The 57,671-nt window shown below is 57.9% G+C and carries 42 protein-coding genes and 2 pseudogenes (1 of these 44 running past the window's edge); 29 read left to right on the top strand and 15 right to left on the bottom strand.

The features are described from left to right. Positions 1-354: 354 nt before the first annotated feature. The 3 genes from ACW4E8_RS25485 to ACW4E8_RS25495 all read left to right on the top strand — a co-directional run bounded on the left by ACW4E8_RS25485 (position 355) and on the right by ACW4E8_RS25495 (position 1,921). The gene (locus tag ACW4E8_RS25485; RefSeq protein ID WP_456807059.1) at positions 355-909 is read left to right on the top strand and encodes a PAAR domain-containing protein; all 555 of its coding nucleotides are present in this window, start codon (positions 355-357) and stop codon (positions 907-909) included. A 2-nt stretch (positions 910-911) separates the two neighbouring features. Next, a complete protein-coding gene (locus tag ACW4E8_RS25490) occupies positions 912-1,598 on the top strand; it encodes a thioesterase domain-containing protein (RefSeq protein ID WP_456807060.1) in 687 nt (228 codons plus the stop codon). A gap of 101 nt (positions 1,599-1,699) precedes the next feature. Further along, positions 1,700-1,921: a hypothetical protein gene (locus tag ACW4E8_RS25495; protein WP_456807061.1), complete on the top strand. Its 222-nt coding sequence runs from the start codon at positions 1,700-1,702 to the stop codon at positions 1,919-1,921. A gap of 69 nt (positions 1,922-1,990) precedes the next feature. Here the strand turns inward: ACW4E8_RS25495 and ACW4E8_RS25500 are convergent, their stop codons facing one another. The 4 genes from ACW4E8_RS25500 to ACW4E8_RS25515 form a co-directional block, all read right to left on the bottom strand. Continuing rightward, positions 1,991-2,770 (bottom strand): N-acetylmuramoyl-L-alanine amidase family protein, encoded by a 780-nt coding sequence (locus ACW4E8_RS25500; protein WP_456807062.1) that lies wholly within the window; start codon positions 2,768-2,770, stop codon positions 1,991-1,993. A gap of 4 nt (positions 2,771-2,774) precedes the next feature. Further along, positions 2,775-3,287 (bottom strand): lysozyme inhibitor LprI family protein, encoded by a 513-nt coding sequence (locus tag ACW4E8_RS25505; protein ID WP_456807063.1) that lies wholly within the window; start codon positions 3,285-3,287, stop codon positions 2,775-2,777. 98 nt (positions 3,288-3,385) lie between these two features. Beyond that, the gene (gene dapA, locus ACW4E8_RS25510) at positions 3,386-4,282 is read right to left on the bottom strand and encodes a 4-hydroxy-tetrahydrodipicolinate synthase (RefSeq protein WP_456807064.1); all 897 of its coding nucleotides are present in this window, start codon (positions 4,280-4,282) and stop codon (positions 3,386-3,388) included. Positions 4,283-4,600: 318 nt separating this feature from the next. Further along, positions 4,601-5,569 (bottom strand): LysR substrate-binding domain-containing protein, encoded by a 969-nt coding sequence (locus tag ACW4E8_RS25515; RefSeq protein ID WP_456807065.1) that lies wholly within the window; start codon positions 5,567-5,569, stop codon positions 4,601-4,603. A gap of 104 nt (positions 5,570-5,673) precedes the next feature. Between ACW4E8_RS25515 and ACW4E8_RS25520 the strand changes: the two genes are divergently transcribed. Together ACW4E8_RS25520 and ACW4E8_RS25525 are read left to right on the top strand one after the other, a co-directional pair. Further along, on the top strand, positions 5,674-7,014 hold the full coding sequence (locus ACW4E8_RS25520) for a D-serine ammonia-lyase (RefSeq protein WP_456807172.1): 1,341 nt from the start codon (positions 5,674-5,676) through the stop codon (positions 7,012-7,014). Between the two features lie 132 nt (positions 7,015-7,146). After that, on the top strand, positions 7,147-8,196 hold the full coding sequence (locus tag ACW4E8_RS25525) for an RNA-guided endonuclease InsQ/TnpB family protein (protein ID WP_456807173.1): 1,050 nt from the start codon (positions 7,147-7,149) through the stop codon (positions 8,194-8,196). 47 nt (positions 8,197-8,243) lie between these two features. On the opposite strand, the gene ACW4E8_RS25530 is transcribed toward ACW4E8_RS25525, so the two are convergent. Continuing rightward, complete coding sequence (locus ACW4E8_RS25530) at positions 8,244-8,570, bottom strand: hypothetical protein (protein WP_456807066.1); 327 nt, start codon at positions 8,568-8,570, stop codon at positions 8,244-8,246. Positions 8,571-8,723: 153 nt separating this feature from the next. On the opposite strand from ACW4E8_RS25530, the gene ACW4E8_RS25535 reads away from it, so the two are divergent. From ACW4E8_RS25535 to ACW4E8_RS25595, 13 genes are all read left to right on the top strand, one after another. Next, positions 8,724-9,341 (top strand): PAAR domain-containing protein, encoded by a 618-nt coding sequence (locus ACW4E8_RS25535; protein WP_456807067.1) that lies wholly within the window; start codon positions 8,724-8,726, stop codon positions 9,339-9,341. A 2-nt stretch (positions 9,342-9,343) separates the two neighbouring features. Beyond that, a complete protein-coding gene (locus ACW4E8_RS25540; RefSeq protein WP_456807068.1) occupies positions 9,344-9,907 on the top strand; it encodes a hypothetical protein in 564 nt (187 codons plus the stop codon). Between the two features lies 1 nt (position 9,908). Continuing rightward, a complete protein-coding gene (locus tag ACW4E8_RS25545) occupies positions 9,909-10,220 on the top strand; it encodes a hypothetical protein (protein ID WP_456807069.1) in 312 nt (103 codons plus the stop codon). A 202-nt stretch (positions 10,221-10,422) separates the two neighbouring features. Beyond that, positions 10,423-10,593 carry a hypothetical protein gene (locus ACW4E8_RS25550; protein WP_456807070.1) on the top strand — a complete coding sequence of 57 codons (171 nt, stop codon included), beginning with the start codon at positions 10,423-10,425 and terminating at the stop codon, positions 10,591-10,593. Positions 10,594-10,770: 177 nt separating this feature from the next. Further along, complete coding sequence (locus ACW4E8_RS25555) at positions 10,771-11,034, top strand: TetR/AcrR family transcriptional regulator (RefSeq protein WP_456807071.1); 264 nt, start codon at positions 10,771-10,773, stop codon at positions 11,032-11,034. Next, positions 10,989-11,342, top strand: coding sequence for a TetR/AcrR family transcriptional regulator C-terminal domain-containing protein (locus ACW4E8_RS25560; protein WP_456807072.1), 354 nt, complete (start codon positions 10,989-10,991; stop codon positions 11,340-11,342). Before ACW4E8_RS25555 ends, ACW4E8_RS25560 begins: the two co-directional genes overlap by 46 nt. Positions 11,343-11,623: 281 nt before the next feature. Further along, positions 11,624-11,839, top strand: coding sequence for a SymE family type I addiction module toxin (locus ACW4E8_RS25565; RefSeq protein WP_456807073.1), 216 nt, complete (start codon positions 11,624-11,626; stop codon positions 11,837-11,839). 495 nt (positions 11,840-12,334) lie between these two features. Beyond that, positions 12,335-15,022, top strand: coding sequence for an HD domain-containing protein (locus ACW4E8_RS25570; RefSeq protein WP_456807074.1), 2,688 nt, complete (start codon positions 12,335-12,337; stop codon positions 15,020-15,022). Between the two features lie 1,439 nt (positions 15,023-16,461). Next, entirely contained in the window at positions 16,462-17,040 is a 579-nt protein-coding gene (locus tag ACW4E8_RS25575; RefSeq protein ID WP_456807075.1) for a hypothetical protein, read from the top strand. 860 nt (positions 17,041-17,900) lie between these two features. Continuing rightward, complete coding sequence (locus ACW4E8_RS25580; protein WP_456807178.1) at positions 17,901-24,836, top strand: hypothetical protein; 6,936 nt, start codon at positions 17,901-17,903, stop codon at positions 24,834-24,836. A gap of 4 nt (positions 24,837-24,840) precedes the next feature. Beyond that, positions 24,841-31,182: a hypothetical protein gene (locus ACW4E8_RS25585; protein ID WP_456807076.1), complete on the top strand. Its 6,342-nt coding sequence runs from the start codon at positions 24,841-24,843 to the stop codon at positions 31,180-31,182. 181 nt (positions 31,183-31,363) lie between these two features. Continuing rightward, positions 31,364-31,771, top strand: coding sequence for a hypothetical protein (locus ACW4E8_RS25590; RefSeq protein ID WP_456807077.1), 408 nt, complete (start codon positions 31,364-31,366; stop codon positions 31,769-31,771). A gap of 364 nt (positions 31,772-32,135) precedes the next feature. Next, positions 32,136-32,324, top strand: coding sequence for a hypothetical protein (locus ACW4E8_RS25595; RefSeq protein WP_456807078.1), 189 nt, complete (start codon positions 32,136-32,138; stop codon positions 32,322-32,324). Between the two features lie 378 nt (positions 32,325-32,702). On the opposite strand, the gene ACW4E8_RS25600 is transcribed toward ACW4E8_RS25595, so the two are convergent. The 7 genes and pseudogenes from ACW4E8_RS25600 to ACW4E8_RS25630 form a co-directional block, all read right to left on the bottom strand. After that, on the bottom strand, positions 32,703-34,223 hold the full coding sequence (locus ACW4E8_RS25600; protein WP_456807179.1) for a hypothetical protein: 1,521 nt from the start codon (positions 34,221-34,223) through the stop codon (positions 32,703-32,705). A gap of 177 nt (positions 34,224-34,400) precedes the next feature. Further along, positions 34,401-34,814, bottom strand: a pseudogene (locus ACW4E8_RS25605) (TniQ family protein); the annotation flags it as partial. Then, positions 34,814-35,797 (bottom strand): TniB family NTP-binding protein, encoded by a 984-nt coding sequence (locus ACW4E8_RS25610; RefSeq protein WP_456807079.1) that lies wholly within the window; start codon positions 35,795-35,797, stop codon positions 34,814-34,816. The pseudogene ACW4E8_RS25605 and the gene ACW4E8_RS25610, both read right to left, overlap by 1 nt. A 368-nt stretch (positions 35,798-36,165) precedes the next feature. Beyond that, complete coding sequence (locus ACW4E8_RS25615) at positions 36,166-38,139, bottom strand: hypothetical protein (RefSeq protein ID WP_456807080.1); 1,974 nt, start codon at positions 38,137-38,139, stop codon at positions 36,166-36,168. Next, the gene (locus ACW4E8_RS25620; protein ID WP_456807081.1) at positions 38,111-38,335 is read right to left on the bottom strand and encodes a hypothetical protein; all 225 of its coding nucleotides are present in this window, start codon (positions 38,333-38,335) and stop codon (positions 38,111-38,113) included. The genes ACW4E8_RS25615 and ACW4E8_RS25620 overlap by 29 nt, the downstream gene beginning before the upstream one ends. Before the next feature lie 26 nt (positions 38,336-38,361). Then, entirely contained in the window at positions 38,362-39,138 is a 777-nt protein-coding gene (locus tag ACW4E8_RS25625) for a hypothetical protein (protein ID WP_456807082.1), read from the bottom strand. Positions 39,139-40,183: 1,045 nt separating this feature from the next. Continuing rightward, on the bottom strand, positions 40,184-40,630 hold the full coding sequence (locus tag ACW4E8_RS25630) for a hypothetical protein (protein WP_456807083.1): 447 nt from the start codon (positions 40,628-40,630) through the stop codon (positions 40,184-40,186). A gap of 2,409 nt (positions 40,631-43,039) precedes the next feature. Here ACW4E8_RS25630 and ACW4E8_RS25635 point away from each other — a divergent pair. Continuing rightward, positions 43,040-44,020 (top strand): hypothetical protein, encoded by a 981-nt coding sequence (locus tag ACW4E8_RS25635; RefSeq protein WP_456807084.1) that lies wholly within the window; start codon positions 43,040-43,042, stop codon positions 44,018-44,020. A 449-nt stretch (positions 44,021-44,469) separates the two neighbouring features. Here the strand turns inward: ACW4E8_RS25635 and ACW4E8_RS25640 are convergent, their stop codons facing one another. Beyond that, the gene (locus ACW4E8_RS25640) at positions 44,470-45,120 is read right to left on the bottom strand and encodes an HNH endonuclease (protein ID WP_456807085.1); all 651 of its coding nucleotides are present in this window, start codon (positions 45,118-45,120) and stop codon (positions 44,470-44,472) included. A 604-nt stretch (positions 45,121-45,724) separates the two neighbouring features. On the opposite strand from ACW4E8_RS25640, the gene ACW4E8_RS25645 reads away from it, so the two are divergent. After that, entirely contained in the window at positions 45,725-46,093 is a 369-nt protein-coding gene (locus tag ACW4E8_RS25645; protein WP_456807086.1) for an HNH endonuclease, read from the top strand. 89 nt (positions 46,094-46,182) lie between these two features. Here ACW4E8_RS25645 and ACW4E8_RS25650 read toward each other — a convergent pair whose 3' ends face one another. Then, complete coding sequence (locus ACW4E8_RS25650) at positions 46,183-47,040, bottom strand: hypothetical protein (protein WP_456807087.1); 858 nt, start codon at positions 47,038-47,040, stop codon at positions 46,183-46,185. Positions 47,041-47,348: 308 nt separating this feature from the next. Here ACW4E8_RS25650 and ACW4E8_RS25655 point away from each other — a divergent pair, with 308 nt between their 5' ends. From ACW4E8_RS25655 to ACW4E8_RS25670, 4 genes are all read left to right on the top strand, one after another. After that, positions 47,349-47,498 carry an SEC-C metal-binding domain-containing protein gene (locus ACW4E8_RS25655; RefSeq protein ID WP_456807174.1) on the top strand — a complete coding sequence of 50 codons (150 nt, stop codon included), beginning with the start codon at positions 47,349-47,351 and terminating at the stop codon, positions 47,496-47,498. A gap of 565 nt (positions 47,499-48,063) precedes the next feature. Beyond that, positions 48,064-48,582, top strand: coding sequence for a hypothetical protein (locus ACW4E8_RS25660; protein ID WP_456807088.1), 519 nt, complete (start codon positions 48,064-48,066; stop codon positions 48,580-48,582). A gap of 797 nt (positions 48,583-49,379) precedes the next feature. Continuing rightward, positions 49,380-49,592, top strand: coding sequence for a hypothetical protein (locus tag ACW4E8_RS25665; protein ID WP_456807089.1), 213 nt, complete (start codon positions 49,380-49,382; stop codon positions 49,590-49,592). A 14-nt stretch (positions 49,593-49,606) separates the two neighbouring features. After that, complete coding sequence (locus tag ACW4E8_RS25670) at positions 49,607-50,209, top strand: hypothetical protein (protein WP_456807090.1); 603 nt, start codon at positions 49,607-49,609, stop codon at positions 50,207-50,209. Between the two features lie 377 nt (positions 50,210-50,586). Here the strand turns inward: ACW4E8_RS25670 and ACW4E8_RS25675 are convergent. Further along, positions 50,587-50,871 (bottom strand): annotated as a pseudogene (locus tag ACW4E8_RS25675) (hypothetical protein); the annotation flags it as partial. Positions 50,872-51,448: 577 nt separating this feature from the next. On the opposite strand from ACW4E8_RS25675, the gene ACW4E8_RS25680 reads away from it, so the two are divergent. The 5 genes in view from ACW4E8_RS25680 to ACW4E8_RS25700 are tightly spaced (at most 9 nt apart) and all read left to right on the top strand, a layout consistent with a single transcriptional unit that may run on beyond the window. Then, positions 51,449-51,772: a hypothetical protein gene (locus ACW4E8_RS25680; RefSeq protein ID WP_456807091.1), complete on the top strand. Its 324-nt coding sequence runs from the start codon at positions 51,449-51,451 to the stop codon at positions 51,770-51,772. 2 nt (positions 51,773-51,774) lie between these two features. Continuing rightward, complete coding sequence (locus tag ACW4E8_RS25685; RefSeq protein ID WP_456807092.1) at positions 51,775-54,273, top strand: Hsp70 family protein; 2,499 nt, start codon at positions 51,775-51,777, stop codon at positions 54,271-54,273. Positions 54,274-54,275: 2 nt separating this feature from the next. After that, positions 54,276-55,679 carry an AAA family ATPase gene (locus ACW4E8_RS25690; RefSeq protein ID WP_456807093.1) on the top strand — a complete coding sequence of 468 codons (1,404 nt, stop codon included), beginning with the start codon at positions 54,276-54,278 and terminating at the stop codon, positions 55,677-55,679. After that, positions 55,676-57,331, top strand: coding sequence for a hypothetical protein (locus ACW4E8_RS25695; protein ID WP_456807094.1), 1,656 nt, complete (start codon positions 55,676-55,678; stop codon positions 57,329-57,331). The genes ACW4E8_RS25690 and ACW4E8_RS25695 overlap by 4 nt, the downstream gene beginning before the upstream one ends. 9 nt (positions 57,332-57,340) lie before the next feature. After that, positions 57,341-57,671, top strand: the start of a protein-coding gene (locus ACW4E8_RS25700) for a hypothetical protein (RefSeq protein ID WP_456807095.1). It continues 836 nt past the right edge of the window; only the first 331 of its 1,167 coding nucleotides appear in the window; its start codon is at positions 57,341-57,343; its stop codon lies off the right edge, out of view.

Raw genomic sequence — 57,671 nt, forward strand, 5'->3', positions numbered from 1 at the left:
TTCCTGCTTCGTTTTAGTCATAAACACAGTCGTATGCCTACCCGCTATTGTAAGTGGGGGACTGTGTCCGGCGATTCAGGGGGCCGCTCCAACGGCCTCCATTCCCGGGAATTTTCCGTTCCAATTTGTGCCAAGCGCCAAGTCATACAGACGCAATTTCAGGGGCCACTTTAGGATTTGGCTGATTGATTCCATAGCGCACGTCTAGTTCCATGTCTTAGTGGCGACCTGCCATGCTCATGAAACGCTGAAAATGGCCTCAATTGGAAACGATAACCTTCATCTTGAGATATCGAAAGACCTCCGCCTCGCGCCGATTTCGCCGTACGCGCCTTCCAACGCTGAGGGCTCGCCATGGTGACCCGGACCTACCTGGTTAGAGGCGACAAGGCCGACAACGGCGCTGTCATCGTTGGCGGCAGCAGTTCCTACTTCTGGCACAGCAAGCCAGTTGCCCGCGACGGCGACGCCGTCTACTGCCCTGTATGCAAGCGCCCGGGCGTGATTGTCTGTGTCGGTCCGCGCGTCCCCTCTAGAGATAGGGGCAAGGAAGTGGCCCTCAGCGGAGACATCTGTGCATGCGGTTGCCGACCAGCGCCTGTCTTTCATGCCTCGCGTCCGTTCACGATGACTATCACCGCGGACCACGTTGCGAAGCTGCGTGTCGCTGTGCCCAGCGGCTTTGCTGCGACCACGCAAGCGTTGCACTCAGGCGAGCCCGCCAGCTACGACCAGCGCATCCAGTTGCTGGATGAAGCCAGCGGACAGCCCTTGGTGAATTGGCGCTATCGCCTGACCGGCGAGACCGGAACCCATGAAGGCCGCACCGACAGCAGCGGCTTCACCACCCCTGTATTCGCGGATCGCACGGCGACGGTCAGGCTTGAGGTCTTTGGGGAGGATGCGTAACCATGCAACCGCTCAAGACTGTCAACATCCGGCTGACGCCGGCTTCGGATAGAGAACCAGTCAAGGTGTACCTGTTGCGGCCACGGGGTACCTTGTATTGGGGTGGTGCGGGGTTGGATGGCAGCTATATCCCGCCTACGGCCAGGGCGTTTCAGGGTGCTGGCATAAAATCGTTTAGTCTCGGCCTGACCAACTCGGCAACACGGACGGTCCTCGGCGAGCGCGGAATGTTGGTCGATGCCATTCGTGCCGGACTCACAATCCGCTATGAGGACAACGCGGAATGGGTTATCGCCTCTGGCATGTCAGCGGACGCGCCGCAATTCAACCTGATCGGATATTCCTACGGTTCATTGCTTGCAGCACAGACCGCCAACTACTACGCCAACCAAGGGCATACTGTTGACCATCTGGTGCTGATCGGCTCGCCGATCGATGCGGCGTTCCTGGACAAATTGCGAAAGCATCGCCACATCGGCAAAGTTGTCGTGATTGACCTGACGATACATGGAGACCCGATCTACGCGGGCATATCGCAATTGGCTCTTGCGGCAGCAGCGCCACAACTTGCGCGTCAGATGTCGGCTGGGAATGGTGAGGGCCATTTCTACTATGCGCACATGGTGGCGGACTTGCCGCGCAGGCTGCAAGCGTTGGCCGCTCGGGTCGTGGCTGAGGGGGTGAGGTGATGGTTCTGCGTTGGTTATTCCTACTGCCTTCCGTATTGCTACCTGCCTCTCTTATTGGGCTAAGCCTCTTTCACATAGTTGCCGCACCAACGCGGGACGACATGTTTGTTGGCTATGCGGGGGTTGTGTCAGCTGCGGTGTTCCTGGTTGACACGCTGCTTGTGCTGGTATGGCTTGGCGCGCTCGGATACTTGCTCTGGGTCAGTCCCGGGCAACGTCGCTTATTGCTGCTGATCGCCGCGATGACCGTCCTGGCATTTGTTGCCTGCTATGCACTGGACATCAGGGTGATTCGGGCAATGTTCTCAGTGGCCGCGGCGTGATGCCGCATTTCGGAAGGCCGATGGCGGAGTCGGCGCACAAATCTCCCCACAAGCGCAGCCGCTGCCTTGTCATTGTTGTGCGTAGCCGATCCGAGCCGTCGCGACGTACCGCCGCACCGCAGTGACGATGGCATGGACAATGCGGGCCTGATTTCCCGGATCACTAACGTAACCCTCGTCTGCGGGATCAACAATGACACCCGCTTCCAACAGCACGGCAGGCATCTCGGCTTTTCGGAGGACAACCAGATCGTCGAATCGGTAGATGCCGAAATCGGGCGCCAGCAACTCCCGTGATTCGCCTTCGATTGGCTCCGAGTGATGCAGCGTCGGTGGCCGGCCCAGCTTGCGCATTTCCGTCCCCAGCATCTGCGCGACGGCGAGGCTTTGCGCGTAGTGCGCGTTGCGTTGCGACACGAAGATGGAATAGCCGGAAATGGGCCGGGTGGTCCGATACGCGTCCTGGTCGCCGACTGCGACCTTTTCGAGGTACTGCAACTGCGCCGAGTCGTGGTGGATCGACAGGAACAGGTCGGCCTGCCGAACATTGGCGAAGCGGGCGCGCTCTTCCAGCGATACGTTGTCGCCCGGACCGCGGGTCAGTGCCACGTCGAACCCGGCCTGTGTGAACGCCTGTACCAGCAGCGAAGCGAGGCCGTCGTTGTAGCGAACCTCGCGGATGCCACGAACGCCCAGTGCGCCGCCCTGCGCCGGTGTGTGGCCGGGATCAATGACGATGCGGGCCGGACGCGTGCCGATGGCTGGCGGCGATGCGATGGCGAGAGCCGGCAGGCAAGCTGCCAGCCATGCCAGCACCGCGCGGCGCCTGGCGGAGATCACCGGCGCCATCGGATCAGTTCCAGGCCTTCTTGGCGATCATGTCGTTGCGGCAGGTGCCCGCCTTGCATTCGCGCACCCGGTCGCGCAGGTATTCAGCACGCTCGCGGTTCACGCGGTAGTTGCAATCCACGTCAATCGCGCCGCCCGACTCGCATGACGCGTCGCGGTACTTGATCCAATCCAGTTGAGTGTCCTTCAGCTTCTGTTTCACGCTGTCTCCAACCATGCCGCGCAGTTCGTTGTAGCTCCCGTTCAGTTCCTTGTCGGATTCCAGAAACAGCTTGGCGAAGCAGTAGGTCTTGTCGTAGCTGGTGCGGTACTTGTCGCATTCGTTAGCGGCCTGGGCAGCGACCGGGGCCAGCAGAGCAAGAGTCAGAGCAGAAAGGATGGCTTTCATCGGTTTCGTATGGAGAAAAGGTTGGATTTCCTGCATGCACCCGAGCGGTACCGCCTGGCTGGCTGAACGGGTGCGCATAGTGTATCTGCGGCAACTTGCCGCCGCATCTGGTGCTGTGGTGCCTTTCATACGCGCAGCTCTCAACCGAGACACGCCTCTGCCAAACTGCTGCCTTGAATATGGCAGGCATACGGCAGTGACCGTACGCCTGCCTCTAGCCTGCGCAATTACAACGCATTCGCGTGTACCGAATCCAACGCTTCACACGCCATTGCCAATTGCTCGGCGAGCGCGGTTGAAGCCGACGTCATTGGCAAACGCAGTTCATCAGACAGCCAGCCATGCCTGGCCAGTAACGTCTTGACCGGACCTGGGTTAGGTTCTGCAAACAGAAGCCGAATCAGCGGCATTAGGGCATGGAAAAGCTGGCGTGCGACGCTCAGGCGCCGCTCAGCCACAGCGCGCCACAGCGCCGAGAAGAGATCAGGCCGAATGTGCGCGGACGCAACGATTGCGCCCTGACCGCCCATGCACAGCGTGGCAAGCAGTTGGTGGTCCTCTCCCGCGAGGACAGCCAGGCGGCCATCGGCGATCAACGCCTGTGTAGTTTCAGCGTTACCGCCACAGTCCTTGATAGCTCGAATATTGCCGTGGTTCGCCAACGAGAGCAGCGTTTCGGTGCTCAGCGTTACACCGGTTCGGTAGGGGATGTCATACAGCACCAGTGGTGCCCGAGATCTATCGGCCAGCGCGTGAAAGTATTCCTTCAATCCTTCTTGCGACGGTCTTATGTAGTACGGTGCTGGCGCTAAGACCCCCGCCAGCGGACGTTCGCCAATCCTGTCCAGACGGCTCAGCACATGCCGGAGATTGTTGCCTGCCAAGCCCATCATGACCGGCAACTCCCCGGCCTCGGCCAGCACGGTATCCAGAACGGCCAACTGTTCCGCCTCATCGAGCGCGGCGGCTTCGCCGGTGCTGCCGCATACCACCAAGCCCGACAAGCCGCTACCGCGGTAATGGGCCACTAGCCGCCGCAGTGCGACGTGATCCACCTCATGGTTGCGAAAAGGGGTGACCAGGGGTAGCCAGATACCGCGATAGAGATACTTCATTTCTTGCATTGCATGCTCCGGATCGACCGATTCGGAAACCGCACAGGCAAGCGACAGAGCAAGAGGCGCTCAAGACGGTAAGGGAGGGATTGGCAGACCGTCTTCTACACTGATGCTGTTCCGTCGCTCAACTGACGGAACAGCACGCTCCGGTCAGATGAGCGACTGTTTTTTGGATTTGGCGCGCGCGCCCCACTGCGGCTGGTTCGCAGTGAGATCAAGAGAGAGGGAGGCGGGGCGGCGGCTCATGGTTGCGTCAATCTATCCGCTTCTCCGCAATCTCGTCAAGCCTGGCTTGGAAGGGCTCTCTTCCAAGGGGCTATCGAATCAACGCCCCAACCCGGCTCTTCGCGGTACTCCATTCAGCGAAAGCAACTCCATTCGCGCGGTATCGAAGCGCGCACACTCTGCCTTGAGCCACGTCGAGAAAATGGTCACGCGCCTATCCTCAGGATTACGAGAAAGCAGCATGTAGCGCGCTGGCGCGCGTACGTGCTTGCCGAAGACATTCACCAGCCGTCCGCTCCTGATCTCGTCATAGACCAGGGCCGTACGCCCCATCGCCACCCCCTGGTGGTTCAACGCCGCGCTGATGGCAAGGCTCGACAGATTGAATTGCGGCCCCTCCAGATGCGCAATCCATGTCGGATGAAAGGCCTCAAGCCATGTCCGCCATTCCACAAACTCGGCTGCGCCGACCCATGGCGATGCGTCATGCAGCAACACGACGCCGTCGAGCGAAGCCCCGTCAGATAGCCCAGGATGCTGGGTGAGGTACTCGGGTGTGGCCACCGAAATCAGGTACTCGTCCAGCAAAACGTCAGCTTGCAACTGGCTGTAGCGGACGGGGTCGTAACGCACTGCCACGTCAATGTCTTCCGCGTCCATCGATTGCCTGTCCAGGGCCTGGAACTCGGCTTTCAGGCGCACGGATACGTCCGGCTGCTCGCGGTGGAACTCAGTCAGGCGCGGCATCAGCCATTGCAGCGCATATGACGGCAGGCAATTGACCTGCAAAGGCGCATTTGGCAGACCGAGTCGCTGGATCGTCTGCTGAATCTCGTGCAGTGCGCGCGTGGTCGTCTCGAACAGAGCCTCACCCTTTGGCGTCAGTTTCAAGTTGCGCGGCTGGCGCACGAAGAGCACGTAGCCGAGACGGTCTTCCAGATGGCGAATCTGTTGGCTCACCGCGCTTTGGGTGAGGCTCAGCGATCCGGCGGCCTTGGTAAAGCTCAGCAAGCGCCCCGCGGCTTCGAAACACCGCAGCGCGCCGAGAACAGAGGAATCGAGCTGCATTCGTATTAGCCTGACTAATGCATGCGTTAGAAACGATCGCTATTTTTGCACGATTACAGCGTCTACGATCACGGTTCATAAGGAATTCCTTGGAGAAGGACGTGATGGGCACCCTGCCGCTTACTCGTGATCTATTAGCATTACTTCAATCGAGACAGCCGCTGCTTTGGCTGAATCCGAGGCTGGGGCGACCCCTGCCGGATTCCGCCCCATCGACGGAACTGATCGCATCGGCCGAGGCGCGCCTTGCGCGCTGTGCACCGCTCATGGCGACGGTGTTTCCCGAACTGGGTTCAAGCCATGGGCAAGTGGAATCGCAATTGATGCCGGCCACCGCACTCCAACACGCGATCGTCGGCAACGATGGCGCCGAGGGGGCATGGTTCATGAAGCGGGACGACGAACTGCCGATTGCCGGTTCCATCAAGGCTCGCGGCGGCTTTCATGAAGTGCTGGCGATTGCCGAATCCATCGCGATCGAGCACGGTGTCCTCGAGCCTGAGGGTGATCGCCGCCTGCTGGCGACAGCGGCAGTGCGCACGCTGTTCTCGCAATACTCGGTGACGGTCGGCAGCACGGGCAACCTCGGCTTGAGCATCGGCGTGATGGCGGCAGCTCTCGGGTTCGATGCGGTTGTACATATGTCCGCGGACGCCAAGGCGTGGAAGAAGGACCGCCTGCGCAAACGCGGCGTACGCGTCGTGGAACATGAAGGCGACTACGCTGAAGCCGTGGCAGCGGGCCGGGAGCAGGCGCTGGCAGCGCCGCGCTGCCATTTTGTTGATGACGAGCGCTCCGCCATGCTCTTCTTCGGATACGCTGCCGCGGCACGCCACCTGGCGCGCCAGCTGGCCGAAGCCGGCCGCGTCGTGGATGCCGCGCATCCACTCTTCGTCTATCTGCCCTGCGGTGTCGGCGGCGCACCCGGTGGTATCACTTACGGGCTCAAGGCACTGTTCGGCGAACATGTGCACTGTTTCTTCGCCGAGCCCGTGGCCTCGCCGTGTGTACTGGTGCAGTTGGCCTCAGGTGCGCAAGCTCCCGTATCCGTCTACGACATCGGCCTGGATAACCGAACCGACGCCGATGGCCTCGCTGTCGGCCAGGCATCCCATCTGGTCAGCCCGTTGATGGCTTCCCAACTCGCCGGCGTGTTCACCGTCCCCGACGATCAACTCTACGTTCAGTTGCTCGCGCTCAAGACGTCGATGGGCGTGGAAGTCGAGCCGTCAGCGGCCGCCGGCATCGGAGGCCCGGGCTGGCTGCGTCGCTCGCCCGAGGGCCAGGCGTATGTGCGCGATCACGGATTGCACATGCACGACGCCACGCATGTGATCTGGGCCACCGGCGGCTCGCTCGTCCCGCCCAAGGAGCTTCGGCGGTTCCAGGATTACGCCGCAACACTGGCCGGCCATGCTTCTGGCGCGATGCAACAGGCAGCCTGACCCTCTCGTCGTCGCCCCCCACAATACAAGGAGACACTTTCATCAGACTTGCTCCGAGAAACCCCGACCTTCAGGGCGGGGAGTGAAAGGAGTGCTGCCGGCAGCAAGCACTTCCAATTTAGAATGACCGGCATGCTTCTCGTCTATCGCTACCGGGTGAAGTCGCTGAACGGTCTTCTCAATCAGCAGAGGCGCGCGGTGAACTACGTCTGGAACTTCTGCAATGACACGCAGAAGCACGCGCTCAAATGGGGCAAGAAATGGCCCACGGGTTTCGATCTGAACGTGTTGACGACTGGCAGCAGCACAGAACTCTGCATCCATTCCGGCACCATCAACGCGGTTTGCGAGCAGTACGCCAAGTCCCGTATTCAGCACCGCCGGCCGTACCTGCGCTATCGGGGCCGTAGGTCCCTCGGTTGGGTGCCGCTCAAGGGGCGAGATCTCAAGCGTTCTGGCGATGCGTTCCGCTTTGCCGGCAATACGTTTCGCGTTTTCAACTCCCGCCCCCTTCCCGAAGGCAAGATCAAGGACGGGACGAATTTCTCTCGCGACGCGCGAGGCAACTGGTTCCTGAACATCGTGATTGAAGTTGCCGACACCCAGGCCCGGTCCCCGGCACGCGGCGTCGGCATCGATCTTGGCTTGAAGGACCTTGCCACACTCTCCACCGGCGAGAAGATCGAGAATCCGCGTCACCTTGGCCAACTCGAGCAAGCCCTTGCCAAAGCGCAGCGTGCGCGCAAGAGGCGACAAGCCACGAACCTCCACGCGCGCATCGCCAACGCACGGCGTGACTTCCTGCACAAGCTCTCGCATCGCATCGTGCGGGACTTCGACTACATCGCGGTGGGCAATGTGAACGCCGCCGGCCTCGCCAGGACCAGCATGGCGAAGTCCGTCCTCGATGCGGGCTGGTCGTCCTTCCGCACAATGCTCGCGTACAAGGCGATTGCGCATGGCGCGTGGTACGAGGAAGTCGACGAACGTTTCACCACCCAGGTTTGCTCTTCGTGCGACGCGATGCCGCCGGAGAGGCCGAAAGGTATCGCAGACCTTGGAGTAAGGCAGTGGGTATGCAGTCGATGCGGTGCTGTACATGATCGCGATGTGAATGCTGCGCTAAATATCCTTGCCCGATCGGGACATCGATCGCCTGCAGAGGGAATCTCCTCCCTTTAGGGAGGGGAGGATGTCAAGGAGCAGCACGCTGCGCTTTCGCCCGATGTTCAGGGGCGGACTGACAATTGCGCAAGGATCAGGCCATCAACGATTTTCGTGAACCCGCTGCGCAACTGCTGCCGTGCTCCCGATGCCCCCTCGCGCACGCGGAGCACGCCCCCGGCCGCTTCCGCTAGCCGCTTCAGTCCGATTGAGATCGCCGAGCTTTCGCCGAGGACAATCAGTTCGCAGCCCAGCACGTCTTCCGAGGTGACCCTCTTACCCCGGGGCAGCGCATTGTCGCGCGCCATCACCAAGACCAGCCGATCAGTCCGATTCGGCTCCGTCGGCAGGTCGATCACGCCTGGGCTGCGTTCATAGATGCCGATGTCCACCGTGCCGCGTGTACGGCAACTTCTGGACTTCCTGGCTGTTCATTTCCTGAGTTCGGTGCGAACGCCGGGGCAGGCGGTGGCGCGGCGCCGGATCTCGAAAGGGGAATATTCGCAGTGCTTTTTAGGCTTTGTCTGATTGCGGCCATAACCCGCGTGCAGTTCTATCCCATGGTGGCGATCTGCCACGATCGATGGAGCTTCGTCCATGACAAGGAGAAGGCAATGCCGGATATTCGCTACGCACTAAAGAACGGCGATCCAACCAGCACGGGCGGTCAACTTATCGCCCATACAAACCATATGATCCACCACGGCGTGAGCGTCGGCGTGGAAGGGGACATTGCGACGTGTCCAGCCTGCAAGTCCAGCGGACCGGTGGTGAACGATTGTTATCCGGCTTTCGATCTATTCGGCAAGCAAATCCTTGTGAGTGGCGCCCGCGTCAACTGCCAGTGTGCAGACAAGCCTTTCGTTTTCCATACCCAAGACGATTTCACAATTGAAGTTTCTCGCAGTGGGTACGGCCAAGCGCAGACAGCGAGTAACGCTATCCATGGCGGCGCATCCGAAGATAGAACTTCGGTGCTCGCATATGACGAGCGCTATGTCATTCGCGATGCGAGTTCGCAAGAGCCCGTTCCGAATATTGCCTACGCGATCAGGCGAGGAAATGGTGAAGTCGAACACGGCACGACAAACGCCGATGGACATACCCACCTGCTATCGAGTGTCGCACAATCGGAAGACGTTGCAATTTATGTGGAAGGATGAATATGACTGATACGATCATTTCCCCAAACGGCAAGCGGATGACAAAGATTGCCACGCGCACGACGACACCTATCAGCAATGACGGGCCAAAGTCCGTCTATATCGAGCGAGAGTACGTAGAGGTGTTTGTCTTAGACAGCTTGCCACGCCCTGCATCCGCTTTTGGACACGTTGCCATAGGCATAGATGGTACGGTGTACAGCCGAGCGCATGAAAGGTACTACAAGGGCTCGCTTGCGGAATACCTTAAGAGCAATACTCAAAGGGTCAAGCGTGATGTAGCTGGCCTGTATTTATGGGTTACCCCCCGCGAAAAAGCTATTATCCGTGATGAACTGGACAGACGGGTGATGGTAGACGCAGAATATAGTGTGCTCGATAATTCGTGTAGCTCGAATGTCGCAGACGTGCTGGAAATGATTGGCATCATGGCGCATGATCCCCGTTATCTGCCAACGCCAGTATTCCCTGCGGAATTGCTGGCTGTACTGGAGAAGTCAAATCGGCTTGTCGAACGTAGGTTCTACGGGAAGGGTTACGAAGGTGGCGCGTCCGGCAATTGGTAAGGTGTTCATCTGGAGCGTATGCGCCGTTGCGTTCGGCCTCGCTTACGCTTGGTTCGGTGGCTATACCATTGACGTTGTGGGGCGAACGGCCGTAGCACCCGTTCCGCTGCATAAAGCCCCGCTTGACGTATTGCAGCGGCACGGGCCTTTCGAGGGAACCGTTCAGCCGGGCACACGATGCCGACTGGTCAACGTCGAGACAAAAGCTTTAGTTTCCTACCGGGTGAAATGCGGCAACCTCGACGGCTGGACCGATGAGGCCGGTTCGTTTGATCCGCCGCTGGGAGTTGGTTTGTTCGGAAGCTCTCAGTGATTCGCCATTTTTATCGACTCCCTTCCCCACGCCGGCTATCGAGCAATCGTTAGCCGGCAAGCCGTCTGTGGCGGGACACTGTTCCCGCTCCGCCATTTGGCGGATTCCCTGCCCTGCCCCGGCTAAAAAACATTCGTCACTGGTTATTACGATTCCTTGCCTGACCGCTGGTCGGGCGACCAGCGCTCAACGGAGGCGATTCATGTCTGTAGCAGCCATTTGCAGAGCACAGCAGGAGTGGGCGGCGAACCGGGGCATCGCCTTTGACGCACGCGGTTATGTTCCAAATTTGGACCTGAATCTGATGCGGCCGCTCTCACCAGCAACATTTGCAGCGTTTGGACCGGCGAAATGGGGACAGATCTATTTCTGAATCTTCAAGCGCCGATGATCCTCACCGGCTCACTCAAGGCGAATCTGACCTACGGCTGTGACAACCCGCCGTCAGACTCGGTGCGATCAACAGCCTGGCGAACGTTGGCGGCTTCGTCGGCGATCTGGCGCTTGCCGTTCGTGCGTTGGTCGGGCCGGGCAGCTTGCCGACACCATCATGGATCACGCCACCCGGCTCTTCATCGAGCACGGCTTTGGCGCCACCAGCGTGGAGGCCATTGCCGCCGCCGGCATTTCCAAGAAGACCTACTACACCCGCTTTGCCGGCAAGGCAGAAGTCTTCGAGGCGGCCGTGCTGCGCTACTGGCGCAGAACCTGCGAACCGGATAGCCGGCGCAAGTCGACAGCGAGCCGCTGGAGGAACGCCTGGTCCGCATGGCCTGCGAGCTGCTCGAATGGATCCTGCGACCCGAGGTCCTGAGCCTGTATCGCGTGACGATTGCCGAAGCACCACGGTTTCCACAACTGGCCCGAACCGTAGTCGACTTCGCCATCCTCGGCGCGGCACGCTCATTCGAGCCGGTATTCCGCACATGGGCTGCCGGCAATCCGAGCGATGACGAGATCGCCTTCGTGGCCTCGCAGTTCCTGCAGAGCGTGGCGGCCGAGCCGTTCCATCGGGCAGTTCAGGGATTGGATGTGGCGGGGTTGGATGCACCGCGGCGTGAGAAGGTGCGGCGTGCTGATCGGTTGTTTTTGCGGGGTTTTTTGCAGCGGGGTGAGGGTTGACCGCGCGCGTCGGCAATCCTGTGCTGTGAACTTAGACTCGTCTCATTCTCCGTCATGCGCGAGACACGTAGGCTTGCCCATGGTGCTGAACACACCCCCCGCAGCGTTGCCACGTCCGATAGTCCGTGGCGCGTCTTCCATAGCTTTCTGCTAAGGCCGGGCAGCGCGCATCGATACAAGACCCGAAAGGGGAAAAATGCGGGCCGATCTGCGGGCGGTGTTCAAGTGCCCGGCCGCCCAGTTTGCACGGGCAAATCCAAGTTTCGAATCAGGAGTTCGCTATGCGGAAGATATCTTCCACTGCGCACGTGCGCACATTCACGACCAGCTACAGGCATTTCCGCGTCAAGGCAACTGAAGGTAATCGCTATAGTGGGATGCGATGCGTTCCATGGATTCGGTTAGGTGGGGTATGGTTGGAACGGGCAGGCTTCAAGATCGGGCAGTCGCTCAAGGTTGAAGTAGGGAACAAGGTTGTCGTAATTTCCTCGGAGTAGCTACCGTGGGAAGGGGTTCCTAGATGCCTTGCTGCGGATACCTCAATCCTTGTCGGGACGAGACTAAGGGGACGGAACCATTTCTGATCTAGATCTTGAAATAGATCTGTCCCTTTTCCCCTACCGCATGGGCGTGGATCTTGGCTGAACTCATATCTGAGTGCTTCAAGAACTCCTGCCGTGCAAGCCACCTCCCAACACTTCACGATAGCGACACAGCAGGGCGTTCAGTGCTTGGTTTTACATGGACACCTCCACCCGTCGCTCGTTGGTCAGCATCCCACAGAAGCTCACCATGTCCTCGCGCCGAATCTCGGACGGGTACCGCAAGCCGTGCCATTTGACAAACTCGTGGCTGGATTAGTACTGTCTTTTTGTACCGTTTATGGGTCATCATGTCTTGCCTTAAGCCCTTTCCGGAGTTTTTCCCGATCAACTTAGACCGCAAGCGCCAGATATGGCCTGCGCCTCAGTTCGATCTACTTTGAGTTAGGCTTGCTGAAGACCCTAGCGATCGAATCGGCTCATTACCTGAAAAAACCTCAAAGCAATCCAATGCTAAACTTGTCCAAGACCGTCGAACAGAGTTCACTATGGCTACGCACGCTGGCCAACGCAGAGCCTGACTTGCATCAGACGGAACGCGACCGCTTGCGCGCTTCATTCTTGAGCTTCAGACATCGCGCCAATCTGCTATCCCTAGAGATCGCTAAGGACCTACCTGACCTAACCGTCCACGACATTACTCATCTCGATGCGCTGTGGGAGGTAGCCTCGCAAATAGTAGGATCGGACTACTCGCTCACTCCGACGGAAGGTTACGTCCTAGGCGGAAGTATCCTTTTGCACGACCTAGCCATGTCTATCGCTGCGACGCCAGGTGGCCTATCTGCGATCAGGAACGACCCGCGCTGGACTGACACCATTCACTCCTACTTCCACGCGAAGCACGGCAGAGCACCACGCGCTGAGGAGATTTCAGCGCCTCCAGAAGACGCTCGCCAACTTGCCCTCTTTTCCTTGCTGCGTCTAGTACATGCCGAGAACGCAGAAAAGCTCGCTTTTCTTCAATTCGGAACGGAGGCATCTGCGCAATACCTCATCGAAGATACTGAGCTCAGGCAAACCTTCGGTCGAATTATTGGGCAGATTGCGCATAGCCACTGGTGGTCACTGACGGAAGTCGAAAAGCGCCTAGATCGTCGAGTTGGCGCCCCTCATTGGGCGCCGGCAAATTGGACGATTGATCCGTTGAAGATCGCGTGCATTCTACGATCAGCCGACGCCGCTCACGTCGACGCACGGCGATCACCTTCCTTTCAAAGAATCTTCTCAAGTATCAGCCCAGCATCGCGGATTCATTGGACCTTTCAGGAGCGTTTAAACAAGTCCTACGTGCGGGACGATGCCCTTGTTTTCACTTCAGGCCAAGCATTCTCTCTGGAGGAGGCAAGTGCGTGGTGGCTCTGCCTCGATACGCTACGGATGGTCGATGCGGAGCTTAGAGCAATTGATAGCCTTCTGGCCGACCGCTCCATGCCTCGATTTTCTGCTCGTCGGGTTGCTGGTGTTGATCACCCGGAACGGCTTGCTCAGTACATCCAGACGATTAACTGGCATCCTATTCATGCGACAGTTCATCTGTCCGATCTGCCTAACATAATTAGGAGCCTTGGCGGCGAAGAGTTGTACGGGCACAATCCAGCGGTGCCACTAAGGGAATTGATCCAGAATGCAGCGGATGCGATTCGTGCACGCCGCAGTTACGAAAACCGGCCTGTTGACTTTGGACAAGTGTCGGTAGAGCTAGTCGAGAATGCAGGGACATTCACGCTTCGAGTAATAGACGATGGGATCGGGATGTCCTCACGAGTACTCACCCAGTATCTTCTGGACTTTGGCTCGAGCTTTTGGAGTAAACCTCAGGTACAAGAAGAGTTTCCCGGCCTTCTTTCAACAGGTTTTCGAAGCACCGGGAAGTACGGAATAGGATTTTTCTCCGTATTTATGGCATCTGATCGCGTCAAGGTTGTAACCAGGCGCTCCGACGCAGCCGCCATAGATACATTAGTCCTCGAGTTTGGCTCCGGGCTCAATGGCCGGCCAATACTCCGACCAGCCAAGCGCGAAGAGCAGCTCCGCGACGGTGGAACGATTGTCGAGCTGACGCTTCGGAAGTCACCTCACGAAGCTGGCGGTTTGCTAAATATGTTCGGCGATAAAGCACCCGACCTAATATCCCTTTGTCAGCACACGGCCCCGACGCTCGACGTTAAGCTTGTAGCTTCGCATGCGGGACAAAGGCAGTGCGTGATACTGCCTTCTGATTGGACAACCGTCCCAGGGGAGGTTCTACTTGTTGATCGTTGCCCCGCCCTATATGAGGACCGCTTTTCTGTTGAGAGCCGACAGGCCTTCGCCTCAAGAGCTGCCGCAAATCTTCGCATTTTGACCAATGATAGCGGCGAGCCCGTGGCGCGGATTTGCATTGTCGCAGCGGACATGGCATATATGCTGTCGGACCCCATTATACATGGGGCTGTCACTGTAGGAGGGTTCACAGCGTCTCCACTACAAGGCATCGCGGGATTCATCGTCGGAGAATCGACGCGCGCCGCACGCGACCACGGAGAGCCTGTATTGCCTAAGGAGAAGCTTGCTAGCTGGGCATCCGATCAAGCGGCACTCGTTTCGGCACTGTATCAGGAGCCTGAGTCTCAGATTTCCGCGGCGCAGACCATAAGAATCTGCGGCGGCAGCACCGGTAATTTGCCAATTGCCAAGCACGGTGGAAGCTTCGTGTCCGCGGTTGAGATCGCACAGATGGAGCTGCCTGATGAGTTAGTCATAATGGACTGGTTCACACATGACTATGAGCTGAAGCACGCTCAGGGGTTCGAGCCTGCATTCAATGTGTTTATCACGGGCGCATCCGGACTACCGACAGTCTTTCAGAGCGGCCATGGGATATCGGAGTATGGTCGATCGTTCCACAATGAAGATGACGTTCCGATGACTTTGGCAGGCGCCGTGCTAGAAGCGGCCGCGAGCGCGTGGGGTATTCCCCCAAGCGCGATAGTCGCAGCAAATGACCTTGAACGCGAAGTTGATGTCCTGGTGGGAAAGGCTTCTTCCGGCGACATTCGAGCCAACGCCTTTGTCATTCGCCGACCGCTTTGCTAGAGCGTTAGCGACCTGCAAGCTTAAAGGACGGATATCGAAGGGATCGACAGAGCTTTCAATGTGCTTAGGCCGCACTGGGCAGAAATTGAGGCTAGCTTCGCTCGTCACAGCGACAGATTTCTGTTGCTTGCGGCGGTCGGCGACGGCATGGTTGGCCACGGTGCTACCGTGCTTACCATGTCGTGGAGAATTTCTAAGACACCTATCTTTCGAACATGCTCTGCATAGAAGATATTGCGGTCGATAGCAGCAGCCTTCGCCCTTTTTGAGTCGTATCCAAGAGAAATGGGAGCCTCAGCTCCCATTTCTCGATCTTGCATTACAACCGACAGCGGCGGCGCGCGCGCGCCGAGCGACAGACAGAATGCCTTCCGATTGCAAACAGAATCAAAGGCCTGGAAATGCGCTGCCAGCAGTAAATGTCTGAGACGCCGGATGTTACTGCCGTCTACGCCCCGATCCGCCACTAGAAAGGCCGCTCAACATATAAGCTAGTACACACTCTCATTGGGGGTGAAAAGCAGTGCGAATTCTCGCTTTAGTCGCGGCCAGTTTTCTAGGCGGGCAACCTCGCTCTTACTCATCACTTGCTTGCAGAGCAAATAAGCGCCTTATGAGATACCCATAAAGGGTGGCACAGATTAGGCGGTCGGTTTGACGCGGCCGCAGTCCCGCGACCAGCGTCCGGCCGAGACCGGCCATGAGCCGCCTTTCATGGGGCAACCGCGCAAGGACCGTAAGCGTTCCAACACCAGTCGTTTAAATTGGATTCAGAGACGGAGCAACGCACAGCAAATAGTTACTGAGCGCCTCATCTACTGATGCCTCGTCGGTGTTCATTAATTCTCCGACGCTCATCTTGTATCGAAGATACGAGACAATTGCAAATTCTTTTCCCGTTGTAGAGACAGAAGATGTATATACGCTGGAGTCCCATCAGGTTCGAGCCCCATAGCGCATGCAATTGACGTACTTTCTTTTCGCTTTATGAGCCCACTCGTTAGGTTTCAAACCGGGGTAATTGGACTCCAATTTACTGTTTAAATCAGCAATATGGTATGCCTGAAGATAGTATCGAAACGCCTCATCGGAGAAATACGATAAATCGGATCCAAGACCATTCGGGGCTCTATCAAACTCCCCAGGCTCAATATCTCGCCAATTTTTCACGCGTGGGAAAGCAGCTTGAACCGTGCCCGAGAGTACTTCCAGCATATGCCCCGTGGAGTGAGTTCTGGACCGCCAAGCATCACGGCAGCACTGCGCAAGCTCAATTAACTCTCCACGCCAACTTGCCCGCGCGCGATATTGTACTAGTATTCGTTGCAACACCTGTCGGTTGGAAGTTAGTGCGCCACCCTTCCCCAGCTAACATAGGAAGGGACCGCCATGTGCAAAACACTGAGACCGGGGACTTTCAACGTAATATGGAGGTCACGATGGCCTGGCACGAAGACGAAACCGTTGCAAGAGAGGGATTTGATATTAGCTCGATGACCGCAGCCCTTACGGTCTGGCTTCCGATCACATTTCAGACGGGTTCAAGCCACCCTCCGGCACAGGACAAATTCTATGCAGTACTCACACCCGATCAGCGAAGTAAGCTCAGCACTCCAAGTGAGACTGTTCTTGCGGCCGAGCACACCTTAACAGCAGCCAATCGCGATACTCTGAGAGACGTCCTGAACCTGGACACAAGCTTCGGATTCGGATTTTTCCGCGCGGGTCTAGGGCCCTCCATGAAGATGATACTACCTGCTGGGTGGGTCGCAATCGCCGCCTCATTGACCGTAAAAACCCTCGTCGGCTACCTTCTCAACGTCGAGAAGACAAAGGAGTCTGCCACCTATTTGTCGGCCAATCTTGCTACCGGCGGTAGCCTTCGAGAGCTTTGGCATGTGGTCGACGTCGGCCCTGGCAAGACATACTTCTATCGCGATATCCAATACGAAGTACAGATCGGCGCGGAAAGACGGCAATTCGTCTTGCTTTCGTGGCGTTACGCCTTGGCGCCATAGCAAGGGAGTCATGGCGCTAAACCTGCGACACGAGTCAAATTCGTGGAGCGTACGCCGCTGCTGTACGAGGCCAATCCTGCGGCAGACAGCACGACTTCCCACCGTTCCCGGTGGGAAGCCGCGACGCTGACTTCGTTTCCGTACCGGTACATACTTGCCTGCACCAACTCTTGCAGCCTTCACCATCAAGCCGCGGGTTGGCAGCCTAATACCAACTAAAGTCGGGTATTAAACCATCCTCTTGGTTGATGGCCCCCTCGTACCGCAGGCTTGCGAAGTTCTTCAAGTCCTCTTCATATCGCAATACAGCATACCCACCTGTTTGAGGGTTACAAACGCTATTCGGATCGACTACGTTGTTAGAGGATCTGAAGCAGTCAACGTTCTTTGCGTTCTTGGGCATCCACCAAGAACGCACAACTAGAGGGGGGGCGGCGATGGCCTTAGCGTTTCGGCTCTACGGCGACTTTTTCTGGCCGCCATCCCCGCAACATGCACCCCTCGCCAAGAGTCATCGCCGTAGAGGATGCGTCGATATCACGTTCCAACCTCGTGATGGAGGCGGCCTGCGCGCAATGCTCACGTGGTGGCCCGAACAAAGCGACGATCCCCCACAAACGGCCCCGATCGCCACGGACAACGTCTACTCCATTGGAGAAGCTCACCTATGGCTCGCCGCGCGCGCAATCCAGCCCACTTCACTGTGGATTGACGTACCCGAAGGTCAACACGCGAAGGGGCGTCGGCTGGCGTTCAACGGCGCGTTCCTGTTACGCCAGTTCGAACTGGATTCCCGGCAGCTCTGTATTCCCCTAGTGGGTGGCATAGAGTATCGCCCAGAAGCTGGGCAGTACTCCGGCATGACAATTGGGCTTCCCGAGAATGACGGGTTCGAGCTCAAACTACAACTTCCAACCTTGATTCCCCAGACGGTTGGAGCGAGCCAGCCTTTACCCGTCCTTCCCATAACGATGCGCTATCCGGCGCGTCCGAAGAACGAGGAGACATCGCTCCAATTTCAGGTCGTAGAAGCAGGCCTTGAAGGTGCGACTTTCGCTTTTCAGAATTGGCCAAGCTCGGTTGCGAAAAAGTTGGGGGCATTCCATCTTGCGCCTTTCGGCGATGCCACAGAAAATCCCCCCTTCGTTCGGTATTTCGGTCAACGTAATAGCCCACCGTTTCCTTTGCGTGGAGACATGCTGGCCTATTGGGCGATCCTTCGCGATGATGGTCGCAAAGCCATTGCACGCTTACTGCGCCTCGCTGGTCTCGCCGATGACGAGGTGTTGCTGCCCGTGCTTTACAAAAGCCCGCAGGACCTTAGTTGGCGATTGCCCACACCCCAGGACGTAAGTAAAAGCAGCACCGTCACATCAAAGATGATTTTGCGTCTTGCCGTGCAGGCGCCCAGCGGCACTAAAGATGGGCGCCTCGGATGGAACAAAAACGCCTTCGTCCTCGACCTCACTCATGAGCTTGGCGCACACCTGCGCACTAATGCTCCGCGAATGTTGCTCGATTGCGAGATAGGATGGACAATCCGGCCAGACACAGTATGGGTGCCAACGCTGTGGGTGCCGACGGTTAGGGTCAGTCTCCATTGGGACGAGTGGATCGCGCTAGAGCGACCGGAACCGCTAGTCATTGGAGATACCGGCCCTTCAGAATTCACCGCGGGCGGACTCTTCCAGGCAGCTCACTCGCTGCGAGCGCTGCCCTCGCTCTTACCTCTCACCCACGGCGCACGCCCGCAAAGCCTCTTTCCGCTACTCACCTGCGATCGGCAATCGGTGCGCTTCACCCTGTACGCACCGCCCTTTTTTCCCGTCTTGTCCGACAGCGGCGCGCTTGCGCTTCCCGGCGTTGCGGCGGCCGGTGAGCCGCTCTCTTCTAGACTGACGCTCGCGGATCCGGACACGATATTGCCAGGGGAACACGCAAGGCCGCTTCAGTGTCACGCGACTTTTGGAGGGCTTGCATCCGAGAATAGTGATCCTAAAGCGCGACAGGAATTTGGACTGACTTTAGGCCACGACGACGGGTGGCAGCCCAAGCACGTCGCAGACATCGACACCGGCACAGCGTACTTCGCATCGTTTCTCATCGACATCAGCTCTACGCCAGCTTGGACCGGGCGCATTGGGTCGTTGCAGTTCTACGCCGATGCCGGCCTACTTCCTGAGGTTAAAGCCGGATCCAATACGAATCCCAATCGCCTTACCTTCGGTGGTGCCGGCGCTCGTACGATGCCCGCCGTATCGTTTGCCAAATCCCTTCCCGTTGCTGTCAACTTGACGCTCACGCTGCCGTTGTCGAGTGTACGCGTGCTCGCCCCCGATCGGACCGTAGATACCAGCACCATTGATTGCCCGCATCCCATCTTAATACCGCTTAACCGGATCCCAACACCAAAGCAACTGACGCAGCCCACCTACTATCTGCAGTGTACTGAACGCTGTGGACCGAGCGCCGATCACGTCCTGGAGGCAACCATCTATGAGAATGATCCACAGAACAGCAATGATTCATACCTGCTGTTGTCCACGGCGCCGTTCTCCCTAGCTCGCTTTAGTAGTCAGTCATTAGGTGCGCGCGGCGGATTAGCGTCTGGAGCAACAGCGAGCTATAACAGTGGTGTCGGCCAATGGCGCTTTGCTGCAGTTGCGCCAGTCTATCGTTATTCGTTACCCCCACAATCCGTAGGGGAGAGCGCGGACAAGCCACACCGTCTGGAGCTGCACGATTTTCTCGGCACGCCCGAAGAAGACGACCCGGTCGATCCTCAGATACGTGAAACACCGCGCCCATACCGCCAGTTCACCAAGCACGCCCCCTCGAGTGCCTTACAGCGACGCGTCGTGGAGTTCCGTTTGTCCCCGAATGCAGACCTCTGGGTGCTACCCTCGGACGTCGATCAACGGTATTTTCTGCCGGAGATGCAAGCCTACGATCTTTTTCGGCAGCGTAGCTCCTTTGGGCTAGGAGCAAAGCTACTTGCGCTGCGCGCCGAATTTCTGTACGGATTAGCCGTAAGCGTGAACGTCTCGAAAGAGCGCGGCGCCTCGCGGGGCGCCCGCGTCGCGGAAATTGAGGCACTGCAGGGCCAGATTCCACGCGCTTCTATGCACGAGAATTCGCTTACAGGAATGCGTTGGAATGCGTTGAGACCGGTTCTCATCCAGCGTCCAGAGCGCCTGGAAATTTGGGCCGACGATCCTCAGGCGAGCGTGCCTATTTCTGCGGCCCACTTCCGTGATGGCGTGAGCTTCGCGCTTCGGGAAACCGCACTTTTACGTTCGCCCGTCTCCCACCTCGAGGATGGTTCTGATCCCTCAACACCGCAACAGCCAGAATGGTGTGCGCCGGCAACCCAAGCGACCGGCTCCTTTCGCTATCACCCGAACGGGCTAAGTGGGGGGGTACTATGGCCTGTGGAATCGGCCAATCTGTTTCGTGCCCTCGCACGCGATACGGTGTCAGGCGAAGGTTCGCTCGACGGCTTAGCATTCTCTCCAATGGGCGGAGACGCCACGCAACAAGCCGTTTTCCTCGACGGCAAAGTTTCTATCCTCACGCGTACTCGCAACGGGCACATTGAAAGTCAGCGCGTAGAGGTGCTTGGACGTGTTGGTGCACTTTGGCATCGCGCTAAGCACGTGGTCGTGTACGAGCGAACCGTCAACCCTTCCGCTCAATTCGCACCCACCTATGCTGAAGACCGGCACCGCACACGTAGCCGTCGCCCCATCCTGCGCAAGGTCAACGAGTTCATTGAAATCCTTGAAAGAGAACGCGCTTATCCGGACTTTCCCGGTTCGAAACTGACTTGCGGTTGTTTAGACAGCGTGCGCTTTAACGGCATTGTCATCAATGTCGATAGTGCGTGGGGTGCCGACGTGGGCCGCCATGCATGGGAAGTGCCATTATGGAATCGGGCTGCCGCCAGCGAACGCCCCAAAGTCTATCCCTTCCCAGATGTCGCCTTTTGTTGCATCGCTGAAGGGGACACGGACAGGCCTGTCGTTGCCCAAGAATGCCTTGATTGTGACCTGCTGTATTTCTATGCGGATTTCAAGAGCCCGGGCAGCAACACGGATCTCTGGCCGCTGTGCCGCAATGTCGACTATGCCAACGCACCGGACGCCAAAGTCTTGGCCGCGTGTGTAGACGCGGGGTCTAGGCAAGACGCCAAAGGCACGATGGAACGCCGGCGCCCGGTTCAGCGTGCGCTACCGGGGCTGCGTCGCTTTACATGGCGTTTAGGCCCCGCATCACGAAAGGTCGCCATCAATGCAGGCCGCGCCAATAAGCCCATCTATGTTGCACTGGAAAGCATTACGTTTATGCGCGCGCTGCCCCGGTCCGACTCAGCGGAACGTTTCAAGCCATATAGCGAGCTGCTCAAAGCGTCGGCAGACGCGGCCGCATTAAACACACCAGGCATCCATGCCGTTCTGCCTTGGAACGCGAGCAATGAACGCTTAGATGGGGTACGCAAAAGCTTTTCCGAACATATCGCCAGAGTGCTCTCCATGGGGCCCTCATCCTATCAGGCTGGATCTCCCGGCCCAGTGGAAGCTTTGCAGACGTGGTGGGGGAAAAATCAGGCAACACTTGCAAAAGCGTTGAACGAGGGGCTCAACAATGCCAAAAATGAGGCTGCCAACTGTCTAACACCCCTCATCACCGCCGGGAGCACAGCCAACATCCCCGAGGAAGCCAGCGGTTGTAACGCGCTGCGAGACCAGGCCCTCAGCACGCTACACGGCAAAGCGATGCTGGTCCAGTCCATCCTACAGGACTGGGAACGCACGATTGAGATCCCAAAATCGGTGATACTGCCAAGCGCAAAGCAAGACCTCATCACCGCAGTAGTTCAGTTTCTGATCGAGCAGTTGCAACCTATTTTCGATGAAGCGTCCAGCGACCTTGCGAAAATAAAGGAAGGGAAGGCGCGCGCGCATGCGATCGTGAGTGACATTCTTCACGGCATTGACGCCTCTGTTGCTCAAGGCAACGAGCGCATACGCGCATATGCAATGGCCTACGACGCTTCCAAGCCGTGGTCACCTGCGCGCAGACAGGAATTTGTAGATGGCCTCTTGGGCGCGGCACGTTCATTCCAAAAGGCAGTGGACAGCGAATTGGAGGACGCTCGCCAACGTTTCACATTAGAGCTATCTCAGGCAACGTTGCGCATCGGGAACGCAGTCGGCGCGATGCTAGCCGCGACCGATGGCGAGCGAAAAGCGGCATTCTCTAGGCTGCGAACTTATGGCGTCCTTCTAGCTTGGCCACTAAAGAAAACCTTCGCTGACGCTTCGAGCATCGACATTCAGGCAGGCATCGTGGACAAAGCCGAGGCCGCCATCAAAACGCTGCCCGAAGGCGAACAAGCACAGGCGACAGCACTGCTTGAAGAAATCCAAACCACGCTCGTAGGGTGGCAATCTGGTTTGCGCACTTTTGAGCTTAGATTGTCTGCCATTGACAAGGCCATCGAGCTCAACTTGGAAGGCATAGCCGTACTCTTGGGGGACCTCGCCGATGCCATCAGATCGATCTTGTTCAGCCTCGATCGTCTGATACGTGAAGCTTCTGATATAAGCACCGAACTGGGTAACGCAAAGCTTGACGAAGTCAGCTCCACCCTCAAGGAGTTCACCAAGGGGCTCGAAGCCCTTGCGTTGCAAGGCTACACGGCACTGCAGGATTTCCTCGCTGCAATGCAGGCTCCCCTAGATAAGCTCGTTGACGAAGCGTGCAGCTATTTGAGCATAACTGCAAAAAAAATACGAGAAGACGTCGCCAAACTCCACGGCTCTATCGATGTAATGGCCTCTGACCTGGAACGGCTGATCGACACCGCTCAGTCGCAGTTTGGGCCGCAGGGCTTAATAAACACGGTAATTTCCCCGCAGCTCACCGCAGCTCTAGAAAGACGCCTCGCCTCTTTACCTGACACCGTCACAATTCCGCATCTGGATCGATTGCATGCGCTATTAAGCGTAGACCCTAGTCTGAGCGCTGAGATATCGAAAATCCTACGAGAATTTAGCGCGTCAGCACTGGACGCAATCGAAGTCGCAAGCGATATCTGTGAGGCATTAGAAGATTCTCCAGCAAAACTAAATGAGTACCTCGCGAAAATTTCGCAGCATGATTACTTTGACGCTGAACTTACCGCCTGGGGCAAAAAGATCAACGAACTGTCGGGCCTACAAACACTTGACGCCATTCGGTCAAGGGTTACGGCGATTGACAACGGCGTGCGGCGACTTCAGAACGACCTGCACCGCTCCGCTGAAATGGCACAAGCGTATGGCGCCCGCGTCACTGACGCTATCTCCAGACTGCAGGACGGAGATACGATGGCGCTGCCTGGGCACCTTCTCCGGCTATATTCTGCTGTCAGCAGCCCGCCCGAGCTCGCAGCACTGCAGGCAGATATCGACCGACTTCGAGCCTGCTTCAGCGAACTGGAAATCATCGACATCACGCCAGTCACCGCAATGTTTAACCGGCTGGGAGACCAACTAAAAGCAATCGGCCTCGCCTTCCCAATCGATAGTCTCAGCGACCGACTCCTACCTGCCGACCTCTCGTCCTTGGATGTTGGTGAGGTTTTTCGTAACATTGGTGGTGCCCGTTTAGACGGGCTCTTCGGCGGGTGCAAACTTCCGGCAGACATCAGTAATGCAATTAGGGTTACACACGATCTAGACCGCAAAGCTGGACGCGCGTGGGTGCAGATCGATATCAATGCCCCCCTCCCCGGCAAGACCGAGATGTTCTCGCTAAGCGTATTCCAGGCCAATCTCATCAACGCCCGCCTTAGCGGTCAACTTCGTCTAGAGGTAGATCAAAACCGTCCGGACGTCACGCAAAGCGGCTTGGGACGCATCGATGCTGGTCTGGAAATGGTGGTCTCTGGACAACCTATGGTGCAGTTTGATCGCTTTGGCCTGCAATTTTCACAAACCGGCGGCCTCCAAGTAGACTTCGATGCCAAGTCTGTGCGGCTAAATCCCTCGCTACAATTTATTCAGGACTTTCTGTCGACGTTAATACCAGGTGAATTCGGTGGCATGACGGTCATGAAACGTGACGGAATCCCGATCGGGCTGTCGCACGCATTTTCAATGCCGCCCCTGTCGCTCAATTTTGGTACTAGCGGCGTGACCAACATCGCAATATCGAATGAATTTAAGCTGCTAGCCTATCCCGACTTTGTTCTGAGCAATCGATTCTGCCTGTCCCGCCCGGAGCAACCCTTCATCTTCTCATTCTTTGTGTTTGGCGGCACAGGATATGTCATCGTTGAAGCCACGTATCGACCATTTAGAGAGGAACTGTCCGTCACGGTTGACGTTGCCGCCGGCGCCTCTGCCGCGCTTGCGTTCGCCTTCGGCCCGTTCTCTGGCCAAGTCTTCATTACCCTCTCGATCTCAATCCAGTTCCAGAAAACGCTTGGCCAGTCCGAAGGCGGATTGACTGTGGGCGCCTTGATAGTCATCGCGGGCTATGTTGATGTCATGGGAATCGCTACAGTAGGCATCTCAGTCGTCTTGCGACTGTCTTACCACGACAGTGGCAAGGTTGACGCCATCGGCTCACTATCAATCACGATAACCATTTCTCGGTTCTTTAAGGTCCACGCCAACGCCAACGCCAACTACACATTACGCGACGGCCAGTCCAAAACAGAGACAAGCGCCGGAATCGGCACACTAGCCTTAGATTTCGAAGACCCCCTTCGCCGTCAAGTCAAGCTCTGTCAGCAAGCGAGGAGATAACCATATGGCAGTCTCGGTTCGGTTGCATTGCGTCAATGATCGCGAGCCCCCTTCCTACCATTTCGGAGCCGTCGCGTACGCGTTAAATTTAAACATCGAATGCGAAAGCGATGCTAGCACTGACGACGTGCTAGCCATCGACGAAGCGACGGCCGAGGCGATATTCCAAAAGCTCTTATTAGATTCCAGTAGCTGGAATTTTCATCTTTATGCTATTCGAAACGGACAGCAAGGGCTGAGCGCTTTTCATCTAGAACAGATCGCCGTTAGGGCGATTCAAGGTCCTGGCCAGGTGTCCAATCTGACCGACTGGTTAGCGGCTGGCGCACCCGCGAAGGCAGCTCAATATTGGACGCAGCCTACTACGCTAGGGTCTGCCAAAGACGCGCCAATTGTTGTGCGCCAAACAGACCTCGGCGCAAGCCATCGATTACGCGCCTCACACATATGGGACGCCCCAATACCACACAAGTTTAGCCTCACTAGGTTAGCCGAACTTCGAGCTGAACCCGTTCCGGCCGCTGGGGACCAAGCCCTCGTCATCGTACCCTTCCCTACAGATTTCAAACCAGCGAACAGCTTAGCGGTCATCGAGACACCAGGGACCGGTCAATGGGACGTAACAATTGAAACGGACGCAGGTGACACACTCTTCTGCCGGGTGAATCCACTTGGGAAGCCCCCCTCACTCTGGCCCGATTTTTTGGATGAAAACGGCTACTTAACCATCAACGAAAGCGCGCAGGCCGTCCAAAGAATTTTCCACTGGATGGCGCTCGGATGGGGCGGTATCGTTAGCGGGTTCGCGGTGCTTCTTGGTCTTTTCCAAAACGACAAACGTCTCAGTACAAACATTCATGAGAGACTCTCGCCCACCTGGACCCGGACTGCTGTCGACCCTCTCAAAGCTGAGCTTCATGCAACGAATCTCCGTTTGCACCTGCTCACAGGGCTGCGCGCAGGACTCGACCCGCTTTTGATCGGGCTGCTTCGTCCAGCATCGGGCCCCGATGTCGCAGGTGAGCTATTACTTCCTCTTGTAAATAAGTTATTGTATGCAGCTCAGCGGTTGCCATTGCGGCTAAATTCGAAGCTAGACAAGCGAACGATCGTCGCCGCGCTACGCAAACTACTCGCTACGAATCCCTGCATCGCAGGAAGCATCGGCGCCGAAGATACCGCGTTGTCTCTCTTGGAAGTATACGGATTAAACAAGCCCAGCGACACAGACGCGTCAGCCGCACGAACTGTCTTTGACGCTCTAGTTAGCGGCGAAGAAGCACTTTCCGACCTCGACGAGTCACGGATCCGTCAACTTGCGGCATCCATCAGTCCAACCATAATGGGACTTCGCGCGTCCCCATATTCGATTGTACTGCAGTCGGTCCAGCGTATGGAGCAAGAAGACGGTGTCGAGCAAGCCTTAAACGCCCTATTCCAAGGCGCTGCTAAGATAGCTGGGAAGACGCCCGCCGACGCCATTGCTAGTGAATTAGCCGATTCAGCGTGGCCCGCCGAAGATCTTGACGCCTTCAGAAGAGATGTGTCCGAGGCCTGGCAAGCATATGTAGATCTCCTTGCAACGAATTTCAATGGAGCGGATGCGGCTCGCCATTCCATGTGCGCAGACTTTATTGTGGAGCTACGCCAGCATGTCCGCAATTCGTGGCCTCCAACAGGGGGACTGTTGCGCAAGTGTATCGAGAACGCAGACTATTACATGCGTAGGCGCAACGCGTATCACCGCGGGAACACGCCCGCGCGATGTTTCGACGCTTTGCTCAACGGCTTACCGCCATGCGACTTGGGCTATTTGGATGGGCTCCACGAAGCTGTTGACGGCTTTCTCACCACTGCCTATCGCCAGGCTACGGACCCGATTAGGCAGCTTTTGAATCCCAAACTTGGCTTTGTGCCTGACGCCGCGCCAATGCCGCTGCCGATCGTGATCGCCGGCATGAAAGACAGCGAGGCTCTAGAAGATTTTGCTAAAGAATTTAACGGCATTGGGATTGCCCTGCGCCGGCTCGATCCAGGGCAAGCGGATCCTCAGTGGGCACACCTCAATCTAGCATCGATCGGCTGGAATAAAGGCGCTCACGAAACAGTTGGCTTGCGCACATGGTTGCCGGCGATACAGGACGGCCAAATACAAGACGCCATTCTTTATCATGGCTATCCGCTCATATGTCCCCCTGCCATGGACGGCAGTGCCTCTGGCCCCTCCGAAAAAGCCCAGCCATTCGTCCGAGCTTCCGTGGTCGACTTCTCGGTGCACACCGGATTTTCCCCGGTGTACAAGTTGGCTTATGGTCGTGCATACGAGGCCTTCGCATTCGCCACGACCAATAGCGGAAGCCTGCCGACTGCCTTGCGTTCAAACGAGCTCGACGACCCCTGGCATCTAGGCGAGGAGATCATCGCTCCCACCAACGTCAATCGCTATGACTATCAACGGCGTACGGCCGTAGGCGCGATACATCTCGTTGAATCGCCGGGTAGCGGCTCCACGATGGCAATAGGCAATGTCCCGACGGATGTTCATCCTCTATCGCGCGACTATCCGAGACTTTCCCTTGCCTCCAGCACAGATCGCACGAGCTCTCTTGACCTATTCTCCTCGACAAACGGTCAGGGCACCTTGCCTCTTACCGACTCTTCATCAATGCAAGCAGGCGAGGTGGTACTTGCACTGCGCGAGCTCAAATGGAGCGGGGATGCTGCCACACTCGATGTGAGCTTCATCCAAAGGGCAACATCCCGCATCGTCACCATCACGCTAAACAATCTGCAGCAAACGACACAGGACTCTCCAGGCTGGGTGACAGTGAGTTGCGAAGCCATCAACAAATGCGTCTTCACGTACTCCGTTCGCACAGCGCTCGAGACGTTATCAGCGCAACTCAAACCCAGAATAGAAGCCGTCCAACACTTCCCCTGGCATATACGCTTGACGCTGCGCAGCTCAGGACAGACAGTCATAACGTTTGGCGATCCCCGACCAGATGCCACGCGCGCCGACACACCGCTCTTGATACTGCGGCCCGAACAGGAACAGACTCAATGGATGCCTATGGTACCTAGCGGCATGGAAGCAGAGATCGTGATGCCGCGAGTTGGCTTATTTGATTTCGAGCGATGGTTCTCAAATGAGGAGCTAAGCGGCAGCATTCCGGAGGCCACGCAGGCTATTCTGATGGACCAGCTTCTGTACGGCTATCAGCACCGCGGTGCGCCATTCCGCAAGACCATCGACCAAGAAACCGACACAATTGGCAAACGACTTGACCACTTGCCCGATCCAAGCGTCGACACCATATGGGCTGAATTGGTGTGCTTGGATACGCTCAAGGAGCGACTCAACAATCCACCGCCCATCCCGATCCGTGTTGGAAAAGCCATTGCCGAAGCAGTAGCCGGGCTGTCTTCAGGCCCATCGGACATTGAACCGGTTCGAGACATTCTGACGCGACTAGACAAAGCATTCCGGTGCAAGATTTCCATTGGGTCACAGCCCGATAAGCTCGAACTTTTATGGATCCCAGGCACCCTATCCATCAACGTACCGCCCGGCGTCATTGCACAATTACGCTTGATTCCGGCCGTTCCGCGCGCAAACTTTAATGCTCCAAGTGCTGCGGCGCCTGCAGCCTTCCACCAAGGATATCAACAATTGACGGTGGGGCATGATGATAAGGATAACCTGCTCTTTCCGGGTTATACGCTGCAGATCGAGACCATGCTTTACGTTGCGGAGCATCCGTTCGTCGACCTTGCGCCTCGCTACATTACTACGCGTAGCGCACCACTACTTCGCCAATACGAGCTGACCGCGGCGCAAAGTATTGATTCAAGCTCTCGAGATGCTTGGCGACTAATCGGCAAGATTGATGTTACGACACAGCAATGGCGCCATCATGGCTTGCCGATGACACACACGATCGACCCGACATTGTATAAAGTCCGAAGTGACGCGCCGCCGCCCATCTGGCCGCTACATGCCGATTCCACGGTTCTGGAATTCGAAAATGAAATTTTCCTAGGCAGAAGCGAGGAGAATGCGCAGACCGAAAAGGCCGTCCTGCTTCATCCCTTGTTGCCCCACGATGGGCTAACAAAGGAAAGCGAGGCGCAAAACGGCACCATACTTGCCTCATTCGCCTGGCAAAATTCTTCCGCCACATATTTTCGCCACCGTTTCCGTGCATATTCTCGCTACGCTGGTGCGCTCACTCAGAAAGCGCGATCGAACTGGCGATCATGGGACGAAAATCACAGCAAAGCAGCAGTGTGGATGGTTCGTGTAGCGTTACTTGCCGATGCACGTATCGCCAGGCTCACCCGACCCCAGTTAAGAGCCCTTCTGCCCCTTACACAGGCGTCCGACACCTCAATCACGCCTGCAGTCATGGCATTTTTGCAAGAGCCACCGTGTTCCGAGGTAGGTTTGGCTGAACGCGTATCGGCAGAAATTCAGACCGGTATAGGCTATGGTTTTCCGCCAGACGCATCGGGCACCAATCGAACAGCGCCGACCGAGGTTGAGATTCTGGACTACCGCAAGGAAATCGGCCCTGATCCACGCTTGACATACAGCCGAATGAACGAAGCGCTGGCGCGCGCCACGGTTCTGCGCCTGGAAGGGCCTATCGGACAGACCTTTGACTCAAGTGACGCCGTTGACCCACGCTTCGCTAACTCGGTTTTCACGCTTTCCCCTCACTTTGCCAATTCAGACAACACTCCAGCCCTGGAGGAGCATTTTTTTGCCGTTGTCATGCGCCGATATGCGGACCCGAACTGGACCGTTCAAGGTTTGAGCGACGATCTCACGGTCCACCAATCGCAATGGATCACCTTTAACTCCGCTGCCCTCGTGGATGGCGAGCTTGTGCGTTGCCGCAGCGTTGAGGATGGCCACGCTGAAACATTGCTATCCGTACGCGGGCTCGGTACGGATTCCGCGCAAATACAAATAGTGGCGGAAACAGCTCTGTTGACATCCGATGCGAGGGCAGGTAACGAGCCCTATGTTTTAGCGACGATCAACCCCACTCACCTCACCGCACTAGCTGTCCTTCACACCGCCACGGGCGCCAAGCAATTCTGCGCGACGCTGTTCGCCACATTGGCCCCAGACAATAAGAATAAGGCTCCACCTTCTGCGTTCCCCATTGCCCTAGCAAGCGTGCATTGGACCACGCAACCACTAGGGAATCCGGACCGCACAGGAGACCTACATCTCGTTGCACCCAACGGTCGCAAAGCCACCACTATTGCCAGTACGCCGACATCGCTCGCATGGGTGCGCACAAATCGGAATTTCAGTCATCTGTGGGCGCTTCTGGATATCGACCTTGACACGTCAAAACAACTCGATTCCCGCCGCTGTTACGCAAAACTGAACAAAATGCACTTAAGCTTTTTCTATCGCGACGACGCAGGAGCACACATCCGGATTAGCCTATGCGGTTCGCAGACGCACAATCGATTTCCACTTCAGATGCATCGCCATCTTGTGCTATTGCACTCGACCGTCGCGCCTGGTAAGGGTGCGCCCGTCGAAGTCTTCGCCGATGCATACTTTGGTGGCCAAATCCTTCGCGAGGTTCAATGCTCCGAGGCCGCAGCGAGATCCCGTTATGTGAGAGTCGTTGAAATAGAGATGCCTGCCGTAATTCTGTGCGCTATCCCACCTGCTCAGGGCGGCACGCCGGCTGCCCGCTCAGCGCTGCCACCCATCTATCAAAGGGCATATTTTGACCTCCACGCTACAGGAGGTGAGACCAGCAAGATCTGGAAATTGTATGTGAGGTTTCTTGGCAGCCCGGCGCATGTAGCAACTTTTCGCGATGTTGAATTGAAACTCCAGATGCCCGATGCTGTCGAACCCGTCCCCAATGGACAGCCCCAGAATATTGCAACAGACGATGCCGTCAGCCTTCCCTTATCTCTTGAGAAAGGCCAAATTGTGGAGGTGACCTTGCGCCGTGATTTCGATGCCGCCTTGGGATGTGTATCGACAGTCTTGGTTGAAAGGGATGGCACGCGGACACTGTTGGGCGAAAAATCCACTACGTTTCCGCGAGCTACTTCCCCCACCGGCATTCTGATTAGTGTCGCAGCAAAAGGCATGGGCGAACTATGGGCAGATTGTTCGCTGCTCCATTTCGCACACAAGGATCCCGATGATGACGCTCGCACACCTCAATGGCTGGCTGATTTGTTATTTGCGCCAGCAGGGGATGACACGTTGCCAAATGCCTTGGCACCTCGTTCGCTTCAAGCATTGCAAGAGGCGCAGGCCCGCCTTGTTGCCGTGTCTCCGACCCTAGAAATGCGGTGAAGCCTTGCGAAGAGTCTCATTTTAATGCCGGGTCGCCCTCGTAACCGAGGCGATGGCTGTCCTATGTCACGCTGCCACCCTCATCGTACGCCGCGCGAGGCTCACCCGAAATGCTCTGTGGTAGGGAGCCCCATATCGTCATCTTTAAGGAGGAAAGTTCGTCACGGCTGATGGCAAGCAGTTGCTCGATTCGCAAGTTGATTCGTTGGTCTCCGCCATGGCATCCCTTGCGATAAATCCGGCTTCCGCGCGCAATCGACGACGCGCCCTGCGCCGACACGCGCGGCGCCTGCGTCTGCGCCGGGACTACATTCAACATGCCGTCGCAGACGGCCGCGACGACGTGATTGATATCTGGATCGCGGCAACACGTGCGAACGCCGGCAGGCTGCCCGCCGGCCTGATCTCAGACCCGGTCTTGGCCGCCGCAGTCGAGAAAGCGATAACGCTGCCGTGGCGCCTGATCCCACCTGTGCCCGCGCGCTGGTCCCACCGAGCGACCCGCACCCTGAACGCAGACGGCGCCGTCGCCGTAGGCAAACAGATAGCCAAAAAAATGGAAAAGAGAACAGCTCGCTCAGTTCGATAGCAGCTTAGGCATCACAACCACGTCGCGTAGCCCAAGCGGCTAAGAATGGAGCACCCGCGCGGTCCCCACGGCTGTCGACGAGACCTTCTCCCACCGGAGGTAATATGGGTCCCTGCATGAAGTGCGGTACGTCGTGCGATGCGGTGATGTACGAGCTTTCCGCCTCCTTCGAAAAGTCAGCTTCCCTGCGGACACATATCCGATCGCGGATGTCGGTGGTTACCTCTGGATCGAGGAGTTCTACTCCTGTGACTGTCGCGCCGCGGCGCGACCCGCGGTGCTCGCCAAATATGACATCCCGGCGCGATATCCCGGGCCGGGTCCCATTGAGAAGACCTGTGCCCGCTGCGGGGCGCCGGTCGACATGACCGCATGGCACGTTGCCGTGTACCAGATGGACATGCTGATCGAGAGCGAAGATGTGCTGCGGCCGACGAATGCCACGCTCCTTGCTGTCCTATGCCGGCAGTGCGGCCCCATGCGAGCTGGCGCCGAAATCGAGCCCGATGTGGCAGCCACCGAGGCCATCCACGCCGTCGCGCGGGATGGCTAGCGAGTCAACTGCTATTCAAGTCAAGGCGCCCGACTTGACCCGCCTCCTCGGCGCATCAACCTGTGCGCCAGCGGCGCCGGCCGCGCCCCGGTCATGCTATGAACTGTCAATGACTGGGTCGGCCGACCTACAGCCCCTCCCCGAATGCCAGGCTACGGCTGGTATCGTTTAGGGTTGTTCGATGCCTGCCGTCACCCGCAGCAATATGAGTGTGCCACCGCGCGTTGCTGGCAAGCGTCGAACGACGCCTAAACGATTAGAGACAACCGGAGTTCCGCCGCGTGCATCCGTCCGGCCAGACGGTGGTGGCTGCGGCCCGGCCGAAGTAAGATGATAAGCGGCCATCCAACCTGTCATGATTGATGAAGCCCGGTGCAACTACTTGAAGGACCGGTTCCGCTTCCAGTCGCGAAGGATTCTATCCACGTCCTTTTTAGCAAAAAGCCTAATCAAGTGCGGGCTTGAACCTGAGGGCGCCTCCTTCGAGGCAATCTCACCCCGGTTCTCCATGTTGAGCAAATGCGATTTGTTCAACCCGAAGATTGCTCCCGCTTCCTGGGACGTGTAGTACTGTCTCTTGAGCTCCCGAATCGCTCGAAGGTCCTCCCTGGAAATCAGACGTAAACTTCCGATGTGTGTGGGCGACACGCCAGCGTGCACCGCCAAGCCGTACTCCAAATGTAAGCGGGACACGCCGAGCAACCGTGCAGCCTTATCGATCGTTATCCAATTTTGGCTGTCGACAAGGCTCCGCAGTGTTTGCACAGAATCAACGGTCACTCGCCATTCGCGAGATAGATCTCCTGATGGCTTCAGTTGCCCCTCTCTCGCCAGCCGAAGCGCCTCGTCCCATGGAATGTTGAGCTGGTTTGCCGCCGCCACCAGAGTCATCGAGTCCGGCTTACCCGGTGGGAGATATCCAGGCCTTCTCCCTGTGGCAGTAGGATAGCCCTTTAGATCTTTCAGCGCTTCCAGATTCACTCCAACGAGATCCTCGCGGCGGAACAGATAAAGCAGACTTCCGTCGATTGTTGGCCCCGCGACAGGCTCAACACCGACCGCCTTTAGCTTCTCCGTGAAGTTTGTAGAGTTTTGACCCATGGTACGAGCCAATGCGCCGCCGAACACGAAAGTCTGTTTGAAAGCTTCGACGTCGCTCTGCAGACACATCAGCATCTTTGAGTGTCCAGGCATTTGTACGTGCTCAGCCTTGAGCCAGCCAAATTTTATGACGCTTCTTATTCCAGCATCGTAAGTGCCAATACATACCGCCGTCTGTTCAAGATCCAGATAGCCCGGGCACGGCAACTCCTCAATCTTAGATTGCTTCAACGTTCGCAGCGACGTCAGCCCCACCTTCTGATCGAAGCCTCCGGACAACCGCTGGCCCGCTTCGATCTCTTGTACAACGGCAGCGAGTGACATGGTCAGAGGCTGAGGCTTACCGTCGGTCGTCTTGACGCAACTTGCATCGCAAAGAATCTTGTTCGTGGCGGCTTTGCTGACCATTTGTGCTGCTGCATGGATGCCGGAGTCAAAGTCGAGGAGTCCCTTCTCGACGAAATGTGTCATGTGCGACTGCTTGATCCCGAGTGCCACCTGAACTTGACGCTTGGTCAAAGGTGCGTCATCGATGAGTAGATGCTCGGTGGTGTCCCTGCAATGTTTGAGCGCCTCGAGTGCGAGCGAGGCACACATTGTCCCTTCTCGCATTAGCAGAGGTAACAGCGTCAGCCGCGGGTGCATAGTTTGCCGGTCGACGTATTCCACGAGTTCGAGCGCCTCGTGGGACTGGTGCCACTTCGCCGTAATATTGATGGCCTTCAGAGCACCCTCAGCGCTCTGGCCTTCATCTGCAAGCACTCGAGACACGCCAATAAAGGTGTAAGCTGCAAGCACAGCGTAAGGATCACCTTTCCGGACTAGATCAAGCCACCATGTTACTGCTGACACGTCGACTTCAATTGCCTCAGCACGTGTCAGATCGCCTCCACAGTCGCATCTATCCAGATATCGACGATTGAATCTTAGTGGTGATTTACAGATCCGGCATGTTCGAGGCATTAGTACCCCGTGTATTGGACACCCCGCAAACGGAAGCAGTGCCCAGAGACGTCGCCAGTAGGGATCCTCGCCGAGGCACACGGGACAGAAGGCTCCAAGCTCGCATCCAAAGAGGTCCTCTGGGAAAGCGAGGACGCCCACCATTCGGTCCGCTTCGGACGTCATAGCGGACCGTACATAGCTGAGTTGCTCGATTTCGGCATCTCGGATACCGCATCGCACGAGGATCTTCCGAAAGCGCTCGCGGTTACAGCAAGCGCTTGCCGCGTACCCTCCAGAATCCAGGCCCAGCAGAACTGAAACCATGTTCTCTGGACTCTTATAGCCATTCTCCCCGGCCGCGCGTGTTAGGACACTCCCCGGACTCTCTAGCCAGGGTCCGTCGTTTACCATGATCGGCCGCACTGCCAACGCTTGAGAGTCCATCAAGCCCTCCTGATGGCCCTACCCAATGTACGCTCGTCGGCGGTGAAAGGATTTTCACCGCAGGAACGCAGTCTTACCGAATCGAAGTTATCGATCGACCAAACGGCCGCCAGATCCTCCAAAGTGAAGTTCTCACGACCGTCCCTTACGGCGCGCTTAGCGGCGTCCGCGAGAAGCGTTGTGGTAAACGAGATGTTGCCGCCTGCGCCAACATACATGCGCAAGACGTTCCTATACACCTCAAAGTCAGGCATATCTCTGATTGGTGTTCGTTTGATGATCTCGTTGCGCATCCCCAGCAAGAATCCTTGCAGCGGCCCAGGTTCCTTCGGTATTCCCGGCATCAGTGGCTTTAGCCTTAATATCGGAAATCGTCGCGCCATCTGGCTATCATTCCTGAACAATTCCCTGCCCTCTTTCGCCGCCATCAGGCACACGACCGTTTCGCTCGCAGTTAGCTTTTTAAGCACACCTTCAATGCCTGCAGACAGGCGCTTGTGATTTGCCATTTGGTGTGCCTCATCAATAATCGCAATATAAGTCTCGCACTGATCGAATTGCTCAAGAATTCTTGCCATCTTGCTTTGTGGGCTTCCGCCTGCCGGATTTGCGTCGTGAAGTTCACGTAGTATTTCCTCCTCAAGTCCTTCCGCGGATAACTTCCCATCGATGGAAACGTAGAATGCATGGCGGAGCTTGACTTCACATCGACGCCTGATACGCGTCGGAGTATCGTCAAGGTCTTTCATGAGCTGCTCAGCCAATCTTGTCTTCCCCATGCCCCCCTCCGCCACCAGCATGCAGCCACGCGGTTCCGGGGCATGGACAGAGTCGCGGATGCACTCTCGTATGCCCTCCATTGCCAGCTTGTAGTCTGGGTGGCGAATGGTAATGGCTTTGATTTGCCCATAGACCAGGGATGGGGCATCTCCTCCCGCTGGTGACAATGACTCCGGCAGCGGGAAATGGGTTCGTGTTGCCATGATCAATCTTCCTTGGCACAAGGACTGTCAGACGAGGACCTTCCTGCCGCGCAACGCCATGCGTGTCAATCGTTTCGTTGGCGGTTGCCTAGCCCTTTCCATCCGTGACCACACCCTCCGCCTGAAGGTCCTGAGTTGACGCGGTTCGGCAACGCGGCCTTTGCCCAGGCCCGCCATGAACGCGTATTCCCGGCTTCCGGACACACAGGTAGTGCCATCAAGAAGTCGGCGTATGCTGAGCATGGCGCTAGTGAATTTTGGGGTGGGAATTGTGATGGCCTTGAGTCCTCCGTGGACTCGGGATGTCGTATCGCCCCACTCCAATTCCAGCGCTTTCGTTAGAGACCGGCAGGTAGCTTTGGCCATGATCAATCCTCCTCCTCGGCGTCGAACGCCGTTGGATGGGTACGGTGCGACGGCGCCTCGTCGTCTGTGTCCGCCGTATCGTCGATGGGGTTTCGCGTAGATTGCCTCCGAGGAACTCCAAGATCGGAGGCGCGGTAGATTTCGCGATCCTCTACGACCTTTTGTGCCTGTGCGGCCTTTTCGCGCAGGTCTTCCATTTTCCGCATGTTGATCGTCCGGACCCTCCGGCCCTCCGTTACCGCGTCCTGCGCCGCTTGGAGAACTTTATATTTCGCGTAAAGAAGACCATACGGTCCGAGTTCGGCCACGTCCCGTTCCGCCCATAGCTTCCGCTCCTTCAAGCAAGCTTCGTGCAAGTCAAGAGTAAGGCCGGTCGTGTATTCGGGCTCAGTCGATTCCGCACGAATCGGTGGCAACCCTGGGCCATCCGGATGCTCGACGAGCACGTAGCTAAGGTCGAGTTCGTCGATCAGCATCACCACATCCTTTTTTCCTGCACGCTCCAATGCAGCAAGCGTCGGGCTATACCAATCGAGGGTGTTGTAGTGATGAACACGGCCATCATTGATACGACAGCGGACAGGCTTGCGGCAGATTTGGTCGGCATCCTCCTCCGTGTAATAGAGAGGCTGCACAAGCCGGACTGCTTCGTTCCATCGCTTTATTGGAGCCCTGCCCGTACCGCTGTGCGGCCGAACGTGGTAGTCATTCTCTACCCAGTCGTCGTAACGCGCGATGAAAGGCGCCAAGCCAAGACAGGCCTTCTTTTCCGCCGGGTAGTGCCTTCGATCCTCTGGCTTGGAGAACGTCGTACCCGGTAACGTGTGGCAGAAATTCTGAACGCTATTATTGAAGGACTCCATGAAGGCTTTGTCGTTCGGGTCCCTCACTGCAGGCAACTTGGTACTAGTGCCGAGCTTAGCCGTCGCGCGCATCAGGCCCGAGCTCTCAAATTCCCGTCCGAAGTCGGGGGTGCCCGATTCCGGTACGCCACCAGGCTTGCCCCGCGTGGGCGCCGTGATCATATCTTTCAACGCGGCCAAAGCTGTGCAGGCCGATGGCGGCAGCATGCTGATGTACCGACCAACCTGGCAACGCGAGAAGATGTCCAGATATGCGGTCATCCAAGGTCTACCGAGCACCTCTCCTGTGTCATCGTGAACGAGCAGGATGTCGAGACATACAGAGTCGTACTGGACGTATTCGAGCGGACGGCGAGTTTTCATCTTCACCCCTGAAGCCCGCGCCTTCCTGTCGGCAACTTCTTTGCCATACTTCGCTACGTCAATATCGTAGGGATCGATGTCCGCTACCCTTCTCTGAATAGTCCTACAACTCATGAGGCCTCCCTTCCTTAAGGTCAGCAACCTTCCTTCCTCTGCCAGGCGCCCAATGAGGTATGCGCGCAGATCCAAGCACGTGCACTTCTCGGGCTGCAGGAAGTGCTCCTGAATTACGGCGTGGAGTGCTTCCTCAACGTAATCTTCGAACCTCGGATGCGGGTTGCCATGAGGCGTGTAGTCGCGCATGAACGCTTGCGTACCCAGGTTCTTCAGCTTGGCGACCCACCGGGTGACCGTACGGGGATGAGGCATGTCTTCGGCGACTCCTAGGCTCCCCCAATAGTCCGGCAACCAGGGCGCCACCTCACGTTCCGACCGGGGGTGCGCCAGAACACTAATTGCTGCTTGTGCGCACCTGAGTCTCAGGAGTGTCTTCTGCATGCATTCGTCCGATTTTCCGAGAAGTATCGAACCCTCCACGCTTTGCCGCAGTGTCAGTTGGCCGCTCCGAAGAAGGGTGTCGAAGTTTTGGCGCGGCATCGTCATTGCCCGCTTTCCACCGACTACGGCAACATACCGAACCTTCCCATTAAAATTGGACACAATCTCGTACTGTGTTCCTACGAGTTCGAACCGCATACCCTCGTGGAGTACGAAATCTGCGCTAGGCGTCATCGATATCTGGGTGTCCATGATTGCCTCCATTCCGTGGCGCGAGCCGGATGGTCAGCGCCACGATCGCCTTCGAGTACACATCCATAGCGACGCATATCTCCGGCCTAGTAAGCTCACCGGTGCCGTCCGTCACAAGCACATCGCTCATACAGCAATCCAATAGCACCGCACCGGGTGCGAGCAATTCTCCAAACTTCATTGCATGTTTCTTCATTGCACTTCTCCGTTTTGGCACTTGCACTATGGGCGTCCGCGCCCTGTCGCTGCACAGCGCGTCAAGACGGTTTCATAGTTGACTGGTTTCGATAGGTCGACCTCGACGAGACCGACAAACATGAGAAACGCCACCTCTTCACCGAACTGTTGGCGTAGCGCCCCGTAGGTCGAAGGAAGACAAGCGCGCAGGTATCCAAGAACCAGTTCTTGTGTCACCTCGGTAGGAGCGCAGGTGTACTGCGAGTACAGGTATCGGAGGTTGCTCAGCGGCAGCCCACTCGGCAGATCTTCTGCATAGACGATCTGAAAGTCGAGCCCCCAGGCCTGCAACAGACTCTGCGCTGCGATGACCTTTTCCATCGCGCGGTGACCGGTCTTGCTTGGTGACACCTTCACTTCGCGGTAGTGAGGAATGCCCTCCCAATCCAGGGCGATGAAGTCGACGATCTGCTTTGTCCCATCCGGCAGCGGAATGGCGAGCGCCTGCGAAACGAACGCTTGGAACGATCTATTGCGCTCGAGATCAAGAGCGCAAGCCCACTCGAGGCCGGATTCACAGGAAAAATAGACGTTCACGCCATCCCGAGCGTTCTTTTTGCTTGGAAAGCGCTGGACCCGGAAACCGACGACGCCCGCCGCAGTTTTCCTGCACCCCCTTTGCTCTCCTGTGATCAAGGGTTCGACGTTGAAGGCCTCCTCGGTTGCAACAAGTAGTGCTTCGCGGCGCTCCATCGCAATCGCAGTCAGATCGGGCGGACACGGCGGTCGCGCTATCCGAATTTGGTCGTGTTCGGTGGACATCAGTCACCCCCTTGCGCAGGTGCAACATTCAAAACCCCATGGCCGCCAGGGCTATGTGCATCAACACAGCACGCTCTTCGTCTCGCAGCGCGCACATGCCGGCAGTCGTGGCCTCGGAACCTCGTTGTCTTTCAGTATTTTTGTATGTCAACAATTGATAAATGCAAGAACAACTAGCACCGACCTCAACGACACGGCGCCACACCCCTATTTTCCGGACACTTCCACGCCAAACTCGCCCTCATCTATCGTTCTCATAATTTGAATGAATTTTTGAAGACGCGTAGGATAGGTATCTAACGCGACCGACCTCCCCAATCGCTGCGAAGAGTTGCACACCGTCATGATTGAGTGCGTCTGCTGTTGTCGCAGCCGAGAGCGCTATTGAAAGCGAGACGCCACCTCTCGAACTCAACATTTGCAGCCTCAGGCTTGAGTGCCCGACGACGTGCCTCCGTCCAGACGACGGACAAGCTCAGCAAGCATGGAAAGACACTGGGCTCAACCGTCGCGTCTTTGACCTCAAAGACCTTCACCCCACGATTGCCAGCCCAAGAGGCCAATAGGTGCGTGGGCTCAGGGAGATTGCCGTCTGTGATGACTTGACAAGGCAATCGCGCGGACATGGCGCGGTCTAACGCGGACCCGAGCTGCCCTTTGCTTCTGAGTGAGAACACTCGGGAGCAGAGGCATTCAGGCAACGCCAGCCTACAAACGACGACGAGGTGGGCATCGGAAGCGGGTACCCAGGAAAGTTTGCAGAACGTGATGAGGCAATCCCCGGACCCCAACCTCTGCTGGTCCGCGGGGGAGCGTATGCATTGAGCGTCGACGATGCGCATTGGCTTCATGGCCTCTCCAAATGTCGAGTGTGCAAGCAAAGCACCAATGCGGTTGGTGTGTAAAACGCGTAGTGGGACGTGAGGAACGGATGACCGAGAGGGTCACTTTTGGCCATGAGAGTGGATATGGTGAGTGAATTTCCGAGCAGGCCATATGTATTTGCACACCATGAACCAGTCCGCTTATCGTCGCCCTCTCCCGCTTATCTATCTCCGCTCAAAAAATCGTCCCAGTCCCAAACATATACACACCCCCAAGGTTCTGGATCATCGCTCACCATGGGCCTAGTGGAACGCGCCATGTTGTGCTGAAAGTAGGTTCGAGAAGGTTCCGGTATCTCGCTCATCCGAACGTACCGAAAGCCATTGGTCTCATGGACCGGCACCTTCGGAAGGGTCGGCCTAGCGGGCATTTCCTCGACACCTCCAAGCGCAACAGCAACGGCACGAATGACGAGATCCCATAGGCTAGAGGACCACCGAGGATACATTTGCAGCTCTGCGACCAACGTCGGGAACAGGTCTTCGTCTACTTCAACGCCGTAGTCGGCGATCGGACCGCCGCCCTTCCTCCATATCCTTGCGGTGCCCAATGTGCGACGCCCAAAGCGGCCGCCGCCAGGAAGAATCTCAACAGTAACAAGCAGCATGGCCTCGCTCCTTGCCGACGAAAAATATGAGCAATCGGGAGTCTTGCCTTTTCCCCATAACAGCCACCTTGGCCCGGGCCCAGGGTCGCCGCAAACCCGCTCGAATTTGCCATGATGTCACCGGGCGGACGGGGCATTGCGGTCCGGGCTGGCCTGGAGGGACGATTCAGCCCTCACAAAGCGGGCTGTCACATCGGTAAAGGCTTGCACGGAATTGAATGCCGACCACAATTCCCAAAGGCAATCTGCGTCGGCCCATTGCCCTGGAGCACCCTCCAAGGAGTAGAGCCGTCCCGACCTGGTAACCGCCCAGGCGCAAGACTCGTCCATCGCGACAATGACAGAGCTGACCCGCGCCACGCCGGTCGCGACGTTCTGGCCAATTAGATGGCACTGTTGTTGTTCGGTCTCCATGACTCGCCATTGCCGCAAGGCAATACATGGCTGCTCATCCACTGGACTGACTGGCCACATCGGCATCGCGATCTCCCGCTCCTCTGCTGGTATCGGCGACACCCCATCATCTGCAGCCTCTGGACTCTCACGACCAGCGCTTGCGAGCCTCCCAACTTCCAGTACTCGAATTCGGGCGAGGTGCCGCCGATGCTGTGAAATCGGCTTTCACTTTTCTTCGGGCTTGGGGCGCGACGAACGCCGACCTCGACGGATGTCTCCGCCGACCGCATTGATCGGCAAGCGCCGCGCACCAGTAGTGGTCTCGGTGACTATCCGATCCCTGCGGTGGGGAAATTTGGCGTGCGGCTGACAGATTTCACGCACCGGCTGAGCACGACAGCTTGCCTTGCAAAGCGCAACGGCTTCGTCGCTGTGAAATCGAGGGAGAAGAGAGTTGGCCGTGTCGTCATCATCGTCACCCTAGAAGAGGGAAGGATTCAACGAACAGGCCCATGCGGAAGGTGTGTTCAATTACATACTATGTCAACTGACCACAACCTCAAGAAACTTTACAATACGCTCCAACATGCAAATCTTTCCGGCCTTTGAGATCAGATGCGCCGATCGATCGGCTCGAATAGGTATGTCCTTTCACACACCTTTTCGTGCCGTGTTATGGGCAAGTGAAAACACCTTCCGACCGTCGTTGCAGTAAGCTTTGAGTTCCCCCTGTGAAGCCGAGGCCACACTACTACGGCGCCGCCACTGGCGTCACCTTGGACTACTACATCGGCAACCGTCGCCACAAGTTCTTCGTCACAACTGCGGCTCTATGCCGACATTTTGGGCTACCAACGCCGGATGGCCTCTCCGAAGATCGAGAGTCCGAGATACGGCAAGATTCAATGCAGGATGGGAGCGAATCCGAACTGTTGCCGCGCGCACGCGCGCCCAAATGGCGCTTGATGACGGCGTCGTTCTCGACGAGGACGCATGCTAAACATCGCATCAACTTCGGCGCCAGGATTGAGTGTCCGCCCCGAGCGCCGGCGAAGCCGGCTATGCCTTACTCGCATCGATACTTGGATAACAGGGCCCGGCTCGCTGGACTGCTTCCGAGGCTTGCTGAATTCCGTAGGGTTCTGCCTTAGCAACACTCGCTCCGAGTTAGCAACGGCAAGCTGGTATGACAGGCGCAGCGACGGACAAAACGGTGGGGCGATGTCGCAAGCAACACGCGATAGGCGGAATGGCAGAACAGAAGGGCCATGGCCCGCCATAGGCCGGGGCGATGCTGCAAAGGGTTGCCGATTTCTCGATCTGAAAAGATTTCCACACAAGACACGCCCGTCGCATCGCCCAAACCAGGCCGAGGAAATTCTGCGGAGTCAGACGTGAGCCCAGCCCGATCATCCGCTCCAACTCGAAGGCAGTCGTTTCGGCAATAATTGGACATCACGCCGGCAACCCGACCCCGCCCAATCAACATGCGATTTTTTGCCCAGCACTCCGAATACGACGCGCAGACGAAACGTCGCAACGTCATTTTGGATTTCTCTACTTTTGGGGATCATCGAGACCTCGTCGCGAGCATGCAAGATGAGGTCGGTGAGCGGGACGAGGACGAGCCCGCAGCATCTATGCTATCGATCGACTACTTCGCAGATGGGCACCAAGGCTTTCGCAGTGGCTCCTGGTACGACATTTCGAGCGACGCCTGGGAGGTCTAGGAACCAAACTGGCATCGTGATCGGCGTAGAAGGAGAGGAACGCATTGCGCTACTTACGGGCGACCACCACTATGAAAAAATTCTAGATGTGGCTAGGAGTTCGTACAGCGGCAAGCCCTGCGTGCTCTTTGCCCCTCGCCGAGCTCATGATGTCAGCTTGCTATCTATCTCTTCGTTTTGGCATGCCGCAAATGACGCAGTCATGCGGAGTGAAAGACCGCATGAAGTTCTCTAACCACTCTCATCTTCAAAGGCAATGCGCCGCGCACCCGCAACGAAGCCGTTGAAATTCCTCACTTGGGAACAAGTCGTCGCGCGCCGTGGCGCACCCACATATCGAGTGATGGTCATGGATCCGCGCGGGACATATCCAGGCGGAGTCCAACATGTTCCTACGGGCTTCTTCTACGCGGATGAAGACATTGCCTTTTCTGTCATACATGGGCCCGACTGGGATGACGTACTCGAGGATGCTCCCTATTCAGAGTTCAACTGGGCCTCACCGGAAGAGCTACGACTGATGGCATCGTTGGTGCTTTGTGAGCTCCGGGAGGAACCCTACGTTAGTCTCTACCCCATTGTCCGCTATAGCCCTCGGATCGATGCGCACAAGCTGGACCTGGCTTGTCCTCTCACGGTTCATCGGGTGAGGGAGCTGATACTGAAGACTTCCGCAGAATCCAGAACGCCATTTGGCCAGCACGGACGGCTCGCAGGCGTTATCCAGAAGAAATACACGGTCGTCGCTGCCGAGCGATATGGGTTCGACAGACTGCTCAATTTTTGGGACGCCCTGGCTGATGCGAGCTGGGTGTTCTTCCGGGGAGTCTACACCCTCATTAAGGCCGACATGCTGCGGCAACACTACGAGTTCAATGAAGAATGTATCTTGTCACTCTACATTGCGCTCGACGCATCGTTTAGCCTCGTAAAGCGCCACCTGCAAGTCCTTGGAATCAAAGACCCGTCTGCTCACGATGCCGCTGTCTGGCTACATGAACACTTCGATGCGCCGTTCGGTCTCCGCGCGCCCGATGAAACCGAGAAGTACTTCGAATCGTTCTACGACGAGCGCATCATGACAATGCATCCGGCGAACAAGTACGGTGACATGCCGTACACCCCAATCATGCATGACGACATCCCACACCTGCGCCGTTCATTACGCGAAATCTTTGCGTATTTGTTGCTTGACGAACACGGGGTTGATTTCCAAAGAGACTTGGACGAATACCTGCAGAACAGCGCGCGTGAAGCGCGATAAGTCGCCTGCAAGTGGCAAACTATATCTGTTCGCACGGCGCCCATCTCGGTGATCGGGTCAACCACAGCGAGTATCGGCAACCGCCAGCAAGCGTATGTGGCTTCGCCGAAACCAGTCGCCCCTGGCGGTCAGTAGTGGTCGTTCAGGCTAGACTGCTCGATTCGAATCAAGCACGAGCAAAGATGGGCACGCTTCTGGGCCGACTCTCGCACCCTCTACCCCTGATGCTCGCAAGTGCGGCTGCTATCCGAAACTCGGTTCTTTGCTCATGTGCCGCAAGAGGGTGCGGCTCTGATCGTCACGCCGGGCCCGGTGGCTGGGATCAGAATGGCCAGCAAGAATAGCGTCAGGGCAGATCTCTCTTCATTTCGAGAAATCGGTGTGAGTGCAAATGAACTACCTTGTATAACGGAGGGGGCGCAGCAGGATTGCTTGTCGGTCGCTGAGAGTTAGGTTGCCCCGGGCTCAGCGCCCGAATTTGCCGACACCGCCACCCCTTCAAGCTCGCCGTAGTGGTGCAGTACTCGGTCGCTTAACCACACCACGCCTTCAGAGAAGCCGAGCAGTTCTCGATCGTAAAGCGTGTGAAGATCGCGGCGAAGCAAAATGCCGTCCTGAGCCGTGTTATCGCCCTCGCGCCAATTCCGTCCATGCAGATGCGCAGCTTCGAGGGCTTCGGGGATGTCGCAGCCTGAGATGGCGCACCGGCCGCCATAAGCTTCAAAGACCGCCTTTCGAAAGGCGGGCTGCTCTGGACGTGTCTGGACACGCAGGAACCGAGCTAGTCGATCTTCAGCATCACCTGGATTGTCCGTGTCGCGGCCCGCGTCTGCGTCGGGGGCTCCCCTGTCTGGCTCGGCAGTGCCTGACTCGTCGTGCGGTTCGTTGTCCCGCCAGTAGGCATAACAGCGCTGCCGCTCTGCGGCGTCGTCCTTGATTCCAAATTCCTTCTCAAGGCCGTTTGAGCAACGTGCCGTTTTTTGATTGATTACCAGTGCGGTGATTATGGGCTCCCCCGCGGCTTCGCATGTTTTACCTACCGCCCTCAGGGCCGCGTAGATCGTCCGGAAGTTCAGGCGGCTCAACGAACGCCTGCGCAAGACACTAAACTTCGATACACCGGCTGAACGATTCCATCAAGCTGTTGCATCGACCGGTTTAATCTGCAACCAGTTTGAGTCATTCGGCCCCGGATCTTCGATGACCGTGTTGGCACTGAACTTCGGCCATTCGCGGAACGATGTGCGACTACCGTTTTGGGTCGTTCACGCACGGGCGCGACTTGGCGGTGGGAGCCCGCCGAGAGCTGGTGACTTTCCGTCTCACAGAGGAGTGTCAGCGAATGTCCCGAGCTGCGCCCCCACGTGCTCGTCGGCTTGCGGTGCCTTCCTTTGGATGCGCCGACGCCAAGGATCCGAAGTGCCAATGGAATCAACCAGCGTCGATCTGTTGAAACGCAGGCTAGCTCACGCAACCGGTTCTTCCCTTGGTGGTATCGGACACGGTGCACTGTGGTGATTTTGCAAGGGCGGGCGCCGCCCCCCTTGTGCATCCGGAAATTCTGAGGCTACACTTTCTTCCGTCAGTCTCCAATTCGGAGCTGATTTGGTGCCCAGCATAAGCTACTTAGCTGGTCCCCGTGTATGCCCCCTACGGGCGAGCGGGTTTCGAAGTTTGAAATCTTCCTGATATAGGACCGCTCAAATGCCCAAGACCCTCGCGCGTCTGCGCACCCTCGCGTTTCAGTACCAATCCGGTCGTTGCTACTACTGCTGCTGCCCCATGTGGCAGAAATCCCCGGAAGCATTCGCCGCGACCTTCCACCTCTCCAAGCGCCAGGCTCACACCCTGCAATGTACGGCCGAGCATCTCCACGCGCGGGTTGATGGAGGCGGCGACTTCGAAAGCAACATCGTGGCCGCCTGCCGGCTGTGCAACGCCCGCCGGCATCAGCGCAAGGACGCGCGGGACGCGATCAATCACAAGGCACACGTTGCGCGGCTGATGGGGCGCAAGCGCTGGCATGACCCATGGGTTTTCGAGAAGGTGTTGCATTCCGGTGTGGGGCGGTGAGCCCGTCGACTATCGGCGAACGCGCGCCGTCAAACCCAACGCAAATGCCAATGGCCCACTGCGGCCAGGTGCGGCAGCAAGGTCCGTGGCTACGCGGAAACCGGTTTTGCGCGGGGGATCAACTCCGCCTTCAGATCCGTGAACTCCTGCTCCGACAAAGCACCCTCCTGCCGCAGCTTCGCCAGCTTCATAAATTCGTCGGCGAAGGACAGTCGTTCGGGCGCCGCCGGCTTCGGGGCTGCGATCGCCACCAACTGTTCGCGTTCCTTCGCGCGATCCTCATCATCCGCCGTCTTGATGAGCCCGGCGATGAGCGCCTGCGCCTTCTGCGTATGCAGCACCTGCGCCTTGACCTTGTCCCGCGCCACCGCCTTCCTGAGCGCGAGGACGTCGATCACGAAGAGAGGCTTTGCCCGATCGTTCACCACGATATGCAGAGCCAGTTCCTTGATCGTGCGCGCGTTATTCTTCTTGCCCGTGAGGCCGCCCACGATCGCCCCTACCCCACCAAAGAGAACGCCGCCCACGATAGCGCCGGCAAGCTGACTGGTGCGCGAAGTCGAGGTGACGCTACTGCCGTCATCGATCAGGTCGCTCTTCATTAGATCGCGAAACGAGTACATCGCGCGCTGCGCGCCCCGCTCGCAATACACGATCACCTTGTCGTGCGCCTCGTCGAAGAGGAAGCCGGATTGCTCCCTGTCCCCGATCAGGGCGAAGGTCGGGGAAAACGCCGGGAAGCCCAGCCTTGCCCACGCCAGTATTTCGTCGCGCACCGAGACCAGCGGCTGCTTGGGTCTGAAGATGATCAGGACCAAAGCCCAGAGCACGGTCATCGCCGGCCGTAGCGTCGGGTTTGTCGCGATGATCGTGCCGATGCCCAGTACAGAGAGGAACCCGAACCGTCGCCACGACGGATTGATGCGACGCAGGCTGAGCGTAGCCATATGACCCCCAATGACTTATACCCCAGATTGTCCTGCGCACAATTCGCCACCTCGACCCCTCGAACGTGGGGTGTGGGGCGTGAGGGCCGAGGAACGGGATCAGCACGCTGGCATAAGATTCATCAAAATGCGATCGACCGAGCGTCAGCAAGAAGCGTCTTGGTTTCGGCCCCCACCGTGTCCTCCATCCAATCTGCCACCTTGCTTAGCCAGACAAGGCGCGGGCATCGCTGAAAAAGCGGGCCCTCGCGCGAAGCATGCGGTTGGATTGTGGCAACTCCGCCGCCATGTCTACCAAGGCCTCCTCAATGGAGGACAAATCAACCTCCCGACGAGCATCTTCTAGACTCATCCCGGCAGCCCGATATTCGCGAGAAGTCCGCCTCCTGAAACTCGGTCGGAACGACCGGTGCCCCTGCGGCAGTGGGCTCAAGTACAAGAAATGCTGCTTAGGATAGTCAGGCGCACTTGTCCGGGTTATGCGCCGTTGCCCTGCTACGTTGACCAAGCGTCCTTGCGATATGGCCCAGCTCGTCGCGCTATCTCGGCCCACCGTCGAAGTCCTCGACTAGGAGTGAACCTGCCGAAGTTGCACAGGATGGAGAACGTCAGTTGTATCTCGCAAGCGGCCATAGCGAACGTCAACGACGGCCGGCTGTTTTGGGTCGTTTTCTGCCCTACGCGGATTCAGCGCCGGACCGAATGCAGCCATCTAAGCCGCTCACCCAAGGCTTCGCGCCGACATTCGAGCGTAGTCTCCGGCCGGATTACGGACCTTCACGCCATAGCTGATGGGGCTTGAGCAGCCGGACCGTCACATTGGACGTCGCGCCACGAAACTCGTTGACAGTGCCGGATATGGCTCTTGTGAGGGCCGGGCCAAACCTAGGCGGCAACAGGCTCCGAGCTATATTGGGCTATCCCATCCCCGAACAGCGGCGACCGGTCTCCCCGTCCGGCAGCTTGACGGCCCCCTCCGCCCTGCCTTACTTTCAAGTGGTCCCGGCACTGGGAGACGTCACCATGGATAAAGCCGCCGCTCGTCGCGCCAGCGCCGACGCTATGGTGCGCACCGAGATTCCGGAACTTTTTCAGCCGGGCACGTGGATCGTGCTGTCGACGGGCATCTCGTTTCCGACGCTGGGGCGCCCGCAGTTGCACATGGTGGTCGAGTTGAACGAGGGCGCCTGTTTGGCAGCCCGCTTCGGCCCCGCCCCCCTCGGCCGGCAAGTGGCGGCACTGCTAGATGGCCTCCTGTTTGGCGGGCACTGCCATGTGGAGCTGCCCGCGCGCGTGGTGACCGATAACAAGAAAGACGTGGACCTCGGAAAGTTGGCTGCGTGGGGCGCCGCTCGGGGGGTGCACACAGGATTCCATCCGGCATGCACCCTCCATCCCAACGCGCATGCGGTAATGCTGGCGTTGGCCACGCTGCTGAACAGGCCTGACGTGGCCGATGCGATGGAACGGGGCGCCCTTGCCGATGTCGGCGCCCAAGTTGAAGCATGGCGTCATAAGTACAACGAGAACCGCTGCGCATAGGCAGGACGAGCCGGCCGATCGCAGCACGGCGTTTCCTCCCGGTCCAATCGCAGTCCCCCAAAATATGACGCATTAAGTGGTCCCACCGCATCGAAGAAATGACGACGGGTCTGGCCTCGCTGTCCGCTACGCGAAGCTGCCACCAATCCTCTCGAAACCACGGGGGTTTATGGGTTCCCAGGCGTAGGCAGAAACGGTCTTACGCGGCGGCGCGAGTGTACGAAGGTCCCGAAGAAATGCCGATCAGATTTTGGGCTAACCGCACATTACCAGTGGATGGGAGCCTGCGTGGAAGGTCTATCGCGTTCAATATGCTCGATCGAATCCATGCAAGTCGCGAATTGCCAAACGGCACCTCCCGCTTCGCAACGACGAAAAGTTAAACAAGGAACACTCTTCGATCTGGTGGCGCACATTTGCGCGACTATCGTGAGCTCGATATGAATAGTGTTTGGCTACTCGTTGCTAGGGATGGCAGAGGGCGTAAGATGGGTAGAGCCATCGGTCGAGCGCGCTAGGAGTGTGTTCTCACTGATACCTGCTTTGACGTTGTGACAATACAAATCGGACTACGACCGCAGCCGCATATTTGCGGCTCCAATAAGGTGCAAAGAGTGGCCATTGCGGTAGGTTTTCTTATCGCGCTGGCCAGATCAGGAGACGAAAGTGGGATTCATCGCCTTTAACCTGGTCTGCGCTCTCTTGGTGGCCGGCGGTCTGTGGCTCGCGACCCGGCCGACGCGTCGGCCCGAGTGCGAGTGGTCCGACTGCGGCCCGGTGCGGGCAGAGGAGGACGCTTGAGCCACGACCTAGTTAACACGGACGTGGCAGCGATGATCTACCGCGCGCTGGCGGACGGGCGCCGTGAGTTCGGCCGCGGCGCCGGCGCGTTGCGCGCCGAGCTGCAGGTCTGCCGCGCCACGCCGCAGACCGAGCTGCGCCTGATGCGGTGGGCTCTGGCGCTGCTGCTCGCCCTCAATCTCGTGACCGGCATCGGGCTGGCCCGCTGACCGGAGAGAGGCCCATGACGCCCACCGAATTCCGCCGCCACAAGGCGAAGCGCACGCGTGGCAGGGTCGTGCGCACGCTGGCCGATCTGATCGCCGCCCTGCCGCCAGGCCCGGCAACGGTGCCGCGCGCGGACATCCCGGACGACTTCGCGCCGGCTCTGGCAATCCCCTCAATGTGCGATTACAGCCAGACACTCGATGCCACTTATGCGCTCCTCACCAAGCTGCGCGACGCGCAGGCGCAAGGCGACCGTGTTCGCCTGGCCAGCCTGGCCGAGGCGGTTGATTGGGCGGTCGTCGCAGACGAATTTGAGACCGTTGCGGGTCGCTACCGCGGCGAGCTCCGCGAGCGCGCCACCCACATCATGACCGCGCTGCTGGCGCTACCGCTGGCCTACGAGGCGGCGGTCGAGTTGCGCATCGAGTGGGAGACTCTGGCCGCCGCGCTCAGCGAATCGCCGTCGCTGCAAGCGCGCGCCGAGCCGGACCTGCACGACGCCTGGCAGACCGTCCGACGTCGTGATGCCACGCTGCCCGCCGCGTGCCCGTGGCCGAGCGTGGAAGCGCTGCGCGAGGCGCTCGACGCGGCGATCGGGGCCAAGGAGCACGAAAAATGACTGAACTCGGATCGACGGTGACGGAGAGCCTTGCTGCAGTGGAGAGGACGCTGGCAGTGCCGATTGGCGCTAGCGAAAGGAGAATCTCATGAAGACGGTCGGGCGGTGCCTGCCGGCACGCGAGGCAGCCCCGGGGGGACGACTTTGAACTGGCCGACACGCCAGACAAAGTTGATAAGGCAGTGCTGGTCATGGCGATCGGCGGGAAACGCGGCGCCCGCTGCGGGAATTAGCTTCCCCACGCCGGGAATTAGGCCTACGGTTCCGGGAAGCGACTACTCAAGTTCGGGAAGCGGGGTGACGCCGCAGGGAAAGGATGGCGGCCGAAACGGGACGGTTCCGTGCGCGGGCGAACGAAGAAGATAGCGTGACGGCGGCCTGCCGACGAACCACGCCAGCCCGCGGCGCTGCGCCACCTGCAGGCGTGTGTGCAGGGCGCCGAAGCGCAGCACTTCGTACACGGCGAATGGATCGGGGACTCCGTTGACCTGCGTCGCCCCCAACGCCTTGAAGTCGAAATAGCCCTCCGTCGGCCAGCAGGTCAGTTCGCTGACCAGAATGGCGGAGAGCGTGGCGATGCTCTCCATGCGGGGGGCGAAGTGGATCGTGTGCCCGACCGGGTCGTAGTCCGTGCGCAGGTCATCCTTACGGTTCGAGCGCACGCCACTTCGCAAGCGAACGACTCTATCAGGCGAAAGCCTTTGATGGGTGGAATTTGCATCGGCCCAAGGCAGGGCCCCGTCCTGTTGCCAACAAGCGACACACCCTCACGATGGGTGGCGTACCTGAGGACATTCGCATCGACTTGCGCAGCCTAATGCTGCTCACCTATCCTTTGGGCCTTCGTCCCCTCGATGCTGGTCAGGAATCGCCCACCACACCACCGACGCGGGCAGGCTAAGCCGCCCTCTCGGCACTTTCTCGCCATCAATCCGGCCACCACCCCGACAGCGTTTGTCTGTTTTCGTTGCCACCGGCGCAGGCCTTTGCCGGACGGGGCTGACTACGACCTCCCCTGCCCTTACGACGAGATTGATCGTTGCTATGAGTATCAAGACGTCGATAGATACTCGCTCTTACCGCCTGCGACGGCGCCGAGTATTCTCGCCAAAGCGTTGGGTTATGGCTCCCATTTGGAGGTCGAAATCGAGGAGCCAACCAAAATACCAGGAACAATTCTCACTCTCGCATATGAGCCAGAATGCTGTAGCGACCAGCGGGCCCAGTCAGGATGCCCTTGTGAACGTCTGCGTCGAGAGTTGGCGCTTCATCAAGGTCTATCAGCGCCTGCTATCAAAGGTTGATGCGACCGAAGCCCAGCGATATCAAGGCCAAGTCCGCTACTTCCAGAAGCAAATTGAAGACAATCTCGCCAGCCTTGACCTCCGCCAGGTCGAGTTTGATGGGCAGACATTCGATACCGGCTTACCCGTCACAGCCATCAACCTCGCAGATTTTGCTGCCGAGGACCATCTTGTCATCGAGCAAACGATCGAGCCCGCCATCCTAGGCATTCATGGCCTTGTCCGAATGGGATCCGTTACCGTGAAGAAGGCCTCTTGACCATGACCAAGACTTACGTCGGAATCGATCTCGGCACGACCAATAGTGTCATCTGCTCCTACGATGGTGAGGAGCTCAAGCTCTATAAGAGTCCTGAGCAGCAGGACGTAACCCCGTCTGCGATCTACCTGGACAAACGTAGCAAGTACTTCGGATTCCGCGCCTATCAATCGGCTGCACGCTCGCCGGACAACGCCGCCATTCTGTTCAAGCGACTGATGGGAACATCAACACCCATCCGGATTCCAGCGATGGGCATCACCATGTCGCCTGAAGAGTGCAGCGCCGAGATACTGCGTGTCCTCTATTCCTATATTCCTGAAGCGGTCCGGAATGATCCAGAAACTGGCACCGTGATCACAGTGCCGGCGGCGTTCAATCAAATGCAGAAGGACGCAACCCTTGCTGCAGCCGAAATGGCCGGCATCGGGCGCGTCGCGCTGATGCAGGAGCCGGTCAGCGCGGTCATGAGCGTCATGCGCACACGTAAGTCCGACGGCATGTTCCTCATCTATGACCTCGGCGGCGGGACACTTGATATTGCGTTGGCCGAGAGCGTCGCGGGACGAGTGACATTGCATGAGAACGGCGGCATCGCGATGAACGGCGGGCGGGACTGGGACCGAGCCATCGTCGACAATGTCATCAAACCGTGGCTCCTGGAAAATTTTGCGCTGCCGGACAATTTCTCTACGCAGAAGAAATACCAAGGCATGATGCGGCTCCTGGCCTACCACGCCGAGCAGGGAAAGATCCGTCTCTCCGCCTCTGGCTCCGCCGAAACGCCGATCTATGTACCGGATGCCGAGGTCCGAATTCAGGATGAGAACGGCGAAGACATCTATCTCGACGTCACGCTGTCGCAGTCTGAGTTGGACCGCCTGGTTGCCGATAAGGTCAACGACTCGATCGAGGCAGCCCGGGAGGTTCTGTCCCGTGCACACCTCACGCCAGACCAGGTCCAGCGTGTTGTCTTCGTCGGTGGGCCCACTCAGTATCGCCCCCTGCGCGAAAAAGTTGCGTTTGAGCTTGGCATCGAAGGCAGCACTGACGTCAACCCGATGGTCGCGGTAGCTGAGGGGGCGGCGATCTTTGCGGAAAGCATAGACTGGTCGTCTCAAACGCGGGGGCGCAAGTCAAGCCGCGGCTCGATCGCTTCGAAGACCGGCGACGCTCAGATCAGCCTGACCTTCCAAGCGCGGACGCCGGACGTTAAAGCTCGCCTCGGGATCGCCGCCAAGAATGTTGCTGACGGCGCAACTTTCCAAATCGATAGCCTCGATACTGGCTGGTCGTCGGGGCGCATGGCCCTTACCGATGGGGCGACGGCCACACTTCCCCTTGCGAAGCAAGGCGAAAACCGATTCAAGGTCTTCGTCTTTGACCCGCATGGCGGTCCAATGCCGCTGCCAGAGGACACGATAACCGTCACACGCACGACGGCTAGCATCGATGCCATCCCGGCGTCTCACTCCATCGGGGTAACCGTCAAGGACCGGATCGGCGGACAAGTCGGCTTCGAGTACCTCGTCAAGGCCGGCGATGCGCTCCCGAAGAAGGGGCGCAAGACCTTCCGCGCCGAGCATTCACTGCGGGCCGGCGCAACCGATGCCCTGCGCATTCAGTTGTGGGAAGGAGAAATCGAGAATCCTCCTACCGACAACCGGATGATCGGCACGCTGAAAATCTCCGGCAGTGATTTCGATGAGGGGGTCATCCAGGCGGGCGCCGAACTGCAATTCGAGTACGAGGTCGCCGACTCAGGGAACATCACCGCGACGGTGAGTGTGCCGAGTATCGCCGGAACCTTCAACGGCCATAGCCTCTACTCCCGGCAGGAAGGCCAGATCGACTTCACTCACGCCGGCAAGCAGGTGGAGGACGACGTCGAAGGGATGTTGGAACGCATTAACAGCGCAGCCGAGAAGGTCTCGGACGAGAAGCTGGACCGTGCACGAGCCAAGCTTGAGGAGGCACGCGAGCGCGTAAGGGAAAGCGCAGACCCCGAGGCATGTAAGCAAAGCCAGGATCAGGTACTGGAAGCTCGCCGGCTTCTAAGCAAGGTGCGAAAGGAACACCTTTCCGATATGCGAGCCGTCGAACTGGAACGTTTGCAGCGAAGCTTTGACGCTGTGGTGCGAGACGTGGCGACGCCAGCCGAAGTCACGGCCTTCTCCAATGTCGTCCGTTCAGCAGAACGCGTGATCGCTACTAACGATGGTCAGTTTGAACATCTGCTAGAGAACGGCTGGGATTTGGCCCGCAACATCCTATGGAAGCATGACGGATGGATCGTGGACCTTTTCCACCTCCGCCGGGATGAAGCCCATATGTACAGCGACCAAGCGCGCTTCGAGCAATTGATCGCCCTTGGTGATCAAGCTCTTCGTGGCAATGACATCCCGACTTTGCGGCAAATCTTGGGCGAACTGAGCCTGATCCGTATCTACTCGGCAAATGACAGCGACATGCTCGCCGGCGTGAATATTCTGCGGGGATGACCATGCATATGGTTCCCTGGCTGCCCCGGGGCTTCACCTTGCCCGGCGCCCTGCTCGTTGGCAAGCTCGCCGCAGATTCTGAGACCAATTCGTTTCAGATCTATGAGCTTGCTGGCGAAGCCGGCCACGCCTTGATCGTAGATACTGGACTCGCCCAGCAATGGCTGGACGCCAAGCTCCTGGAGGAAGGCGCGTTCCACGAGCTGCCATATGGGGATCGCGAGTATTACGTCCTCGTTTCGGAGAAGCGGTACATTCTCGAACGACTCGACGCGGCTACCAAACCAGAAGACCCTAACCACGGGATCGCCTTCTCCTCCGCTTTGCGCCGCACGCGCGAAAAGCTACCTGATACGGTGCTCGGGGCGGCGATCTACCTCGAGAAGTTCAGCATCCTTCTGCCCACTAATGAGCCGACCCATCCGGTCACGGATGACGTTCTCCTTGGGCGCTACCTGACTGGCGGCGTGGAAATTTCCGCTCTGGCGACTTCACGCTGCTTGCAACTCCTGCGACCAGGGCTGACGCTCAATCAGCTTCGCGCTATAACCGTGGCAGCCGGCCTTGCGGCGACTTCCGACAGCGCATCGTCACTATCGGAATCGGCCGAGGCTGGCCACGATGCTCCCCTGTCCCTTGGACAGTCCTTCCGGCTACCAGGCCGGCCTGGGCTGGAAGAGTTCTTCAATGACCACGTGGTTGATCTCGTTCGACACGCCGAGCGCTACCGATCTTTGGGCATCACCAGTCCCGACGCCATCGTTCTTCACGGCCCGCCTGGATGCGGTAAGACTTATGCCGTCGCGGCTCTGGTTAAGTATCTGGGTTGGCCGGCATTCCATCTGGATGCGAGCTCTATCGGCTCGAAGTACATTCACGAGACGAGTCGAAAGGTTGGCGAGATATTTACCCGCGCAATCGAGCAAAAGCCCTCTGTCGTAGTGATCGACGAAATGGAGGCATATCTGGCCGATCGTGAAACGGGTGGCGAACACCGGGTGGAAGAAGTCGCCGAGTTCCTTCGCCGAATTCCCGAGGCGATTGAGAATCAGGTCCTCATCATCGGAATGACCAATCGCGTCGACTTGATCGACCCGGCAATCCTCAGGCGCGGCCGCTTCAGTCACATCATCGAGGTCGGCATGCCGAGCCAAGTAGAAGTCCGCAGCCTGCTGGATGAACTGTTCTCGAAACGCGCCCACAGTTCATCATTGGATCTAGACCAACTCGCGGCCAACCTGGCTGGCCGCCCCGTCTCGGATGTCGCCTTTGCCGTGCAAGAAGCCGCTCGGTTGACAGCCAAGGCTGGCAGGCAGCAGATTGACGACGACGCGATTGAGCGGGCCGTCGCCGGCCTCGACCGCAGCACAAGCACTCCTAAGACCCACAAGCTTGGCTTTGTATGACCACCAGCCTCCTGGACTCGCCCTTTTTTGTTCTGCGCGCTTCTGTGCGGGACGACCGGCACGCGCTCATCGACAAGGCGGAAGAACGCAGCCTTGTTGCTGACGCCGAGGTTTGCAACGACGCGCGGACAACCCTGACCACGCCTCGGCTACGGCTTAACGCCGAGTTGAACTGGTTGCCAGGCGTTGCACCCCGCCGCGCAAAATCCCTCGCGGAGATGGCGCAGCAAGACGCGTTGCCGATTGTCGAGATCAACGGGATACCACCGCTTGCCGCTTGCAACCTCGTAGCTGCCTGGCTTACACCTCGGAAGAGTCGCAACGAGAAGGAAGTTGCCGTCGCCCTGGAAGTTCTCTCGAATCGCTTCCAGTGCATCGATACGCACGAGCTCCTGTTGACGGTCAACGAAGATAGAGAAGCCGCCGGCTTCCCGGCCGTCCCTGGCACAGAGCAAATCGATGACCTCCTGCAGGCTCGCCGCGCGGACTTTTCGCGAGTCATGCGCGACGGCCTAGCGCAAGTTGAGCGCCCTGACAGCGTCCTGACCGGAATTGTTCGCGAGGAAATGAACGGCAAGGATGCCGCCCTGACCACCCTCACCTCAGATCTTGTGACCCAGTACGAGGCGGGTGTTCAGCAACACCTGGATCACCTACGAGATCATATCGAAACGTACTGCGACCACGTGGTTGGCGCGCTCGATGGATTCAGTGGCTATTCATCGCGGGCTAAGCCGCAGATAGACGATCTCGAGCGCATGCTCCGGCTCTGGGAACAGATTGCCAGCCCACTCCTCCTCGCTTCCACGTCACAGGGGAAGGATGAGCCGAATACTCGGGCCGTCACGGCATCACTGCGACGCGTGACGCTGAAAATGGTCAATGACCATAACATGATGGCCGAAGGGCAACGGCTAACGGAACTCCAGCGTGAACTCTTTTCTGGTCTGACGCTCTATAGCGAGCAGCTTGACGAAGATGTGACCGCTCTGGACAACCTTCGCAAGAGCGAAGAGCGTAGTAAGGCGGAAATTGCCGAGTGGGAGGAGAAAATTACGCGCCGCATCCTGATCGGCGATCGGATCCTCCGCAGCTCTCCTGATGGGATTTCATATCAGGGCCAGACCCTCCCCCTCTCAGACATCACGAGCGTGCGCTGGGGTGTCTTCAAACAATACTACAACGGCATCAGAACCAATCGGAAGTACACCGTCTGGATCCAAAGCGGGCGCCGGACGATGCAAATCGAATGTGTCACATTTATGGAGTCGGAGGAAAAGGTACAGGGGCGCTTTAGCGAAGTCATCCAGATGCTTTGGGACACGGTGATGGGGCGTCTGATCCGCGACCTACTAGATCTTCTCGCACGTGGAGAGATGGCGCACTTTTCCGGCTGCACACTTTCACGTGACGGCGCTGTTCTTCAGGAGCAACGCATGTTTGGCAGTGGTAAGTTAATCCCGTGCGGCTGGGAGGATCTGAGGTGGCAATCGGGAGCCGGCTATTTGCGACTCCTGTCAGCGAGCAACAAGAAAGTCTATACCGACCTTGTCTATCGCGACACGCCCAACGCTCCCGTACTAGAGGCAGCACTAAATTACTTGGCCAAGGACGGCAATCTCACCAAGCTGCTGCGCGGCGAACTCCCATAAGGCTCCGGCATGAGCACAGAATATATCGACGGCTTCGCGCGGATCGGCGAGCGGGTGACACGCGCCATTGCGGATCACCCTGCAGACAACATCCCTCAGCATTCTGACAAAGGGCTACAAGCCTCCGCCGAAGAGTCCACGGGCACGCCGAGCCCGGAGCCAGACTCATCGCCGGGTTACGCCCAAACGAGTAAGGCCGAGGCAAGTGCATCAAAAGGGAGTGAATATCGGTCCCCTCTGATACTTGTATGCATCATCGCCTTTTTAGTGGTGGTCCTGAAACTTATCGATGGATCAAAAGAACAGCCCGCTGGTCCCGTTGACGCCAACGTCCCAGCAG

This window comes from Cupriavidus sp. CP313 (assembly GCF_054072015.1).

Bases quoted from the DNA above. Each gene is read 5' to 3' on its own strand.
- ACW4E8_RS25565 (WP_456807073.1), top strand. From the start codon at position 11,624: ATGCGGAAGATATCTTCCACTGCGCACGTGCGCACATTCACGACCAGC.
- ACW4E8_RS25500 (WP_456807062.1), bottom strand. From the start codon at position 2,770: ATGGCGCCGGTGATCTCCGCCAGGCGCCGCGCGGTGCTGGCATGGCTG.
- ACW4E8_RS25505 (WP_456807063.1), bottom strand. From the start codon at position 3,287: ATGAAAGGCACCACAGCACCAGATGCGGCGGCAAGTTGCCGCAGATAC.
- ACW4E8_RS25685 (WP_456807092.1), top strand. From the start codon at position 51,775: ATGACCAAGACTTACGTCGGAATCGATCTCGGCACGACCAATAGTGTC.
- ACW4E8_RS25540 (WP_456807068.1), top strand. From the start codon at position 9,344: ATGACTGATACGATCATTTCCCCAAACGGCAAGCGGATGACAAAGATT.
- ACW4E8_RS25550 (WP_456807070.1), top strand. From the start codon at position 10,423: ATGTCTGTAGCAGCCATTTGCAGAGCACAGCAGGAGTGGGCGGCGAAC.
- dapA (WP_456807064.1), bottom strand. From the start codon at position 4,282: ATGCAAGAAATGAAGTATCTCTATCGCGGTATCTGGCTACCCCTGGTC.
- ACW4E8_RS25575 (WP_456807075.1), top strand. From the start codon at position 16,462: ATGGCCTGGCACGAAGACGAAACCGTTGCAAGAGAGGGATTTGATATT.
- ACW4E8_RS25630 (WP_456807083.1), bottom strand. From the start codon at position 40,630: ATGCTGCTTGTTACTGTTGAGATTCTTCCTGGCGGCGGCCGCTTTGGG.
- ACW4E8_RS25695 (WP_456807094.1), top strand. From the start codon at position 55,676: ATGACCACCAGCCTCCTGGACTCGCCCTTTTTTGTTCTGCGCGCTTCT.
- ACW4E8_RS25555 (WP_456807071.1), top strand. From the start codon at position 10,771: ATGGATCACGCCACCCGGCTCTTCATCGAGCACGGCTTTGGCGCCACC.
- ACW4E8_RS25595 (WP_456807078.1), top strand. From the start codon at position 32,136: ATGACCGCATGGCACGTTGCCGTGTACCAGATGGACATGCTGATCGAG.
- ACW4E8_RS25645 (WP_456807086.1), top strand. From the start codon at position 45,725: ATGCCCAAGACCCTCGCGCGTCTGCGCACCCTCGCGTTTCAGTACCAA.
- ACW4E8_RS25670 (WP_456807090.1), top strand. From the start codon at position 49,607: ATGACGCCCACCGAATTCCGCCGCCACAAGGCGAAGCGCACGCGTGGC.
- ACW4E8_RS25560 (WP_456807072.1), top strand. From the start codon at position 10,989: ATGGCCTGCGAGCTGCTCGAATGGATCCTGCGACCCGAGGTCCTGAGC.
- ACW4E8_RS25585 (WP_456807076.1), top strand. From the start codon at position 24,841: ATGGCAGTCTCGGTTCGGTTGCATTGCGTCAATGATCGCGAGCCCCCT.
- ACW4E8_RS25580 (WP_456807178.1), top strand. From the start codon at position 17,901: ATGACAATTGGGCTTCCCGAGAATGACGGGTTCGAGCTCAAACTACAA.
- ACW4E8_RS25610 (WP_456807079.1), bottom strand. From the start codon at position 35,797: ATGGCAACACGAACCCATTTCCCGCTGCCGGAGTCATTGTCACCAGCG.
- ACW4E8_RS25620 (WP_456807081.1), bottom strand. From the start codon at position 38,335: ATGAAGAAACATGCAATGAAGTTTGGAGAATTGCTCGCACCCGGTGCG.
- ACW4E8_RS25660 (WP_456807088.1), top strand. From the start codon at position 48,064: ATGGATAAAGCCGCCGCTCGTCGCGCCAGCGCCGACGCTATGGTGCGC.
- ACW4E8_RS25655 (WP_456807174.1), top strand. From the start codon at position 47,349: ATGGAGGACAAATCAACCTCCCGACGAGCATCTTCTAGACTCATCCCG.
- ACW4E8_RS25650 (WP_456807087.1), bottom strand. From the start codon at position 47,040: ATGGCTACGCTCAGCCTGCGTCGCATCAATCCGTCGTGGCGACGGTTC.
- ACW4E8_RS25495 (WP_456807061.1), top strand. From the start codon at position 1,700: ATGTTTGTTGGCTATGCGGGGGTTGTGTCAGCTGCGGTGTTCCTGGTT.
- ACW4E8_RS25690 (WP_456807093.1), top strand. From the start codon at position 54,276: ATGCATATGGTTCCCTGGCTGCCCCGGGGCTTCACCTTGCCCGGCGCC.
- ACW4E8_RS25490 (WP_456807060.1), top strand. From the start codon at position 912: ATGCAACCGCTCAAGACTGTCAACATCCGGCTGACGCCGGCTTCGGAT.
- ACW4E8_RS25525 (WP_456807173.1), top strand. From the start codon at position 7,147: ATGCTTCTCGTCTATCGCTACCGGGTGAAGTCGCTGAACGGTCTTCTC.
- ACW4E8_RS25625 (WP_456807082.1), bottom strand. From the start codon at position 39,138: ATGTCCACCGAACACGACCAAATTCGGATAGCGCGACCGCCGTGTCCG.
- ACW4E8_RS25520 (WP_456807172.1), top strand. From the start codon at position 5,674: ATGGGCACCCTGCCGCTTACTCGTGATCTATTAGCATTACTTCAATCG.
- ACW4E8_RS25615 (WP_456807080.1), bottom strand. From the start codon at position 38,139: ATGGACACCCAGATATCGATGACGCCTAGCGCAGATTTCGTACTCCAC.
- ACW4E8_RS25515 (WP_456807065.1), bottom strand. From the start codon at position 5,569: ATGCAGCTCGATTCCTCTGTTCTCGGCGCGCTGCGGTGTTTCGAAGCC.
- ACW4E8_RS25485 (WP_456807059.1), top strand. From the start codon at position 355: ATGGTGACCCGGACCTACCTGGTTAGAGGCGACAAGGCCGACAACGGC.